This is a genomic window from Enterococcus sp. DIV1096b, assembly GCF_050498765.1.
Classification (GTDB): Bacteria; Bacillota; Bacilli; order Lactobacillales; family Enterococcaceae; genus Enterococcus_D; species Enterococcus_D entomosocium.
Genome location: NZ_JBMHEK010000001.1, coordinates 1,898,358 through 1,956,028, shown reverse-complemented (window position 1 = coordinate 1,956,028; position 57,671 = coordinate 1,898,358). Strand labels below are relative to the sequence as shown.

Sequence of the window (57,671 nt, the reverse complement as noted above, 5' to 3'; positions counted from 1 at the left end):
AAGAGGGATAGCTTGGTGGGGCAGTGACTTAGATAAAGAAGGAAATTTACTTCCAATAAGTGATCCGAGTGAAATTGCTTCTTTTCTTTCAGTATTTGGGTTAACAAGATTTGAAGATGGTCAAACTGGAACATCAATAATTATTCCATATATAAAAAGTGATTGTAGTAAGAAGACGGAAGGCTACTGGGAAAACAGTTATATTGAAAAAATAGAAATGGCGGTTCAACGTTGGTATAATCCTAGAATTAGTAATCGGGATTATCCCCAAATCAATGGATTACCTTACCTTACAATTCAAGTAAATGGACAGCGTATTTCTCCAATTGAGTTCGCACCAACATTTGCTAATTTTCGTTCTCTTTATGAAGCAGCATCTCGAAAAATAGGAGATGACGAACAAGGAATAGTGGTAAAAGAAGTCTCAAATTTCCGATCGATAACACCTAACATGAAAATTCCTGTTGGATATCTTGCATACAAAATAGTAAGCAGTAAACAATTAGAAATGTATGCACCAAACAATTTACCAAGTCCTTTAAAATTTATTGGTAGTGGGAAAACTAGTAAATCAAGAGAATACGGGCACTCTATTATTGCCTACACTAGAAAACCTGGAATGATTCTCAACTACTCTGCAGATATTAATTCTTGGCTAAAGAAAGATCTCGACTTAGGGGAAGATAATTATATGTTCGCACTTTTTGTTCCTAACTCTGATCAAAGAATGCATGATGACTATTTTACTTCTTATGAAAATATTGAATCATATTTAAGAGCAACTGAGTTAAGTGATCATTCAAGTTGGATTGACTTGGATGGATATACTATTGTAAAACGTATCAGAGAGCGAGTCTCAACAATTTTATGTACATCATTTGATAGCCATAAGAAATCTGAGAATAATAGCATTTCTATGTCTTTAGCCAGAAAATATGGAGCTATATTGTTACCTAATACTACTATAAAAAATAAATCAACCAGAAAAAATAATGGAGTACGCAAAAAAAATAACTTTGGGAAATTTTGTATTAAAGAAACTAAATTATTAGTAAAAGGATTAATTCAAGTAAGATTTGAACTTATTCAAAAAGTTGACGAGGAAGGAATATTATCTCTTGAAGTAGTCACTCAATCTGGAAAATTAGATTTTGAAAAATGGACTAATGAGTTTGGTGGAACTATCAAATATCCGTTATGTATTGAAAACGTAATTTATGATGAGAAATCAGAGGATGAAAGCACAATAAAAGATTTTTGTGAAATTAAAGAAAACCAATATTCAATAAGATTTAAAAACCTTTCTGATAAAGAGATACTGTTAAATGGAGATCTGTATATCAAAGCTATGGATGAAAAGTTTACCTTTGACTTATCATTTAGAGCTATTACTAGTTGAACTGGAGAGGAATCAGATGGCTCAAATATATTTATATAATAAAATTATGCAGAGAGATCTTGAAAGTGCTGAATTTGAAATATCTGAACCTAACTTCTATTATTACGATGGACCTCTTTTAAAAGAAATAATAGTTAAAAAAAATGGAGATAGGTTTCATGCCGATGAAAAAAGAAGTGGTTGGAATCCAAAAGACTTTGATCTAATTGTAAGATTTAACTGCAGTATTATGAGAACAGAAGTTTTTTTTGGTGATAGTAAAGTAGCTGGAAAATTAGGGAAAGTTGGAGTGGGGGTACAAATTTTTTCAAGAAGTTCTAAATTTCAAGAGTTTATCTCACTTAAAGAATTTTCTATGGATGATAAAGAGATTCAAATATGTTTTGAAAAAAGATTTAGAAAGAATACATTACGGGGAATAGTAAATTTTCAGCTATTAATGTATATAGATAAGGTTGATAGAGATTCCCCTACTCAGGCTGATAATGAAGGAATGATTATATCAAAAGATGAACTTCCTTCTATAGAGTTTGATGTTGATTCAATTGAATCAATTTTTCCGATATATGAAATTTCAGATAAAAATGGACCTCTTTGGCAATTACAAACATATTTTGTAGACAGCGCTTGGGAACCATTCAATTCTGAAACGGTACAAATTCTATTAAATAAAGAGCATGAACTTTTTGAACAAGTTATTGGTGGAGCAAAAAAAGTTTCAAGAGCATTGATGGGGAATATACTTATTGATTCTATTTCTATAATTATGTATGAAGTTTTGAAAGATAAAGAGATATCTATTGAGGACGAAGCAACTTTTTCAAAGGATAGTATTGTAAGTATGGTGAAGTATTGGGTTGAAACATTTGAAATCGAGGAAGCTTATGCAGAAAATTGTAACTTTTTAGAACTCAGAAATCAACTTCAAAAACAATTAGAGAAGAAGTTGATTGATTAGTCTGGCAAGTGGGAAGGTAATTGGATGGATTTTGAGAATATACACTTAACTAAGGAACAAGGGAAAAACTATTTGAAAAAATATTTTGAAGGTACTTTTTCTGGATATCCTTCAGATTATGGATCATTTGTCAAAAAGATAGAAGGGATTGTTGCTGAAGTAGATTTTATTTTGGAAGAAGAGGGAAAAAGCAAACAATCTTATAATTTTGATTTGAATTTTGGGTTGCTATTTTACGAAGCTTTAATTAACGATTATAATATTTCGATGCGTGCGGCTGCGAATGATGCAATGTGGAGATATATGGGAATAATACTATTTCCAAAAATTATTGAGGAGAGATTTGGGAAAAAAGAAGAAAGGTTTTTAGGAATTCCCAAAGATACCCGCCTATATTTAAAATCTCTTTTTTGGTATGTACATTTATCTTATCAGGGCAATCTTGAGCAAACGTATGAGGCTTTACAAAATAATTCAACTGATACAATCGTTCAACTTATTGAACGAACAAGTCAAGGTTATAATCTTGAGTTTACTAGAGAATTAATGTATCAATTTGGTAAAATTGAAATAAATACTGGCAGATCAGAATTATTTAGAAAAATTATGAAATTGCACACTGCATGGAATGAAACAACAATTCCTAATTTTACAAAAAATGGATCTAAGCAGTATGTACATATGCTACTTAAGGAAGTTGGAGGAGTAACGTAGTGGATGGGCCTTTCTATAAAAATTTATACGAAGATATCATGTTAAAATTTGGTCGTAAGGCTAAAAAGATTCATATATTATCAGGTTATGCATCTCCCTTTTTTCTTGAGATGGTTCTTTCAGATTTAACAAATATTGAAGAAATTATCTTATATTTAGGTATGACACCAAACGGCTTAAATGTAAGATACCATGAAGAATTTAAAAGGTTAGCTAAAAGCTTTGAAGGTATTTTGACAATTTATTATCAGTATACATTTCCTGTCAATCATATGAAATGTTATCAATTTTTTGATGCTGATAATAACGTATCAACTTTTATAGGATCTTCAAATTTTTCTGAAAACGGTTTTCTTTTAAATAAAGAGATATTAACTCAATGTAATCAGATACCTGATTTTATTTTTGAAGAACAATTAGAAAATTCAATTAATTGTTTAGATAGCAATGTGAATTTACTCATATATATGGCTGAAGGAGCGAGCCATGTGTCTGAGATAGTAGATTATTCTCCTAGTGATTCTGTTGCTATGAAAACAAATCGATTAACTAGTAGTTTTGATCCTAGCTTACTTGATGATTTCTGTATAGATATCATGTATTCCTATGATAAGAAAACTCATTTGCGAGGAATAAATGCCAATTTTAGAGGACATGAAAATTGTATAGAGGATAGTCCTGGAAAGAGATTTGATACTTTTTTTCCATTGAATGATGAATTTTACATATTTCTAAATGGAATTCAAATATTGGCAGAAGTTAAATCAGGCGTGCAAAATAGGTTAGTTTGGAAAAATTTTGATATGAGATCATATTTTCTAAGGCTAACTCATTTATCAACTGAAGATATAATTACTTTTGAGCATTTAAAGAAATTCAATCTTGACAAACTTTATTTGAAAAAAATTAATGAAAAAGAATTTTTTGCTAGATTTGGTTCAGCTTTTTTAGACCTAAAGTAAGTGATTACAATTGGAGAAACAACCTATTATATAAAACATACTAAGATTGTTGAGTGCTATATTATTCAATAATTTTAGTATGTTTTTTTATGGTTCTGTGTCCTTTTCAAAGTATCAGCTGTTCTTAATAGTCAGAAACAGTTGTTCTTTGAAAATTGAATACAAGTTATCGGTCACACATTTCTTTTTTGGAGCGATCTTTAAATAAGCGCCATGACGCATTTTGCTGAGCGAATTCTTTATTAAGAGAAGTTAGGTCTAGTCAGCTTAACGCAATGAAGGACGAGAAGGATAATGATACTTCTGTGAAGCTCGCCATAAAAAGGGGAGAGGTGAAAATCCTATGCTGCTTGCGACTCAAGCAACCGATAATCAATGTGATGTTGCTATGAGTGTTCTATAAGAATGGTGGTGGAAGATGAAACGTTGATTCGAGCACCAACAAAGAAAAGGGAGTGAAAAATTTGAAGAATGGAGAGAAGAGATGGATAAGAAAAATAACCAAGCAGTCGCGTTGCTCAGTTTTTTGACAATGTTGGCTGCTTTTTTTGTTGCTCCAATGACAAGTGAAGCTGCTACAGTTAATTATACGAAGGTAGCTGACTATGTTTCTACATGGTATATCAAGGCAGAGAATGGGCTACATTGGACGGACGAAGGAATTTATATGATTAAAGCAGATGAGGAACCCGTTTTTTGTATTGAGCACAGTGTGATAATCAATGGTGGATCAGGATTTACTCCTTCTGAGATGACCTCTGCGGAAAAAGAGCGCTTGTCTCTAATTGCTTATTAGGGGTATCAACTGAATCCAACTGCTGAAAATTATGGAGTTACCCAACACATTATTTGGCAAGAATATGGTGATACGCTGATTTCTACCCAAATTCCTAATTATGAGCATCAGAAAGCGGAGATTTTAAGTAAAGTCGATCGTCATAGCACGAAGCCAAGTTTCCAAGATCAGACAATTGAGTTGGATGTAGGAGAATCTGTCACATTGACCGATTCCGCCAATGTATTGGATAACTATAAACACTTACTAGAAAACTCAGCCAATCTCAAAGTAGAAAAAAGTGGTAATCAATTGAAACTAACCGCTACGGCAGATTCAAAAGAAACAGGAAAACTCAAATATGGAATTGCTTCGGCTGAAAAAATTGGACAGATTTTCGTTTACTATAAACCAGGTGAACAAAAAGTGGTTAAATTTCGTTTGAGCAATGCTGGAGAGATGAATGTAAACGTTAAAGTTAATTTGAATGGAAATGTTCAGATCAAAAAAGTTGCTGAAGATACTGGAGAAGCAGTGCCTAACACTAAAATGAAGGTAGAATATAATGGACAAACGAAAGAACTAACAAAAGATAAGAATGGATTAGCTAATCTAAACGATTTAAAAGCCGGTACGAAAGTAAAAATTTCAGAAGTACAGGCAAGTAATGGCTATGTTAATCGTGGTGAAGTTAAAGAAGTGACAGTAGAACCAAATAAAACGCTTGAAGTAACCATTAAAAACAAAGCCCAACAAGGCTTGTTGAAGCTGAAAAAGACTGGTCAGAAAGCTGTTTCTATTAAGGAACAGGAATCAGAATATGGTCCGTTGTATCAAATGGTTTTCGATTATGGTCCCCTAGCGAATGTGACTTTTGATATTCGTGTAGTAGAAGACATAAAAGTCGGTGACTATGTTCATGTCAAAGCTAGCTCTGTTATCGCAACAGTTAAGACAAATGATAAAGGTGGAGTGATTGATATGCCACGACTGTATCTTGGTGAATATGAAGCAGTGGAAAAGACTGCGCCAAATGGTTTCATTTTGAATAAGACACCCATTCCTATTGCGTTCACGTATGGTGGGCAAGAAGTTGAACTTGTCTCCCAATCAGTTGAAGCAAAAAATGAGTTTCAAAAGGTGAATCTTGAAATCTTTAAAAATGAAGAAATTATTCAGGAATAGGTAGAAAATGAACCAGTGATAGAGGCAACTCCTGCAAATGAAAAAATATTCTGGTTATTTACGAATCAGGAATTTTCATTAGCTAATGGTACAAAATTAGCGAGTGATGCACTTTTAGGTTTTGTTACCATTCAAGAGGGTTCATTCAGCTTTGAACAGCTACAATTGCCAGAAGGTCAGTATTATGTAAAAGAGCTGGATGCAGGAGAAACACATGATTTAGATAAAACCTATTATGAATTTGAATTTAAAGCAAGCGATCATGAACAGGAAAAAACTATTCAAATTTATGGTGAGCCAAATGAAAATGAAGAATCTTCCCCGATTTTAAATAAACTCCATCTAAATCGTTTTGTTCTGAAAAAAGTAAATGAGGAAGCTACTTTGAAAGAGCTGAATGGGTATGAATTTACGTTTACTGGAAATGCTGAAGGGGCTGTCTTTACGTTGGAGGATGAAGAAAAACCAGTTCTTCAGACTGTAACGGTTAGTGAACAGTCTCTAGCCATTTTTGAAAATATTCCCGTAGGAACATTTTTCTTAAAAGAACAAAAAACGTCTTCTGATAAGTATAAGTATGTACTTTCTTCGGATGTGAATACAGTTGCTTCTACAAAAGAAGGTGTTGAGATTTTCTCGATTGAAGATGAGCTATTAGGTTCTACGATTCAAACGCTAGAAGATACTCAGGAAGAGGAGACCATTCTTTTGGAAGTAAAAAATCACTTGGTGAAAGGTGATGCTGAGTTAACTAAAAAAGATGTTTCAACAGGTCAAACGTTGCCAGATACAGGCATCCGTATTTTGGATAAAGATAAAAAAGTAGTGGTAGAAGGGCGCACAGATGGACAAGGGACATTTACATTTGAACAATTACCAACTGGCAAGTATTATTTTCAAGAATTTGATGCACCAGCTGGCTATCAATTAGATGAAAACCCTGTGGCTTTTGAAATAAAAGAGCATGGTGAAATTGTCAAATGTGAAATGACCAATGAGCTGATTCCAAAAGAACCAGTAAAGGAGAAAGAACCAATCAAAACAAAGGAAACATTGCCGCAGACAGGGGAAAGCATGAATACTACAATGACTGTATTAAGATGTATGATCCTACTTGCTGGTGCAGCAGCGTTTATTTACTTGAGAAAAAGCAAGAAAAATAAATAGTAGCTACTACTAAGAAGAAGGAGCCTCCAACATTGGGAGCTCCTTTTATTGAATGAAAGGGGGACAACAAATGAATTCAGTCTTAACCATTGGTATTGGTGTAATCGTGCTTATTGCAGGATCATGTATTTATATGGGTGTGAAGATTTACCAACAACAGAAGTAAGGAGGTCTGTTCATGAAAAAGAGTTCAAAAAAGAACGAGATGCAGCGAAACCAAAAGCCCTTCTCATTATGCGTATTTTAAGCAAAGACTATGAAGAACATCTTTATGAGGTACATAAAACTATCATTTCTGAAAGTGAAGAAATGATGAACCATGTATTGGAAAAAGAGGCTAATCGAGTGGAAGGAAACCCAACTAAATTTTCTGGAGGTAATGCATAAAATGAAAAAAAATTAAAGAGAAGCTAACAGATATGACAATGTAAATCTGCCTTTATTACCAACCAATCAAAAATAAACAATCATTTCGTTTTTTGAGTGTCATCGCTTGTATCGGGCTTGTCTTACTTGCTTCTTTTTCAGGCGGTATTGAAGCTTTTGCGGATATCCAATCTTCCGCAAAACTTGCTGAAACAGGGACGGAACAGTTAGTAAAAATCATTGGAAATTCTGCTTTGTTCATCTGTATTTGTCTATTTGGGATTACTCAATTTTTTGGCGTTGAGTTAGGTCGTTGGGGAAAGAAATTGATTTTTAGTGCTATTTTAGGCTCAGCGGTGATCCTAAATGCAAGTTTTTTATGAGACTTGATTTGGGGAAATGTAGGGACCAATTAACAGTAAGGGAGGCAAAGCGAATGATAAAAGTGGAAATAATTGAATCAAAACTTGCCTTCTTTGATGCTTACGAATTATCCGATCAACTTTCTTATTCAGAGTTTCATGAAATCAGTCAAAACATGGAGGATGGGGAATATGTAAAATTTGAGTTGTATGAAGAGGGTACGTCATTTTATCGAGGGAACTTCAAAAAAAACTGAAAATGATCAGACGATTTCAGACGATATTTTTTCAGAGTTGAAAAGCTATCAAAAACAGAAAAAACTAAAACGAAAACAACCCAAGCAAATTGAAACTAAAATCAAACAAGCGCTACAGGTTGAAAAGAAATCGTGAAGCCAACGTCAAAGAGTGAAGGGAATTTTAGAAGTCAGAAATATCGAAAGTCCACTAACACTGATTTTCAATCGAAGCTAATGTTTTGTTTTGTCACTGTGATGATTGTTATTGGTGTTGGCTTTAGTGGCTATTCGCTGTTAGAAAAAGAAGGTGGCATTCCTTTTAACCAAACTGCTTATTTACAATTTCTTGAACAAAAGCAATATCTTTCAGCGGTTGAATCTTTTCCGGAAAAAAGAGAACAAATTGAAATGATGATTTTGGAAGAAATCATTCGATCGAAAGGAGAAACAGAACAGCTTGAACAATATTTGACTATTGTGAGGGAACAAAATAAAGGAGCTGAGTAAGGGATGTCAAAACTTGCTTTGTATTTTGTGATCAAAAAATTATCTCAGAAACAACCTGCATGGTACACGGTATTTAGTTTCCGCCCTGTACCGGTAATTCTGAAAAAACTCAAGAAAGTGTACAGCGATCCAAATGCTACAGTTAGTGAGATTACTTTGGCTACAAAGCAGGGAGAATTGGTGCTTGAGCAATTGATTCGAATAGACAAAGGGGAATCTTCATAATGGCTTTTCAAAAAAGGAATGCCGACCCGAAAAAGAGAAAGAACTACCAACAGGCATATCAGTCACCCTTTCGGCTATTAGTGAATCCAAAATTATTGATCCTTCTTCACTCATGTTGCTTTCTTTTGTTCTTTTGTATGTGTAATTACTTTGTATCGCTGTTTTCTTTTTTAAAAGAGTATGGACTACTATTAAATGCTGAAAAGATAACTGTCGGGATTCATTCACTTTTCAATTTTTGACTTCTTATAAAAGTACTAGGAACGTATCTGATACTTTTTTCTGTCTATGGGGTATTTGCTTTGTATATGACCTATAAAGTACGAGCTAGTTTTACGCCATTAGAAGATCATTTGGTCCAAGGAACATTAGAGTGGGAATCAGTCACAAATTTACTAGCGCAATATTATGCGGTGCCTGTAAATCCCTTCTGTGATGGACAAGATTATTATTCAGGAAAGCCGGGATTTCCAATTAGTCGGGTTCCTTATGGCGTAGAAGCAATAAGAGAACAAGAAACAATAGAATCGTATCAACATAAGGAACAGGCTATTTTTGAAGAGGAGCAATTCCAAAACGAAAAAATAAAACTTTCTACAAAAGAGCTAACAACTGGTTCATTGGAAGAATTAATGAACCAAGCACGAAAGCGAAAGCAGCGGTTCACCTTTCAGGGGAAACCAGTGATTTCCTTGTATGAAGAGCTTCATATACCAGAGGCTAAGACAAAAAATTCTTCTATTTAGTGGGCCAAGAGCCATCCAATTCCATTGTTTTAGACTTAACTCGTGGTGGGAAAGATGTCTATTTTATCAATCCATTTATTGATATTCTTTCTCGTGCAGAACGGATAGAGGACCGCCCTTCTTTTGTGATGACGGCAACCAAGGGTGATGAGCCTCAAATGTGGTATGACACATTAAGAAAACGTGGCTATCTCATTCGTATCTGTAATACTGTTCGCCAATACTACTCTGATCCGTATAATCCTTTGGCTGTTGTGTTTAACTATTACATGAAATATGTGTCATTGAAGGTTGAGAACAAGCCTGAGAGTACCCGATTTCTCACGGAAGCAGAAAATGAGCTCAAACGAAGCGCTTATACTTTTTTTCAAGGAACAGAAGGGCAAGGTGGCAGTAATGGAGAATTTTGGGTAAAAGATTGCCGGAATTTGTTTATGTCTACAGGATTGGCAATTGCCAATCAATATGTTCGGAACAATGAGCCTATTAAGTTCAATCCCTATGTTATTTACAATATTGTCAATGAAATGCAGAGTATTCGAATTAATGAAAATAATCCTGAGTACATTCATTCGCTTACAGAGAATCCATTAGAACGAGCCAAATTACTTAAGAAGTATGACGGTAAATCGACTTTGGATGTGTTCTTTTGGAATTACCACGAAATCATCCAGCGAAAAAATATTATTATGCGATTCTGGCAAGTGCTCCAGCAGAGTTAATAATGGGAAATGTGATTACTCATTTTGATGGAGATATGGAAATGTTTCTTAATGAAGCCATTGCTAAAATGTCTGCTACAGATGATGGCTTTGACTTTGAAGAATTGGGTTTTGGTGAACGTCCTGTCGCTTGTTTTATTGTGATGAGTCAGACGGAAAAGAGTAACAATGCTTTAGGAATGCTTTATTTAGAACAAGCTTATCAGGTGAATGAAAAACGCTGTACCTTAGAAACACCTTCCAGAACGTATCGTGACGTTCATTTCATTATTCAAGAAGCTGGAAACCTAGGGGTAGCCATTCAAAATTTAACGAATAAATGGACTTCTGGATTGGGACAAGGGTTCTTCTTTCATCTCGTTTTACAAGATTTAGAACAATTGACATCCCTTTATTCAGAATCCATCAAGATAACGATTGTTGGAAATACTGGGAATTTAGTCTATATTCGTTCGGGCTCTTTGGATACGAATAAATATGTTTCAGAGCGATTGGGTAAGCGAACCAATTATTCTAAAGACCGAAGTCGTCAGGACCCATTCAGTTTAAAAGTATCTGAGCGAGAAACGTCAGAACGTATCGATTTACTTAGTCCTTCAGAGTTAGAGAGATTACGAAAATCTGAAACGATTGTCTTGCGGTTGTCTCATGTAGATGACTTAGATGGAGAACTGATCTATCAATACCCGATTTATAACAGTATTGAAACAGATAAGAATATGGTGCCGTTTTATGAGTACCGGAATAATCATGTGCTTTCTTGGGACGATATTCTTGTCTGTTTTCTTATGCGTGTTGATCTCAAAAATATTCCTGCATAAATAAATGTAATTTGTAGGTTTGAGATTTTTAACTAATAATACTTAAATAAAAAAATTTGTGTCATTTATCAATCATATTTTGTTTCTACCTTATGAAGGGAGAAGCACAATGGGTATATTTTATGAGAAAGAAGCTATTTATGAACAAATGAAGATACTAATTGAGGAAAGGAGAGAGAGTACCAATAAGTATTATGATTTAAAACAAAAATTAGAAGCATTTAAAGACAAACCATCTAGTAGTCATTTTAAAAATAACTGTCGGAAAAAGAATGATTGGTCAATGGATATAGAGCATCAAAAGTACGTATTATCTAAAAAAGAAAAAAATTTAAGCACTGTGAGTTATCAAGATATAGCTCTGAAAATAGCATCTTTTTTGAAAGAAGCTGGACAACCTGTTCAAACAAGACAAATATTTCAGTTTATATTAGAGCGATATAACTATAACTTGACATATAGTAATTTTGTAAGCAATATCTTGCCTAGAGTCCATCGTGATTCCAATATAAATGTAGAAAAAGCTTGCAGAGGGTATTGGCAATATCGATTGAAGTAGTCATCAAATAATCGATTGTAAGTTTCTCCTTTTGAATGATTTCATTAGGAGGAAGCATACAATGAATTTTGAACATGAAAAGATTGAAGCTCAATTTGCGAAGTATATAAAAAAAGTTATTCATGATACTGCAACCAATTATTATAAGAAGAAGTATCATCATCGAGAATATGAACTTCTTCTTGATAATTTTCAAGAATATTCATTAGGTATAGAGTCAAAGGAAGTAATTTTTTCAACTGCCCTAATCTTTGGACATCCGATTGTTTTAGATGATGAAAAGTTCATTATTGCCATTACCAAGTTAAAAGAAAGAGAGCAAGTTTTTCTTTTGGAAAAATTTTTAATGGGTAAAACAGATAAAGAGATAAGGAAACCCTGGGGTATTACTCGACAAGGTGTGACTAATTTGAAGCATCGAGCTTATAAAAAAATTAGATGTGAGTACGATCGAAAGAAGTGATAGATATTTAAAAATCATAATGAAAGGAGACTTTATGGTATCTCTCAAAAAGTTACTACTGTCAGCTAAAGCTGGTGATGACAAAGCTTTTGAAGAAATCGTAAAAAAGTTTCAGCCATTACTAATTAATGCATCATTTAGATCAGGTTCTTTCGATGAAGATTGCTATCAAGAATGTCTGATTTCTTTGTATAAGGCAATTATTAGATTTGAAATAAGGTAAAACCAAAAAAGAGAAATTAATTCAACCGAATAATTTCTCTTTTTTGTGTCTTTTAATGAACTGTTCTTGTTATTAACAATGATTAAATATAGAAAGAAGGTGAGCGATATAGGAAGTCAAAGTTTAACGTTTTTAGATTTATTTTCTGGAATTGGTGGCTTTCGCTTTGGAATGGAGATGGCAGGTCATCCCTGTGCTGGTTTTTGTGAGCTAGATAAATTTGCCAGAGCGAGCTATAAAGCGATTTATCAGACGAATGGGGAGATAGAATATCATGATGTTACAAAAGTCTCAAATGAAGAAATTCAAAAAATCGGAGAAGTCGATGTTATTACTGGAGGTTTTCCATGCCAAGCTTTCTCTGTTGCTGGAAAACGAAGGGGGTTTGAAGATACAAGAGGTATACTCTTTTTTGAAATCATACGATGTGCAACCATTCTCCGACTTAAATATCTTTTTCTTGAAAACGTCAGAGGATTGCTTAGTCATGATGAAGGGAACACCTTTGAAATCATGCTACAAACAATGGATGACTTGGGGGATGATGTGGAATGGCAGTTGCATAACAGCAAAGATTATATTGCCCAAGACAGAGAGCGGATTTACATTGTGCGGCATCTTAGAGGAGCAAGTACCAAGTCAATTTTTCATTTCAGACGAGAAGATGAACAATTTGGTTATAAGCAAAAAGAAAATAAAACAGGGATGATTTTTGTAGAGGATGAAGTTCAATATGTTAATGAGTTCCATATGAGATCAGGGAAAAATAGATATGGAATTTTAGTGGCTGGACATTTTCCTAGTAAACACCAACAATCTGGTAGAATATATAATCCAGACGGAATCTCACCTACTTTACTAACAAAACAAGGTGGTGGACAAGGACCTAAAATCTTACTTAAGAAAGATCCAAAAATCTTATTAAATAATAGTTTACAGTCAAATTCAAATATTAGAAATTTGACTCCACTCGAATGTTGGCGATTACAGACTTTTCCAGACTGGGCATTTTTAGCAGCTAAATATCTTAGCTTAGATATAGCAAAAGAGATTATTTCCGAAGGTTTAAGTCATTATGATTGCAAATTTAAGCAAAAGACATCCAATTACAACTCTATAAGCAAGTTGGAAATAGTTTGATAATTCAAGTGATTTATGAAATTGCTAAAAGATTTTGAGAATAGATAGGATAGTGAAGAATCTGACGTAATTAGTCAGATTCTTCATCTACTGTTAGTAGACGGAGGCGTTCAGTGTTGGTTAATAAAAAGTCAGATTGGGAGATATATAAATGGAAGAAAAACTACCTAAAATAAAAGGGTCTTATTTGGATGACGAAGTAATATGGGTAAATAAAGATGGGTTGATGAAAAGGTTTGAGGGTTTTAAATCGCAATACGTTAAATAAATGGTTAGTTGAAATGAGAAAACATTCTGATTTTCAACAGTATGTGACCAATACTACTCACAAATTGGTTTGGGTTAATATAGAAGGTTTTTTACTATTTTTGAAGTGGAAAGCGCATGAAAAAGGTTATTAATGTGGTACAATCGAATGTGAATAAAGTTAGAGATAAATGTAGCTCTTTCATTTATTTTCAATACTATCTATGAAATGTTGTCCACGGTTTCCTTAACTATTTGCCCGATTGTTCTATGTACTTTAGAATAAGGGAGATGAAACAAGTTGATGGAAAAGCAAAAAGAGTATCTTAAGGGTTATTTCACAACAGTTGATAGTGATGGGTACAAACGGACGTGTCAACGCTATAAGGATCCTGTAACAGAGAAATTTAAACGGAAAACGGTTGGATGGAAAAAGAAAGGACTTAAAAGCGAACGTCAAGCCTTACGTTATCTGAGAGATGAAATTGAGAAAGAATTGTTTGAAAAACCATTAGTAATTATGAAGGTGGTTGAAACCTTTAAAGATTTAGTGGATGTCTGGATAAAAATTTGGGCACCTACAGTAAGAGAAACAACGGTCAATAGTCAAAGTAATTTGCTGGAAAAATATATTTATCCTTTTTTTCCTAGAGATTTGTCATTGAAAGTACTAAAGCCAATGTTGGTTGAAGAGATTTAGGCAGATATTCTAAGTTATAAGGGGAAACGAAGTAAACGTTACTTAGAAAAAGCGACACTGGAAAAAGTTCGTTCTCTTTTTAAACAAATTACTTACTATGGTTATCGGAATGATCTTCTTAATTTTGATCCACAAAAAGCTGAAATGAAAATTCTGGGTTGAGAATTAGTGAAGTCAGTGCTTTAACAATCAAAAAGGTGAATCTTTCAAAGAAAAAATTAGCGATTACAGAAGGGCTAATAACTGGTGGCTATTCGGTTGAGAACTATAAACTGAATGGTACCAAGACCGCTGCTTCAACGAGAAAAATTGATTTAGATGAACGTTCAATTGAAATTATCCAAAACCGAGTGAGAATGAATCAAAGACGGAAAGAAGAAATGGCGAATCGAAAAGAAGGAGAAGCTGTTCGGAACTATATTAGAAGTGATAATGGCAAACCTTATAAACAAAAGATTCCTATATCTAAGAAATTTCAAGAAACGGATTATCTCTTTCAAACACAAAATGGCACACCTGTTGTGTACCATTCATTCAATGAGTTTATGAATGGTCATGGCAACAATTCAAAACCAATTACTTCCGTTCGGGACATTTTAGAGCAGAGATATCCAGATTTTGACAAGCACGTGACGACCCATACCTATCGTTATGCGCATATTTCTCTTTTAGCAGAATCAGGATTACCGATTAAAGCGGTCATGGAACGAGTCGGTCATTCAGAAGCGAAAACAACTTTGCAAATTTATAATCAAGTCACAAAAGCAGCACAAGAGAAAGTATTAAACACAATTACATCATGGGACTTTTCGGGTAAGACAGAAAAATAATTGTCTAAACTAATCCATGGTTATCTGAAAAAGTGGCACGGATTTGGCACGGATTCTATGATTTGAAAGGATAATGAAATGTGAGAGAAATAGATAAACTCAGTAATAGCAAGGTCTCAGCTTACATTCACATTCCTTTCTGTGAACATATCTGCTATTACTGTGACTTCAACAAAGTGTTTTTAGAAGGGCAGCCAGTGGATGAGTACATCGAAGCGTTACTAAAAGAAATTGAGCTGACCCTCTTGCGTCAGCCTATCAATGAGGCGGAAACGATTTATATCGGCGGCGGGACGCCAACGTCGCTTTCGGCGAACCAGCTGGATCGATTGCTTTCAGGTGTGCATGAATTGCTGCCGACCCACACAACCAAAGAGTTTACCGTGGAAGCAAATCCTGGTGATTTGAGTGAAGAAAAAATGCTGGTTTTGAAAAATCATCAAGTCAATCGCCTGTCGATGGGGGTCCAAACCTTTGATAATCGCTTGCTTAAAAAAATTGGCCGCAAGCATACCGCTGAAGATGTTTATTCAACCATTCAGCTGCTGGACAAACATGATTTTCAGAATGTGACGATCGATTTGATTTATGCACTTCCGGGACAAAGCATAGAAAGCTTTCGTGATACACTGACGCGAGCGATTGATCTCGGGTTGCCTCACTATGCGATGTATTCTTTGATTTTAGAAAACAAAACCATGTTTATGAACTGGGTTCGCCAAGGAAGAATGGCGCTGCCTTCTCAAGAAGCTGAAACGCAGATGTTTGATGAGGCGATCGCCGCGATGACAAAAGCTGGATTGAACCAATATGAAATCAGTAATTTTGCACGACCAGGGTATGAGTCCTTGCATAATCTAGTGTATTGGAACAATGAACATTATTTTGGCTTTGGGGCAGGCGCCAGCGGGTATCTTGGACAGACTCGCTACAAGAACAAAGGTCCAATCCAGCATTATTTGAAACCATTACAGGAAAATCAGTTGCCAATCCACGAAATCGAAGAATTGACAACCAGCAATCAAATGGAAGAGGAACTGTTTTTAGGCCTTCGTAAAAAGGTCGGCATTTCAAAAATACAGTTTGCAGAAAAATTCGGGAAGTCTTTTCAGGAAATCTATGGTTCAACGAGCGAACAGTTGATTCAAAAAGGCTGGTTGGCTAGTCAAGGTGACCGTGTCTTTTTAACGAAAGCTGGGATGTTTATTGGCAACGAAGTGTTTGAAGCATTTCTCTTGGATGGAGAAAAATAAGAAAGAACGAGTAAGAGAAGTAGCCATTTCGTGCTGCTTCTTTTTTTGATTTCTTTTTTAGCACTCTCTTAGAAAGAGTGCTAAAAAAGTGATGCAAATACTTGACATTCCTAGCAAATATGGTATATTTATAATCGTGTTAGCACTTAATAGGAATGAGTGCTAACGGAGGAGTGGATAAAATGTTGACACCTAGACAACAAATGATTTTACACCTCATCATCCAAAATTATACGAATACTGGTCAGCCCACGGGCTCGAAGCGATTGATGGAAGATGGGGTTGAAGCTAGCTCTGCCACCATTCGTAATGAGATGAAGGCGCTGGAAGAAGCTGGACTTCTGTTAAAGACACATTCATCTTCAGGGCGTGTGCCGTCAATAAAAGGGTATCGCTATTACGTTGATCACTTATTGAAGCCATCGGAAGTTGACCAAAACGAAATTCAAACCATTCGTCATTCTTTTGGAAAAGATTTTCATGAAATCAATGAAATCATCCAGCAGTCTGCCACGATCTTGTCCAACTTGACTAGCTATACAGCGTTGTCTCTCGGGCCAGATATGAAGGAAAGGAAATTGACCGGTTTTCGAATCGTCCCATTGAATGCACGACAGATCATCGCGATCATCGTGACGGATAAAGGGAATGTCGAAAATCAAGTCTTTACTCTTCCTGAATCGATGAGCAGCGAAGATTTGGAAAAAATGGTAAGGATCATCAACGACAAATTGATCGGTGAGCCTCTAATGACGGTCTACCATCGTTTAAGAACAGAGATTCCTATGATTCTGCATAAGTATTTTCAAACGACTGACGGAATCGTTGATCTCTTTGATACAATGCTGAGCCACATTTTTGAAGAAAAAATCTTCGTCGGCGGGCGAATGAATCTTCTGGATTTTGAACCGACGCAAGATGTTAGTCAGTTCAAATCGATGTATTCATTTATGAAAAATGCAGATCAGCTGACACAGCTGCTGGCGCCAAGAGATTCTGCGATTCAAATCAGAATCGGCTCTGAGCTTGGCAATGACTTGTTACAAAATATGAGTCTGATCCAAGCTAGCTATGAAATCGAAGGTCATGGACAAGGAACGATCGCTTTATTAGGTCCATCAAGTATGCCGTATTCACGGATGTTTGGTTTGATGGAAGTTTTTCGAGGCGAGTTAGCAAAAAAATTGGCCGATTATTATCGCGCATTAGACGCTGCCAATGAATAAGCGGCAATGAAACAAATCGTAGAAGGGATGGTTGAAACGTGACGGAAAAAGAAGAGCGTTTAGATGAAGAATTAGATAAAACTGCTGAAGAAACCGCAGAAACAACTGAATCTTCAAATGAATCAACTGAAACTGAAGCACAGACTCCTCAACCAGAGGAAGAAACAGTGGAAAAAAGCGAATTGGAACTTTTGCAAGAAAAGAATAATGAATTGGAAGATCAATTCCTGCGTGCTCGTGCAGAGATCGCAAATATCACTTCACGTAACCGCAACGAGCGGGAACTTTTACAAAAATACCGCTCGCAAGATCTTGGCAAAAAACTGTTGCCAGCAATCGACAATTTGGAACGAGCGATGGCAGCAGATGTCGATCAAGACCAAGCGGCGAATTTGAAAAAAGGCGTTGAAATGGTTCTTGAAAGTCTGCGTCAAGCCTTAAAAGAAGAGGGAATCGAAGAGATTCCTGCTGAAGGTGCAATGTTCGATCCGAACTTGCATCAAGCGGTGCAGACTGTATCTGCCTCTGATGAAACACCGGCAGACACAATCGTTACTGTCCTGCAAAAAGGGTATAAATTGCATGATCGTGTCTTGCGTGCAAGCATGGTCATCGTTGCACAATAGTTCTTTCTATCTATAAGTAGATGTTTAAATTAAAAAAGGGAGTGTATTACTTATGAGTAAAATTATCGGTATCGACTTAGGAACAACAAACTCAGCTGTTGCTGTCCTTGAAGGCGGCGAAGCAAAAATCATTACGAATCCAGAAGGAAACCGTACCACACCTTCTGTTGTCTCATTCAAAAATGGTGAGATCCAAGTAGGGGAAGTTGCAAAACGCCAAGCAGTGACAAATCCTAATACGATTTCTTCTATTAAACGCCATATGGGTGAAGCTGGATACAAAGTAGAAGTTGAAGGCAAATCGTATACACCACAAGAAGTTTCCGCAATGGTTCTTCAATACATCAAAGGATTTGCTGAAGACTATTTAGGGGAAAAAGTTGAAAAAGCAGTCATCACTGTTCCTGCATACTTCAACGATGCACAACGTCAAGCAACCAAAGATGCTGGTAAAATTGCCGGTCTTGAAGTAGAACGGATCGTCAATGAACCAACTGCCGCAGCTTTAGCTTATGGGTTAGATAAAACAGATAAAGATGAAAAAATCTTGGTCTTTGACTTAGGTGGCGGTACTTTCGACGTATCGATCCTTGAATTAGGTGATGGCGTCTTTGACGTATTATCAACTGCTGGGGACAACAACCTAGGTGGGGATGACTTTGATAACAAAATCATCGATCACATGGTAGCAGAATTCAAAAAAGAAAACGGCATTGATCTTGGAAAAGACAAAATGGCTTTGCAACGTTTGAAAGATGCTGCTGAAAAAGCGAAAAAAGACTTGTCAGGTGTAACAAGTACACAAATCAGCTTACCGTTTATCACAGCTGGCGATGCTGGTCCATTGCACTTGGAAATGACCTTGACTCGTGCGAAATTTGATGAATTAACAGCAGACTTAGTAGAACGTACAAAAATTCCAGTACGTCAAGCTTTGAAAGATGCTGGTCTATCACAATCAGAAATCGACGAAGTGATCTTAGTTGGTGGTTCAACTCGTATTCCGGCAGTAGTTGATGCTGTACGTAAAGAAACCAATAAAGAACCAAACAAATCAGTAAACCCAGATGAAGTGGTAGCGATGGGGGCTGCGATCCAAGGTGGCGTGATCACTGGGGATGTGAAAGATGTTGTCTTACTAGATGTTACACCATTATCATTAGGTATCGAAACGATGGGTGCTGTCTTCACAAAACTGATCGATCGTAACACAACTATCCCTACAAGTAAATCACAAGTCTTCTCAACTGCAGCAGACAATCAACCAGCCGTTGATATCCATGTCTTGCAAGGGGAACGTCCAATGGCTGCTGATAACAAAACATTAGGAAGATTCCAATTGACGGATATTCCACCAGCACCTCGTGGCATCCCTCAAATCGAAGTAACATTTGATATCGATAAAAATGGGATCGTTAATGTTTCTGCAAAAGATTTAGGTACACAAAAAGAACAAAAAATCACGATCAAATCATCTTCAGGTTTATCAGATGAAGAAATCGAACGCATGGTAAAAGATGCTGAAGCAAACGCTGAAGCTGACAAACAACGTAAAGAAGAAGTTGATCTACGCAATGACGTCGATGCATTGTTGTTCACTGTTGATAAAACATTGAAAGAGCTTGAAGGCAAAGTGGATGCAGACGAAGTCAAAAAAGCGGAAGAAGCTCGTGATGAGTTGAAAGCTGCGGTTGAAGCAAACAACTTAGAAGAAATGAAAACGAAACGTGATGCTTTGAATGAAATCGTACAAAACTTAACCGTTAAATTATACGAACAAGCAGCACAACAACAAGCACAAGAAAATCCAGAAGCTGCACAAGGCGGCGCAGACGATGTGGTTGACGCCGACTTTGAAGAAGTAGACGGTGACGATAAATAATCGCTGTTTGTGAAAAAGCCAAAGTCACCGCTTTGGCTTTTTCTTATGAATTTGCGAAACGTATTTTTCTAGAGCGAATTATATGCTAAAATACGAGAGACGCAAGAATAGAGTGGAGGGAAGCCAATGGCAGACAAAAGAGATTATTATGAGGTCTTAGGTCTACAAAAAGGGGCTTCGGATGACGAAATCAAAAAAGCTTATCGTAAGCTTTCAAAACAATATCATCCAGACATCAATAAAGAACCTGATGCAGAAGCAAAGTTTAAAGAGATTTCTGAGGCCTATGAAATATTAAGTGATTCCCAAAAAAGAGCTGCTTATGACCAGTATGGTCATGCTGGTACCGATCCGAACTACGGAGGCGGTTATGGCGGCGGATTCGGCGGCTTTAACAGTGGCGGATTCTCCGGTGGCGGTTTTGGTGGATTTGAAGACATTTTCGAATCGTTTTTTGGTGGCGGAGGCGGCAGAGCAGCCAATCCTAATGCACCTCGACAAGGAGCAGACTTGCAATATGCGGTTGATCTTTCCTTTGAAGAAGCGATTTTCGGAGTGGAAAAAACTGTTCAATACAATCGTGAAGAAACCTGTCATACCTGCGGCGGGAACGGGGCAAAACCAGGTACTTCACCAGAAACCTGTCATAAATGTCATGGTGCAGGTACTATCAATGTTGAACGTCAAACACCGCTTGGTCGTGTAATGAGCCGTCAAACCTGTGATGTTTGTCATGGAACTGGGAAAGAAATCAAAGAACCATGTACAACCTGTCATGGTACTGGCCATGAAAAGAAAAAACATAATGTAAAAGTCAACGTGCCTGCAGGTGTCGAAGATGGACAACAAATGCGTTTATCTGGCCAAGGGGAAGCTGGAACCAATGGTGGTCCTTATGGGGACCTATACGTTGTTTTCCGTGTGGAAGAAAGTGATATTTTTGATCGTGACGGTTCAGAGATTTATTACGAGTTGCCGTTGAATTTTGTCCAAGCAGCTTTAGGAGATGAGGTCAATGTGCCAACCGTTCACGGGAATGTGAAGTTAAAAATCCCAGCTGGGACCCAAACAGGTACGAACTTCCGCTTACGCGGTAAAGGAGCACCTCGCTTACGGGGAGGCGGCAATGGCGATCAACAAGTCAAAGTGAAGCTGATCACACCTAAGAACTTAAATGAGGAACAAAAAGAAGCATTGCGGGCTTATGCAAAAGCTAGTGGTCATGAAACCACCGAACAACAACCAGAAGGGTTTTTTGATAAAATGAAAGATGCTTTTGGTGGGAAAAAGAAATAACAAGTAAATAATCCAATTCATGCCCTTATAAAACCATCAGTTTTATAAGGGCATGAGTGTTTGTATGGCTATAAATGTGCAGTATGTGCGAGAATCGAATCTTCTTGGCCATCTTTTTTTCTTTTCCTTTGAAATCGCTTGCTTAGTGTGTCACAATAAAAGTAGACCAATTGAAGGAGGAGATACAATGGAAAGAATATTTGCGAGTCCGTCACGATACGTTCAAGGAAAAGGAGTATTGAAGGATGGTTTATCTCACATTAAAGATCTAGGAAAGAAAGTGCTACTTTTGACCGATGAAACAGTTTGGAAAATTGCCGGGGAAGATTTATTTGAAAATCTCAAAGCGGCTGATTTAGGTCCGGTAAAAGAAATTTTTGGTGGAGAAGCTTCTGCAAATGAAATCGATCGTATCGTCTCTAAAGCCAAAAGCGAATCCATTGAAGTAATTGCTGCATTAGGTGGCGGGAAAGCCATCGATACTGGGAAAGCTGTTGCGGATGAATTAAACATACCGATTGCTGTTTTGCCAACGATCGCTTCTACTGATGCACCAACTTCGGCACTTTCTGTTATTTATACAGATGAAGGTCGCTTTGAAAAATATCGTTTTTACAACAAAAACCCTGAACTTGTCTTAGTGGATACAGCCGTTATTGCGAAAGCGCCTGCCAAATTACTTGCAGCGGGTATTGCGGATGCACTAGCAACCTATGTCGAAGCACGCGCCGTTGCCCGAAGCCATAGTAAGAATATGGTGGGTGGTATTCAACCAATTGCCGGCATGGCAATCGCTGAAAAATGCGAAGAGATTCTTTTTGAGAATGCACTGAAAGCCTATCAAGCAAATAAAAAACAAGTCGTTACCGAAGCTTTTGAACAAATCGTGGAAGCCAACACTCTGTTAAGTGGTTTAGGCTTTGAAAGTGCTGGTTTGGCAGCAGCTCATGCGATCCATAATGGCTTGACAGCCCTTGAAGGAGACGTCCATGATTTGACTCATGGGGAGAAAGTTGCTTACGGGACACTTACACAATTGATGCTGGAAAACGCGGATCCTGATGAAATTGACCAATATATTGAGTTGTATCAGGCGTTGGAATTACCAACGACATTAGCTGAAATGCATCTTTCTGATGTTAGCGATGCAGAGCTTATGAAAGTCGGTAAACAAGCAACCATCGAAGGGGAGACGATTCACAATATGCCGTTCACGGTATCCGCAGAAGATGTTGTAGCCGCGATCAAAGCCGTGGATGCCTATGTGACTGCTTATTATCCTCTTTAATGTTATTTTATAATCGTTCATTGATCGATACTTGTTGATTAAAAAAAATATTTGACAAAAAAAAAGAGTCGTGCTATTTTGATAACAAGCAAATTAAAGGAGGGAACAAGACATGACGAACTTCAACACACAAACTACCTGTTGTTGTTGTATGGTGCAAAAAGCAGCATACCCATTTGTCATGCCTATTATTAGTTCCTTTGTCGCAGCAGATCGCTGATTTTTTTAGTGATTCGCTTCTATCCGGATAAAACGACATTTTTTTGGGGTACTGATGTAATAGTCAGTACCCCTTTTTGTTTGCTTTTTTTTACCGCTTTCAATGGCGACGGCTGATGATTGCAAGCCAAAATAGGTATATGAAGCTTACAAGTTTTGCCTAAAAATCTGAATAAGGAGTCAAACGATGATCGTTAAAAATGTAAAAGAATTGATAGGGCATACCCCGCTCTTTGAATTTGATGCCGCAGCTTTAGGCGGAAAAAAGGGAAGTAAAATCTATGCGAAACTTGAATATTTAAATCCTGGTGGCAGCATTAAGGACCGCTTAGGAAAGTACTTGATCGATGAGGCATTTCGAGAGCGTACAATCAATCATGAGACAACAGTAATTGAACCGACAGCCGGAAATACCGGGATTGGCTTAGCTATTGCCGGGATCGAGCATGGACTAAAAATGATTTTTGTTATTCCGGAGAAATTCAGCATTGAAAAGCAGCAATTGATTGAGGCATTAGGCGCAACTATCGTTCATACACCAACGGAAGCTGGCATTCAAGGGGCAATCGAAAAAGCAAAGGAATTAGCAAAAGGACAGCCGAATAGTTTTATGCCATTGCAGTTTCATAATCAGAACAATCCTGCAGCCTATCAAGCAACATTGGGGCCTGAGATCTATCAGGAATTACATGGAAAAATTGACAGCTTTGTTGCAGGCGCTGGCAGTGGTGGTACTTTTGCGGGTGTCGCGACGTACTTAAAGAAGCAAAAATCAAGCACTCGTCTTGCTGTTGTTGAACCGGAAGGATCAATCTTGAACGGCGGTCCTGCCTATGGCCACGAGATTGAAGGGATCGGTGTTGAGTTCATTCCACAATTTTTTGACGATTTGCTTATTGATAACATTTATACGATAAGTGATGCCGAAGGCTTTGCCTTTACTCGTTACTTGGCAAGAAACTATGGTCTGCTTGTTGGAAGTTCAAGTGGAGCCGTGATGGCAGCAGCAGTAAAAGAAAGCCTCGAATTACCAACCGGAAGCTCGATCGCCACAGTCTTTCCCGATGGTGGCGACCGCTATCTATCAAAAAAGATTTATGCTGGCCAATCAGCAATCACACCATTCATAGGAGGAACAAACAATGCATTTTAATACAAAAGTAATTCACGGCGGTATCAGCGAAGACGAACTCACCGGTGCAGTCAGTGTGCCAATCTACCAAACATCTACCTATCGGCAAAATGCTCTTGGTCAGCCAAAGCAATATGAATACAGTCGTTCAGGCAACCCAACTCGTTTTGCCTTAGAAGAATTGATTGCGGATCTTGAAGAAGGCGCTCAAGGGTTTGCTTTTGCCTCTGGATTAGCAGCCACCCATGCGATCTTCACGCTTTTTCAGACAGGAGATCATGTCATTTTAGGAGATGACGTTTATGGTGGGACATTTCGTTTGCTTCATCAAGTATTAGAAAAAAGCGGGTTGACTTATTCACTTGTCAAAACCGATGATTTAGTTGCTATTGAAACAGCAATTCTTCCGGAGACCAAAGCGATTTTTCTGGAAACACCGACGAATCCGCTGTTAAAAATCACGGATATCAAATCGGTTGCGAGACTAGCTGCCCAGCACGATCTCTTGACGATCGTGGATAATACCTTTGCGACGCCATATTTTCAAAAGCCGCTACAATTAGGCGCAGATATTGTGATTCACAGTGCTACCAAGTATCTCGGTGGACACAGTGATGTAGTAGCTGGATTAGCGGTTGCCAAAGAGCCGCTAATCGCCGAAAGAATTGCCTTTTTACAAAACGCTATTGGCGGTGTATTGGGGCCTCATGATAGCTGGTTGATCCAGCGAAGCATCAAAACACTTGCTTTGCGGATGAAAGCACATCAAAACAATGCGATGAAAATTGCCCACTACTTACAAGCACATCAAGCTGTCGCAAAGGTTTATTATCCAGGATTGATTGACCATGAAGGTTATGAGATCGCCAAATCACAGATGTCTGGGTATAGCGGTATGATATCTTTTGAACTAAACGATGAAACGAAAACAGCCGGCTTTGTTGAATCATTAAAGATTTTTACTTTAGCAGAAAGTTTAGGTGGGGTGGAAAGTTTGGTTGAAGTGCCAACCGTGATGACTCATGCCTCAATCCCTAAAGAAATCCGCCAGCAATCAGGGATCAAAGATGGCCTGATTCGGTTGTCGGTTGGCATCGAAGACAGTGAGGATCTTCTGGCGGATTTAGAACAAGCGTTTGAAAAGGCAGGTAGCTAGTGATGGGCAGAGAGTTTATTCCAATTTTTTCTGACTGGGCAGCTGAGTACGATGAAACAGTTGCAGGTAAGGATGAAGAATATCGAGCGGTTTTTTTCAAATATGAACAGTTACTAGCTGAAATTGCTGAAAAGGCAGGGCGGTCTGTGGTAGAATTTGGTAGTGGCACTGGAAATCTAACACAAGCTCTGCTTGATCAAGGAAAAAACGTGCTGGCAATCGAGCCATCGCCAGAGATGCGGCGGATCGCCAAGTCAAAACCCAGTCTTTCTAAAGTGACTTTTGTAGATGGTGATATGGAGATTTTTCCTGAAATCACGGATGTAATCGATACGATCGTTTCTACCTATGTTTTTCATCATCTTACGGAGGACGAAAAACAACGGGCAATCGGCAAATATGCGGCGATGCTGCCAAAAGGCGGGAAAGTGCTTTTCGGGGATACGATGTTTCTTTCCCTAGCCCGAAAAATGGAGCTAATCGATGAAGCGCGGCAAGCTGGACACCAGCGACTAGCCGCTGATTTGCAACGGGAGTACTATCCAGTTACTGCGGATATCGAACGATATTTTCGCCAACATGGGTTTACCAGTCGTTTTAAGCAAATCAATGAGTATGTTTGGCTTGTGGAAGCACAAAAAGAGTAGGAGAGAAGTACAATGAAAATGAATGTTGAAAGCTTTAATTTGGATCATACGAAAGTCAAAGCACCTTATGTACGGGTTGCCGATAAAAAACAAGGAACAAATGATACCATCATCAAATATGATGTTCGTTTGAAGCAGCCGAACCAAGCACATATGGATATGGCAAGTCTGCATTCTTTAGAACATTTGACGGCAGAGTTGATTCGTAATCATGCAGATTGTATCGTGGATTGGTCACCCATGGGATGCCAAACCGGTTTCTATCTGACTGTCTTGAATCATGACGATTATGAAGAGATTTTGACAGTCCTAGAAAAAACCATGAAGGATGTTTTGCAAGCAACTGATGTACCTGCCAGCAATGAAGTGCAATGCGGTTGGGCGGCGAACCATACCTTAGAAGGTGCGCAAAAATTAGCGCAAGAATTTCTTGATGAACGTGACAATTGGTCGACCGTTTTTGCCTAAACAAAATAGAAGTAGAAAAAAGGTGCCTGCGTTTGTATTCGCGGACGCTTTTTTTGTTAATCCCGCAAAGAGAGGGGGATTAACTATTTTTCGTTTATGGTTCTACCGCTTGGACGGTGATGCCGACTCCATTCGGATTGTAGGTATGACTAATGTAAAACTCAAATCCTTCATGAACAAAGAAAAGTCTCCGAATGGCGCTAACGTCCCTGATGTGAGCATCTAAACCATACTGTACGATCAATGTCTCTTTGATCTCCTCAACATCAGCCTCTTTCTCGAATTGTGAGAAATCAATACCGAAAAATTCTGGGACATCAACCAATGTGATTTTCGCTAATCTTTCATTACCAGAATCATCAAAGTCAAAATCAAAGCTGATTTTGGACAGTTTGTCCCGTGAACCTAAAGGCACTCTTTTTGTCTCGAGAGCGCTGCTATCAACCATCATTGATAACAAATCAATGGCTGAATCAGGTAAGCGAGTGGTTACTTTTCTTACTTCATCAACCATTGCTCCTTGATCGGGAGAAAAAAACTTTTCTAGTCTCTTCTGTGACGATCACATTTTCGCGGCGCCGCTTTCGGTTGATGGCACTGCGCTCTTGGTTTACCCGATCACTACGTTTGATGAGATCGAGGCCAAGATCGCTGATGGACTCAGGGGAAGGTCTTTCTTCCAGTAAAGCAGTTAAGTAATCGATCTCTAAAAACTGCTCGTAGGCAGCTGCCGGCTGGTTTTCGCTGTAGAAGAGGGCAGCGCCAAGCAAAAAACAACTGATACCCAAAGAAAGCAAGAGGCTTCTTCTGCTATGCTCCCGGATTTTTTTCTAAGTCGACTCAGTTTCATTTGATCCTTCAACTCCCAAGTTTTTTAGATGACTTCTGATAAAAGTGGTGATTGAATTTCATCCTGCGTTTTACCAATATCAGTCATGTGAGATCGCTTAATGGATTACTCAATTTCTGATTCAGAAAACTGATCATGCCAGGCCACATCAGAAACGGTTCGGTTAATAAGAGTGACAATGATTGCTTCACCATCGGAATTGATCCAGGCATTGGATTCCACACCTACGACTGCTAGTCGCCAAGAAGGAAGGCCACCCATGATTTCAAGAACTTGATCGCAAGACATTCCTATTTGCAGTTGATGGAGCAAGTCTTTGTTGACTTTTCGATTCCACCGTCGCGGCAGCCCGATCTGCAATTGTTCACAATACGAAAATTGAGGGGCAACTGTTTCGGTACTGCTCTGAGTTTGTGCAACGTCATCAGAAGAATGAGTTGTTTCTGATGCGGGTTCTGATGCATGGTTCTCAGTTCTGGAAGAAGAAGCTCTGGTTTCTGAATCAGCTGACAAAGATTGAGAAGACGACGTTGCTTCTGGTGAAAAACTGCTTTTGGTGTTGTCATCCATGATTTCGTCAATCAAGGTACAGCCAGTGAGAAAGAGGGAGAGTATCATTAGTGGGAAAAATAAAATGATGGTTTTCATAAGATAGGTTCCTCCAAAATGATTTTCTTGGCCTTCCTTTGTTATTTTAATGTTGGCTTTTTATTAGGAAAACCCCGTCATTTGCTATAAAATAAAAAAGAAAAATGTTTGTATACCTATTTTGGTTTGGAGGGAGTGTTGTTTAATAAGTGTAACATGTTGCTTCTGATCTGGCTACTTGATTTCAAATGTCCTTTCATGGTTTTAGTAAAATTAGTATCTGCAGCTTACGATGGTGAAAAGGAAATGTTATAATAGATTTAACTACTCAATAAAAATTTGCTATTTTAAAGGTGAACCCTGTATACTCTTACCAGATCAACAGGAACCAGCATACCGGTTGCTAAGAATTTATGTAAGGATTCATAACAAGGAGAGGAGGGAATGAAGATGAGCATCTTAAAGCAGTGGCAAGCAAAACATCAAGCGAAAAAAGAAGCGAAAAAACAAGCGTTACGTTTAAAAAATGCGCAGCTTCGTGCAGCAGGGAAAGAGCCATTGAAGGGTTGGGGAAAGATGGTTGATACTGGCGTCGGAGGGGCGAACAAAGCCAACCCTATCGATACAAAAGTATTTTTAGGTGAAAATCAAAAGCGGATTTCAGAAGAAACCAAACGAAAAAATCAATAAAAAAAAAAGACCTCTGCAACAGTCCGAGAAAAGAGCTGTTGCAGAGGATTTTTTTAGATATTCAATACTTTGTCTAAGAAATCTTTCGTACGATCGTGCTTAGGGTTGGAAAAGATTTGCTCAGGTGTACCGTCTTCCAAGAAATTACCGCCATCAATAAACATCACACGGTTTGCTACTTCTTTGGCAAAGCCCATCTCATGAGTAACGATTACCATGGTCATTCCTTGTTTTGCCAAATCCTTCATAACATTGAGTACATCTCCAACCATTTCTGGATCGAGGGCGGAGGTTGGTTCATCGAACAACATCACATCGGGATTCATTGCTAAGGCTCTAGCGATTGCCACCCGTTGTTTTTGTCCTCCAGACAGATTGTCCGGGTACATGTCTTTTTTATCTGCCAAACCCACCGTCTCTAATAAACGAATCGCGTTTTGTTCCGCTTCTTGCCGAGAAGCATTTTTTAGATCCATTGGAGCTAAAATAATATTTTCTAAAACCGACAAGTGAGGGAAGAGATTGAAATGCTGAAACACCATGCCGATATGTTGACGAACAGCATTGATATTGGTGTTTTTATCCATCAGATGTGCGCCGTCAACGATAATATCGCCGCTGGTTGGTTCTTCTAAGCGGTTCAAACAGCGTAAGAACGTCGATTTCCCAGATCCTGAAGGGCCGATCACACAAACGACTTCTCCTTCAGCGATTGAAACATTGATATTGTTCAATACGGTATTGTCGCCGTATTTTTTTACAAGATTTTCAACTAAGATTTTTTCTTTCATGCTATTTCACCTTCTTTTCTAAAACTTTTGCAAGTTTCGTTAAAGCTGTGATCACGACTAAGTAAATAATCGCGATGATCAAGTAGACATAGGTACTTTGTGTGGTTCGTGCAACGATGATTTTCCCAGTTTGCAATAATTCTACGACTCCAATAACCGAGATGATCGTTGTATCTTTCAACGAGATAACGAATTGGTTAACGAAAGATGGAATCATGATTTTGATCGCTTGCGGTAAAATGATTTTCTGCATTGTCCGAGTGTAGGTCATCCCCAAACTACGAGAGGCTTCCATCTGACCTTTTGGCACCGCGTTGATCCCACCACGGACGATCTCAGCGATATAGGCACTGGCATTTAAGGTCAATGTAATGACCCCAGCAGCAAAGTCCGGAATCGTGATACCAATCGCATCGGAGAGGCCGAAGAAGATGAAGAAAGCCAATACCATCATAGGAATACCACGAATGATGTCAACATAGATCCCTGCAAAAACCCGCAATGCTTTGATTGGAGCAACACTAAATAGTCCAAAAATGATTCCGATCACTAATGCTAAGGCAAAAGAAATCAATGCTAGTAAAAGGGTATTCCATAATCCTTTTAACAAGACGTTATAGTTGTTGCTGATCAAACCAGTGATCGTTGATTCATCCACTCGTTTTTCTGTGGCAGAGCCATCTTCAATGTATTTATTGATGATTTGATCGTACTCCCCAGTCCGTTTCATTTCTTTCAATGCTTCATTGAACATTTGGATCAGTTCAGGATTTTGGCCTTTTTTCACCGCAAAACCGTACTGACCACCAGATTCTTTTTCAATCGGTGTCACTAGTTTTTGTCCTTGGCTGATGGCATAACCAATCACTGGATAATCATCCATCATGGCATCAATTTGTCCGCCGTTAACAGCCGCATATAATTGATCGGCAGCATCATAATATTTGATCGAATAGCCATATTTCTCTTCGTTGGCGATCAAGAAGTCTGCACTTTCTGTCCCAACTTTTGCACCGACGGTTTTTCCATCTAAATCTTCATAGGATTTGATGGAATCATTGCCTTCTTTTACAGCAATCTGAATACCACTTTCAAAGTAAGAATCAGAAAAGTCATAGGATTGACGACGCTCATCAGTGATTGTCATCCCAGCGATCATCCCATCTGCTTGGTTACCATCCAACGCTTGCAAAGCTCCGGAAAAACCGATGAAATTGAATTCGATGTTGAACCCTTGCAATTCTGCCGCCCGGTTCATTAAATCAACATCGATCCCTACGTACTCATTGTCTTCATTTTGGAATTCAAATGGAGCGAAGGCTGAGTCACTGGCAATTCGGTAAACATCTTTCTTTGGTTCGACTTTCACCATTTCACTAGTGCCTGCATCTGTATCAGACGTTGTGATGTAAGTATTGACGATTTCGTCGTATTTGCCGGAAGCTTTCATATTGGCTAAACCAGCGTTGAATTTTTCAAGGAGTTCTTGATTTTGGCCTTTTCTGACGGCAAATCCGTAAGAAGCGCCTTTTTCAGGTTCGCCGACAAGCTTCATTGGTTCGCCATTGTTGATAGCATAGCCAAGCACTGGATAATCATCAAAAGCGGCTGCCACAGTACCATTGCGTACAGCGCCATATAGTCCAGTAGCGTCATCATATAATTTGATGTCGTAGCCATATTGGTCTTTATTGCTTTCTAGAAAGCGGGCACTTTCGGTACCAACCTTTGCACCGACCGTTTCGCCTTCAAGATCCTCGTAGCTAGTAATACTGTCATTGTCAGCAGCTACTGCCATTTGAATCCCACTATCGAAATAAGGATCAGAGAAATCAAAGGTTTCTTTACGTTCCTCTGTGATACTCATCCCAGCGATCATGCCATCTAACTGATTTGATTGCACGCCTTGAATGGAGGCGTCAAAACCTAAAGGACGTAAATCAACTGCAAAACCTTGATCTTCTGCGATCGCATTTAATAAATCTATATCGATCCCAACGTATTCATTATTTTCATTTTGGAATTCGAAAGGAGCAAATGTTAAATCTGTTCCTATCTTATACGTAGTTTCCTCCGCACTTGCTGACTTTACTGAGAGCGTAAAAATGCTGATAATCAGCGCGATTAAAGCGAAGGACATGTGTTTTCTTTTCAAGAAAATTCCCCCTTTAGATATAACGTATTTATAGATTATATGGATTTTTTCTTCAACACACAAGTCTTTCTCTTTAAAAATATGACAAAATCGTTTAAACCTCACATTAGATGTTAGAAAATCAAACATGTTAAGTTATGCTTAATCGCATGAAACTTTCATAGCAAATGATGGCGAAAGTATGTTCGCTATGATATACTTATTTATGGAAAAGCGGCAGCGAGTTTTTCTTTTTTTGTTGTCGTTTAGAATAATCGAGGGGGAATGAAGATGATCGAAAGAACAACTTCCCATGAATTTGACTTAGTATCAAAATATCAACCAGCTGGGGATCAACCAGAAGCGATCCATCAATTGGTTGACGGGGTGGTCGGTGGAAAAAAAGCACAGATTTTGTTGGGAGCCACTGGGACCGGTAAGACTTATACGATTTCTAATCTAATCAAGGAAGTCAATAAACCGACATTGATCATTGCCCATAATAAAACATTGGCTGGACAATTATATGGCGAGTTTAAGGATTTCTTTCCAAATAATGCAGTCGAGTATTTTGTCAGTTACTATGATTACTATCAACCAGAAGCGTATGTTCCTTCCAGTGATACATACATCGAAAAAGACTCCAGTGTCAACGATGAAATCGATAAGCTCCGTCACTCGGCGACAAGTTCTTTATTAGAGAGAAACGATGTGATTGTTGTCGCTTCTGTCTCTTGTATTTTCGGTTTAGGTTCGCCGATCGAGTATGCAAGACAAGTTGTTTCTTTACGAGTAGGGATGGAAAAGTCTCGGGATCAACTATTAAAAGAATTGATCGAGATCCAATTTGAACGAAACGACATCGATTTTCAACGGGGGCGTTTTCGCGTGCGCGGCGATGTTGTGGAGATTTTCCCAGCTTCTCGTGATGAGCGAGCGTTGCGCATTGAGTTTTTTGGCGATGAAATCGATCGGATTCGTGAAGTTGATGCCTTGACGGGCGAGATCATGAGTGACACCGAACATGTGTCGATCTTTCCGGCAACCCACTTTGTGACCAATGAAGACCATATGGAACATGCGATCGCTTCAATCCAAAGTGAACTCGATGAACGACTGAAAGTTTTGCGAGCAGAAAATAAGCTGCTGGAAGCACAGCGTTTAGAGCAGCGAACCAACTATGATATTGAGATGATGCGAGAAATGGGGTATACCTCAGGAATCGAAAACTACTCTCGCCACATGGATGGACGAAAAGAAGGCGAACCGCCTTATACGTTATTGGATTTCTTCCCAGATGATTTTCTATTAGTAATCGACGAATCACACGTAACGATGCCCCAAGTTCGTGGGATGTATAATGGTGACCGTGCTAGAAAACAAATGTTAGTGGATTATGGCTTCCGTTTGCCTTCTGCACTGGACAACCGTCCGTTACGCTTGGAAGAATTTGAGAAACATGTCAATCAAATCGTCTATGTGTCAGCAACACCTGGCCCCTATGAATACGATCAAACCGATACCGTCGTTCAACAAATCATTCGACCAACTGGTCTGTTAGATCCGGTGATCGAAGTACGACCGATCATGGGTCAAATTGACGACCTCGTGGGAGAAATCAATGAGCGCGTCGAGCGAAATGAACGGGTCTTTGTGACGACCTTGACGAAAAAAATGTCTGAAGATTTGACGGATTACTTCAAAGAATTAGGGATCAAAGTCAAATACTTGCACAGTGACATCAAAACATTGGAACGAACAGAGATCATTCGAGACCTGCGCCTCGGTGAATTTGATGTACTGGTCGGAATCAACTTACTGCGAGAAGGGTTAGACGTGCCGGAAGTTTCTCTGGTTGCGATTCTTGATGCCGATAAGGAAGGCTTCCTGCGCAGCGAACGCTCCTTAGTCCAAACCATTGGACGGGCAGCCCGAAACTCTGAAGGAAAAGTAATCATGTACGCTGATAAAATGACTGATTCGATGCAGCGAGCGATCGATGAAACGGCGCGACGCCGAAGTATCCAAGAAGCCTACAACGAAGAACATGGGATCGTACCGAAAACCATTATTAAAGAAATTCGCGATCTGATCGCGATCACAAAAGTGGCAGAAGAGACCGGTGAATACACCACGACTTCTTATGAAGAACTGAGTCGTGAGGAAAAAGCAACCTTGTTGCTGAAGCTAGAAAAAGAGATGAAAGATGCTGCGAAAGCATTGGATTTTGAAACGGCTGCTACCTTAAGAGATACTATTCTTGAGCTAAAAGCTGCTGATTAGAAGGAGAAACACTATGGCAAATGATAAAATCGTGATCCATGGGGCACGGGCCCATAATTTAAAAAATATCGATGTGACGATTCCCAGAGACCAACTCGTTGTTGTTACTGGTCTTTCGGGTTCAGGGAAAAGCTCCTTAGCTTTTGATACGTTGTATGCCGAAGGACAACGCCGATATGTAGAAAGTCTATCGGCGTATGCCCGTCAGTTTTTAGGTCAAATGGATAAACCAGACGTAGATAGCATTGATGGACTTAGTCCAGCGATTTCTATCGATCAAAAAACCACCAGCAAGAACCCGCGATCAACAGTAGGGACGGTTACTGAAATCAATGATTATCTGCGGCTTCTTTACGCTAGAATCGGTCACCCGATTTGTCCAAATGATCACATCGAGATCACTAGTCAGTCGGTTGAGCAGATGGTGGATGAAGTTTTGGCATTACCAGAACGCACCAAGATCCAATTGTTGGCACCGATCGTTTATCAAAAGAAAGGGCAGCACAAAAAAGTCTTCGAACGTATCCAAAGAGAAGGCTATGTAAGGATGCGCGTAGACGGTGAAGTCTATGATGTTTCTGAAGCGCCTGAATTAGAAAAAAATAAAAAGCACGATATTGCCATCATCATCGACCGGATTGTTGTGAAGGAAGGCATACGTTCACGCCTGTTTGATTCTTTTGAAGCGGCATTACGGTTAGCGGACGGCTATGCGGTAGTCGATGTGATCGGCCAAAAAGAAATGCTCTTCAGTGAACATTATTCTTGTCCTTATTGCGGTTTTACGGTTGGAGAATTAGAACCACGCCTCTTTTCATTCAACGCGCCTTTTGGTGCTTGTCCAGACTGTGATGGTCTTGGCGTGAAGCTAGAAGTCGATGTCGACTTAGTGATTCCCGATCAAAGCAAAACGTTGCGTGAAGGCGCACTATTGCCATGGAATCCAATCAGTTCACAATATTATCCGCAAATGCTGGAACAAGCCTGTCAAGAATTCAATATCGATATGGACACACCATTTGAAGAATTGCCAGAAGAACACAGAGATATTATCTTGAATGGTTCGAATGGGGAGATGTTCCATTTCCATTATGAGAATGATTTTGGTGGGGTGCGTGATGTTGAGGTCGCTTTTGAAGGGATCTTACCAAATATCAAACGCCGTTATCATGAAACCAACTCTGATTTTACCCGTGATCAAATGCGTTTGTACATGACAGAGTTGACTTGTAAAACCTGTCATGGCTATCGCTTGAACCCTCAAGCGCTGTGCGTGCAAGTCAATGGGAAGCATATTGGTGAAATGAGTGAGATGGCGATCAACAATGCCTTGAACTTTGTCGAAGAATTGAAACTAACGGAACAAGAGCAAATGATTGCACGTCCGATCGTGAAAGAAGTCGATGATCGTTTAAGCTTCTTAAAAAATGTCGGATTGGACTATTTGACCTTGAGTCGTGCGTCAGGCACACTCTCTGGTGGGGAAGCGCAACGAATTCGCTTGGCAACACAAATCGGCTCCAATCTGTCTGGGGTGCTTTACATTCTTGATGAGCCATCGATCGGTCTTCACCAACGAGACAATGATCGCTTGCTAGATTCATTGCGGAAAATGCGTGATCTCGGGAATACCCTGATTGTCGTTGAGCATGACGAAGACACGATGCGGGCAGCAGACTACTTGATCGATGTCGGTCCGGGTGCAGGACATGCAGGTGGCGAGATCGTCGCTGCAGGCACTCCCGATGAAGTCGCTGCCAATGAGTCTTCTTTAACAGGTCAATACTTATCTGGAAAACGAGAAATCCCAACACCGACGGAACGCCGCAAAGGCAATGGTGAAAAGATTCGTGTGACCGGTGCCTCCGAGAATAACTTGAAAAACATTTCGGTCGATTTTCCATTAGGAAAGTTCGTCGCAGTTACAGGGGTCTCTGGCTCTGGTAAATCAACATTAGTCAATGAAATTTTGAAAAAAGCCTTGGCGCAAAAAATCAATCGGAATTCGAACAAACCTGGCCGCTTTAAAACCATTACTGGTTATGAAGCTATTGAGAAATTGATCGATATCGATCAGAGCCCGATTGGTCGGACACCTCGAAGCAATCCGGCAACGTATACCAGTGTCTTTGATGACATTCGTGATTTATTTGCTAAAACCAATGAGGCGAAAGTCCGTGGTTATAAAAAAGGCCGCTTTAGTTTTAATGTAAAAGGTGGACGCTGTGAAGCATGTAAAGGGGACGGAATCATCAAGATCGAGATGCACTTCTTACCTGATGTCTACGTACCTTGTGAGGTTTGTCATGGCAAACGTTATAACTCAGAAACGTTAGAAGTTCATTACAAAGGAAAAAATATTTCGGAAATCTTAGATATGACCGTGGAAGATGCAGTGGAATTTTTCCAACATATTCCCAAAATCCATCGAAAATTGCAAACGATCGTCGATGTCGGTTTAGGTTATGTCACTATGGGACAACCAGCGACTACTTTGTCTGGTGGGGAAGCGCAACGGATGAAGCTTGCCAGTGAACTGCACAAAAATTCCAATGGCAAGAGTTTTTATATCTTAGATGAACCGACGACTGGTCTGCATACGGATGATATTGCCCGTTTGTTGAAAGTTTTGGAACGATTTGTCGACGCTGGCAACACCGTTTTAGTGATCGAACACAACTTGGATGTCATCAAATCAGCGGACCATGTGATTGACCTAGGTCCAGAAGGTGGCGAAGGCGGTGGCACGATCATTGCAACTGGTACACCAGAAGAAATTGCTGCGGTTTCAGACAGCTACACCGGTCATTATTTGAAAAAAGTCCTTTAAGCAGATGAAAAAGCACTCACTTTTTCACTTGTCTGTCAATAGGTTTCGCTAAAGTTTAAGGAAGCGTGAAATATCTGCAAATTTCATGATAAGGGCTTGAAATCAAAATTTTATTTGATAGAATAGCAATAGGTATACGTATATTCGCATTGAATAAACTGCCTATAAGTTCTATCCGTTCAAAGTGGGAGAAAGCAATCAAAGATAGATACTTTGATTGCTTTTTTCTTTGTGGTATTATAATGCTATTGTAATCAAACGAAACGAGAGAGGTCGTTTTTCGTATTCAAAAGAGAGAGTGATTTTTGATGAGTCAGGAAAATTTTCTTCCCATATTATTAGGAAGCGATATGAATGTTTATGGTATGGCCAGAGCGTTCCACGAAGCATATGGTATTCAATCAGTTGCCTATGCAGGCGCCGAACTTGCACCAACCCGCTTTAGTAAAATTGTAAAAATCAATCAAGTGGAAGGTTTTGACCATGATCCCGGATTCACTGAGACGTTGATCAAGTTAGGAAAAAATACTTACAATGATCCTGCAATGAAATATTTGTTGATTCCTTGCGGCGATGGTTATGCGGAACTGTTGGCGAAGCATAAAGAAGAATTGGCGCCCTATTATACCTTTATCGCTAACGATTATTCTTTACTAAAAAGGTTGATCAACAAAGTCAGCTTTTACGAAGTCTGCGAGGAATATGGCTTGCCTTATCCTAAGACCTTCATTTTAACGCCTGAACTGTTGACGGAAGGAACGTTCAAAGGAGAGTTGCCTTTTGATTTTCCTGTGGCATTGAAACCGGCAAATAGTGTAGCATGGCTGTCAGTTGATTTTGAAGGACGCAAAAAAGCCTTTATTATTGATAATCGAATAGAATTTGAAGAAATCGTTTCTCGCATTTATCAAGCGGGTTATCAATATGAAATGATCGTCCAAGATTTTATTCCCGGTGATGACAGCAACATGCGGGTTTTAAATGCCTATGTTGATGAGAATCACGAAGTTCGTGTGATGGGCTTAGGTCATCCTTTACTAGAAGACCCAACCCCTGGCGCTGTTGGGAATTATGTCGTGATCATTCCAGATGAAAATGATCAAATCTATCAAATGATTCGTAAGTTTTTAAAAGAGATCGAGTATGTTGGATTTGCCAATTTTGACTTGAAATATGATGCGCGCGACGGGCAATATAAATTATTTGAAATCAACTTGCGTCAAGGAAGAAGCAGTTTCTTTATTACCTTAAGCGGATTGAATTTGGCAAAGTTTATCACTGAAGATTTAGTCTTCGAAAAACCTTACACAGAAACGGTTTATGGCAAAGCTGACGCGCCGGAGGCGAAATTATGGCTAGGGGTACCAAAAAACATCTTCTTGACTTACGCAAAAGAAAATCCTGCGAAAGAACGAGCAAAAAAATTATTAGCAGACAATCGCTGGGGAACGACCGTCTTTTATAAAGAAGACTTATCGCTGAAGCGTTGGATTCTATTAAAGAGAATGTTCCATCTATACAACAAACGATTCAAAACGTATTTCCATACGAAAGAAGGCTAGAAGATGGAGAATTTTTTTAGTATTTTAGGTGGCATGGGAACGTTAGCGACGGAAAGTTTCGTCCGCATTTTAAACCGACGGACACAGACCCATAAAGACCAAGATTACTTGAACTATGTTTTATTCAATCATGCGACAGTCCCGGATCGGACGGCATATATTTTAGACAATACGTTAGAAAACCCTGTTCCTTATTTAATGGACGACATCGAAAAACAAAATTTGTTAAAGCCTAATTTTATTGTGTTGACTTGTAACACCGCCCATTATTTTTTTGATGAGCTGCAAGCGGCTACTGAGATCGAGATTTTGCATATGCCTCGTGAGGCAGCGAAAGTCGTTTTTGAAAAAGGCGTCACTGGAAAAGTGGCCTTTCTTGGGACAGAAGGCAGTGTCAAAGCCGGCATCTATGAGAAAGAATTGCGCCAGTTGGGACTCGACGTTTATCTTCCGGAGCCAGCGATCCAAAAAAAGGTCAATACATTGATCTATGATCGAATCAAAGAAAATGATCATTTGGATCAAGAACTTTACTTTGAGATACTGGAAGAAGTCACCGAACGCATCGGCTGTGAAAGCGTAGTGCTTGGATGTACCGAGTTGTCCTTAATGGATGAATTTGTGACTGACAATCCTTATCCAGTCGTGGATGCCCAATCCATTTTAGTTGATCGGACGATTGAAAAAGCATTGGCAAATCGCCAAGCAATCTAAAGCTGATAGCGACGTTAGCGGCATTTTTTGAGCTAACGTCTTTTTTTATGCCGGTGTTCCAATGATACGCCCGGCATGATATAATAGAGTTGTTTCAGAAAGGAGTTTTACCTATGACTGAAGTGGATCATTTAGAATTGGTCATTATTACTGGGATGAGCGGAGCCGGCAAAACGGTCGCTATCCAGAGTTTTGAAGATATGGGGTACTTTTGTATCGACAATATGCCCCCAAGCTTGATCCCTAAATTTTGGGAACTGATCAAAGAATCAGGAAAAGTGACAAAAATTGCCTTAGTTGTCGATCTGCGTTCAAGATCGTTTTTTGAAGAAATCCAAAGTATGCTGATCGATATTGAAAACACGAATTTTATCGACACACGGATGCTCTTTTTAGATGCATCGGACAATGAATTGGTGTCAAGATATAAGGAAACGAGAAGAGCACATCCATTAGCGATGGATGGCTTAGTTACGGAAGGCATTCGCAAAGAGCGAGCGATCTTAAACGATTTGAAGACGCGTGCCAGTATTGTTATCGACACAACGACGTTGACCCCACGGCAACTGAGAGAAAAAATCAATCAAGAATTTCGTGCTTCTCATGAGACAGGGTTTCGTATTGAAATACTTTCGTTTGGCTTCAAGTATGGCTTGCCGATCGATGCTGATATCGTGATGGATGTTCGTTTCTTACCGAATCCCCATTACATTCCAGAGTTGCGTCCTTTAACGGGTAAAGATGAACCCGTGTATGATTACGTCATGTCTTTTCCAGAAACGGAAGAATTCTATCAGCAATTTAGTACACTGTTGCAAACGATCATGCCAGGCTATGTGAAGGAAGGCAAAAGCAGCTTGACGGTGGCTATCGGCTGTACTGGGGGTCAACACCGTTCGGTTGCATTATCGGAGCGCATCGGTGCGGTTTTGGCAGAAGACTATCGCGTCAATATTACTCATCGCGACAAAGATAAGCGCAAAGAGACGGTGAATCGTTCATGAAAATGAAAACGTACCGGATCAGAAAGCCGAAGATCGTTGTGGTAGGTGGCGGAACTGGGTTACCAGTCATCCTGAAGAGCTTGCGGAATCAAGGTGTCGACATCACAGCGATCGTTACGGTCGCTGATGATGGCGGTAGCAGCGGCGAGATCCGCAATTTGGTTTCCTCTATTTCACCACCGGGGGATCTGCGCAATGTTCTGGCGGCTCTATCTGATATGCCGCAATTGTATAATGATATTTTTCAATACCGTTTTAAAGCGGAAGACAAATTTTTAGCCAATCATGCCCTTGGGAACTTGATTATTGCGGCGATTGCTGAAATGCGTAGCAGTACCTATGAAGCCATTCAAATTTTGTCGAAAATCATGCATATCGATGGACGAGTATATCCTTCCTCAGATCTGCCATTGGTGTTGCACGCTGTTTTTAAAGACGGCACCGAAGCGGTAGGCGAGTCCAAAATCGCGGTTGATCGCAAAACGATCGAACGGGTCTTTGTTCGTAATCAAGAAAACAATGATGAGCCGAAAGCAGCTCGTAAAGTTGTTTCTTCAATTATGGAGGCAGATATGATCGTCTTGGGTCCTGGTAGTCTCTTTACTAGTATTTTGCCCAATCTCATGATCAGCGAGATCGGCCAAGCAATGTTGGAAACACAAGCTGAAACGGTTTATATTTGTAATATCATGACCCAAAAAGGTGAAACCGAACACTTTAGTGATGCCGACCATGTGCGAGTCTTGCATAAGCATTTAGGCAAACCCTTTATTGATACGGTGTTAGTCAACACCGAGAAAGTTCCAGAAGGATATATGGACCCAGAGATTTATGATGAATATCTTGTACAAGTGAAACACGATTTCCAAGGACTGCGAGAAGAAGCCAGCCGTGTCATTTCAGCTGACTTTCTGGAGCTTAGAGATGGCGGAGTTTTTCATGACGGAGATAAAGTGATTGAAGAACTTCTACGTATCGTTTACGGGGCCAAAATCTAAGAAAGGAGGGATTTTTTAATGTCCTTTGCAGCAGAAGTAAAAAAAGAATTGACTGCATTAGAAGTTCATCGCGAACATGCCAAGGCAGAACTGGCAGCTTTGATTCGGATGAATGGGTCATTAAGTATCAACAACCAGCAATTTGTTTTAAACGTTCAAACAGAAAACGCGGCGATTGCCAGACGCATCTACTCTTTACTAAAAGATCATTACGACGTGCGCAGCGAGTTGCTGGTCCGTCGCAAAATGAAATTAAAAAAGAACAACGTCTACATCGTTCGTTTGAAGCAAGAGACAAAGCGCGTGCTTTTGGACTTAGATATCATGGACGGGCTGATGTTTCAAAGCCATGTTTCTGATGAGATCATGGGCAATACTCAAAAAATGCGTTCCTATTTACGAGGGGCTTTCATGGCATCAGGATCGATCAACAATCCAGAAACTAGCCGCTATCACTTAGAGATTTATTCCATCTACGAGGAGCATAACCAAGATATTTGCGATATGCTAAACGCATATGGTTTGAATGCCCGTGCATTAGAACGTAGAAATGGGTATATTTCTTACTTGAAAGGCGCTGAGAAAATCGCTGATTTTTTGACACTGATCGGCGCCACCAATTCCATGTTGAAATTCGAGGACGTGCGGATCGTGCGAGACATGCGTAACTCAGTCAACCGTTTGGTGAATTGTGAAACCGCCAATATGAACAAAACGATCGATGCTGCTTCGAAGCAGATCGACAATATCGAGTTTATTCAAGATCGAGTTGGCTTGCAAGCTCTACCTGAAAAGCTGCAAGAAATCGCCGAATTACGTTTGGAACATCCCGAGGTCAGCTTGAAAGAGCTAGGAGAAATGATTCCATCAGGAGCGATCTCGAAATCAGGGATCAATCATCGCATTCGAAAAATCAACGAATTTGCCGATCATCTTCGTGAACAAGTCAGCTAGTCGAATGGAATAAAAATGAATCAAAAGAGCAGGAGCAGATTTGACGTGGATGTTCGCGTCAAATCTGCTCCTGCTCTTTTATTTGTGGTTACTCATTGATCAATGCAGTTAATTCCTCAGCAGTGATCGATTCATCAAAAATGTGCCCATCTAAGATAATCGTTGGCACAAATTGAATGTTGGCGTTTTTCGCTTCTTCCACAATTTCTCCGGCGATCGCAGGATGATTTTGTTCAGATAGCCCTAAGGTATTTTTCGCATATTCTGCCACTTCATTTAAAGATAAATGACCCCATTCGTCTTGTGTTTGATAAATTTTTGTAATCTCAGCGATCGTTGCCTGAGGATCTGTACTGGAAACAAACCGATGCATCACATTGCCTCGTTGCAATGATTCTTTTTCTTTGTCGAATAATTTGATGACACGGCGTAGTTTCCCAGCTGTGACAGCTTCACTTAAGATCGGTAACGATTCCTCAAACCATTGCCGACAATAAGGACAACGCAAATTCATAAATTCGACGATCGGTTTAGCGGAAGGGTCTCCGATATGTATCCCTGTTACCGCATTTGTTTCTTGTGCTTTGATGATTGAAATATCCATTAAGATTCCTCCTTTTTCTTTTAGTTTACCGAAGTTTCTACTGAAAGAAAAGCCTCAGGTCTTTTGATCCGAGTCTGTGAAATGAGGAGGGAAATTAGCTAAATACTATGTATTTCGTTTCACGAAATAAAGAAAATTACCCAGCCGGTGCTTTTATATTCCTTGATTTTCAGCTATAATGAATTGTGTTTTATTGTGCAAAATGATGATTAAAGGAAGTTATATAGATGAGAAAAAGAAAAACAATGGATGGCAATACGGCAGCTGCCTATATTTCCTATGCCTTTACGGAACTTGCGGCGATCTATCCGATAACCCCTAGTTCAACCATGGCTGAATTAGTGGATCAGTGGTCTGCTCAGGGAAAGCATAATCTTTTTGGGCAGCCGGTGAAAGTGGTTGAAATGCAATCTGAAGCAGGGGCGGCGGGTGTGGTTCACGGCTCATTAAAAACCGGTGCCTTAACGACGACCTATACGGCATCTCAGGGACTTTTGTTAATGGTACCAAATATGTACAAGATTGCTGGGGAAATGCTGCCAGGCGTCTTTCATGTCGCCAGCCGAGCAGTAACAACCAATGCCTTGAATATTTTCGGAGATCATACCGACGTAATGGCCACTCGACAAACAGGCTTTGCTATGCTAGCGGAAAGCAGTGTTCAAGAAGTAATGGATTTAGCGCCAGTCGCTCATTTAGCAGCAATTGAAGCCAACATTCCATTTTTAAACTTTTTTGATGGTTTCCGAACCAGTCACGAGATTCAAAAAATCGAGGTGCTGGACTATGAAGAACTCGCACAACTGGTTAATCATGAAAAGTTGGCTGCTTTTCGTCAAAAAGCGATGAATCCGAATCACCCAACAACGAGTGGGACGAATCAAAATCCTGATATCCATTTTCAACAGCGGGAAACGATCAATCAGCACTATCAAACATTGCCTGAGATCGTTCGTTTTTACATGAAGAAAATCAATGCTTTAAGAGGAACCAACTATGATTTAGTGGATTATTATGGTGCTGCGGACGCCGAAGAAGTTATCGTTTCGATGGGGTCCTCGACGCAAACGATCCAGCAAACGGTGGATCATTTGTACGCTTCTGGACGCAAGGTGGGAGTCTTGTCGATCCATCTGTATCGACCATTCCCATTAGAAGTCTTCTTAGAAAAAATGCCTGCTACCGTCAAAAGTATCGCTGTATTGGATCGCAGCAAAGAACCTGGTGCCAACGGAGAGTCTTTGCTTTTGGATGTGCAAAGTGCCATGTATGATGCAGCGATTCGGCCGACGATCATTGGTGGACGCTATGGTCTTGGGTCAAAAGATGTAACGCCTGATCAAATCGTTGCCGTTTATGACGAATTGATTAAGCCAAAAGCGAGCCAAAAGAAACGCTTCACCATTGGGATCACGGATGATGTGACGCAATTGTCGTTGCCCTCAAAAGGCACGCTAGATCTAACTGATCCATCCACCTTCCAAGCGAAATTCTGGGGATTCGGCTCTGATGGGACCGTTGGGGCGAATAAGTCAGCAATCAAAATCATCGGTGATCATACCGAAAAATATGTGCAAGGCTATTTCCACTATGATTCGAAAAAATCTGGTGGTCTAACGGTTTCCCATCTGCGATTTGGGGATACCCCCATTCGTTCTACCTATCTGATCGAACACGCGGATTTCGTTGCATGTCATACGCCTGCGTATTTGCATACGTATGATTTGCTGAAAGGACTCAAAAAAGGCGGAACCTTTTTATTAAATACGACCTGGTCACAAGAGCAAATTTTAAATAATCTACCGAAGAAGATGAAACGTTATCTTGCTGAAAACGAGATCCGTTTTTATACCATCAACGCCATGCAGTTGGCAATGGAAGTTGGCTTAGGTGGGCGGATCAATACCGCGATGGAAACAGCCTTCTTTTACTTGGCAAACATCATTCCGACCGAGGAAATCTTGCCGATTTTAAAAGAAGAGGCGCTGAAAAGTTATCGGCACAAATCGATGGCGATCGTTGAAAAGAACCAAGCAGCCATTGATCGCACCATCGAATTATTACAAGAAATCCCTGTTCCAAGCGAGTGGGCAACAATCGAAGTGCCGGAAAGGACATCCACTGCTATGACACAATTTGTGCGGGAAATCGTGGAACCCATCAACCGTCAAGAAGGCAATCAACTATCCGTCGGCACCCTCGTAAGGAACCAAATGACTGAAGGGGTGATCCCTGTCGGGACAACAGCGGTTGAGAAGCGGGGCGTCGCTGTTGAAGTGCCTGAGTGGCTATCAGATCGCTGTACCATGTGCAATGAGTGTGCCTTCGTCTGTCCTCATGCGGCGATCCGCCCGTTTTTGGCAGATGAAGATGAATTAACCGAAGCACCGGAAGGCTTTATCGTCAGAGAGATGCGAGGAGCGAACGGCCAAAAATATCGAATTCAAGTTTCCGTTGAAGATTGTACAGGTTGCGGCCTTTGTGTGGAGGCATGTCCCGCCAAAGGGAAAGCCTTGACGATGCGTCCTTACGAAGAACAAAAAGAGCAAGCTTTAAATTGGGCTTTTGCGATGACTTTACGCCAAAAGGAAAATCCAGCAAAACCAGGAACTGTTTTGGGCTCCCAATTCAATAAGCCCTTATTGGAGTTCTCTGGTGCTTGTGCGGGCTGTGGGGAAACCCCTTATGTCAAACTTCTGACCCAAATGTTTGGTGATCGCATGATGATCGCCAATGCGACCGGCTGCTCTTCGATTTGGGGTGGAACCTCACCAGTATCCCCTTATACAACCAATCACTTAGGACAGGGTCCAGCTTGGTCAAACTCGCTGTTTGAAGACAATGCCGAATATGGCTATGGCATGTTCTTAGCCAACCAAACCCGACGGGAGAAATTAGCAGCCCAGTTGCAGTCATTGAAAGCCGCTGTATCAGAAGAATTGCAGGCTTTGATTGATGATTGGGACCTTCATCGAGAAGAAAGTGCTGGGACACAGCAGCGAGCAGCAAAATTGATCGCCGCCTTAGAAGCTGAGGCTTCCACGACACCTCAGCTGAACAAAATTCTGCAGGAAAAAGATTTGTTTGTTAAGCCAAGCCAATGGATGATAGGTGGCGATGGCTGGGCATATGATATTGGGTTTGGCGGTATCGATCATGTTCTCGCTTCTGGTGCAGATGTCAATATTCTTGTGTTAGATAATGAAGTTTATTCCAATACGGGGGGGCAAGTCTCCAAAGCGACACCAACTTCGGCTATTGCTAAATTCGCTGCTAGTGGCAAGTTTGTTTCCAAAAAAGATTTAGGAATGATGGCGATGACCTACGGACATGTCTACGTCGCACAAATCGCATCTGGTGCTAATCAAATGCAAACGATCAAAGCCTTTGAAGAAGCCGAGCGGTTCCCGGGACCGTCAATCATCATTGCCTATACGCCATGTATCACTCACGGTCTTGCTGGCGGAATGCGTCAATCCTTGAAAGAAGCGCAAGAAGCAGTTGCATCAGGGTATTGGAGTCTCTACCGCTATAACCCGCTGTTGGCAGAAAATGGGAAACAGCCAATGACGCTCGATTTCAAAAAGCCAGCATTTGATCAAATGCCTGCCTTTATGCAGACCCAAGTCCGATTTGCTTCCTTGCAGTCTGCCAATCCCAATGCGGCGCAAGCCTTGTTTGAAAAAACCGTTTCAGATGCGAAAACTCGTTTCTATAACTATGCCCGCTTAGCAGGTCAAGAAGAAAAAATTCGAGCAAAGCTTGAAAAAAATGTAAGTACTGATACAGAACAACCAATGGCAGTAAAAACGGAGCGTGTGCGAAGAGAAAAACAGCCGTTAAGCGAAGAACAGCTCGCTGAAAGAGCAGCACGGCGTGCAGCGCGCGCAAAACGTCGTCAGCAAGAATAATCGCTAGCTGAGGAACGACCCTGGAAAAACGCTTTATCACGTTTTTTCAGGGTCGTTTGTTGTTTTTCCTATGAAATGCGTGCAAGAAGCTCTTTTAGATGAAATCTTCTAAGACCTTTGACAAACAATGATTTCATGATAATGGTAAACTAAATAAAAGAGCTGTTTATTTTTTCAAAACTTTTTCATAAATTTGTTTTTTTTCAAATCTTTGAAGAGGTCCTATGTTATACTATTATCTGAAGTCTTAAGAATAAAGGAAGGCTGTTTATGTTGATAAATTTCAGGGATTTTTTTAATTTAGATTATTGGAGAGAATTGCTCTCATTTGATATATTTTCTTGGTCTTTTTTAGTAAATGTTTTAGATGTGATCGTTGTTTGGTACTTGGTTTATAAGCTTATCCAGCTTGTGCGAGGGACAAAAGCGATCCAGTTGTTCAAAGGAGTCGGACTGTTCATTGTTCTAAGGTTTTTGGCTGGTATCGTAGGATTAAAGACGCTATCTTGGTTGATGGATCAAGTCATTACTTATGGGGTGATCGCCGCAATTGTTATTTTCCAACCAGAAATTCGACGGGGGCTAGAGCATCTTGGACGCAGCTCTTTCTTCAAGACTTCTAAAAACGAAAAACGGCGGGATGAAGTTTTGGTCCAAGCACTGGACAAAGCTGTTCAATATATGGCAAAACGAAAGATCGGTGCATTGATCACGATCGAGCGGACGACTGGTTTAGAAGAATACATCGAAACTGGGATTCCCTTAGATGCGGATGTGACGGGCGAACTACTGATCAATATTTTTATTCCTAATACACCGCTGCATGATGGTGCAGTCATTTTAAGAGATGATAAGATCGCTGTTGCTAGTGCCTACTTGCCATTGTCAGAAAGTCCACTGATTCCGAAAGAATTCGGGACACGTCATAGAGCAGCTGTTGGGATATCAGAAGTCAGTGACGCATTGACCATTATCGTCTCAGAAGAAACCGGCGACGTTAGTATTACGCTAAATAATCGCATGTTGACTGAACTTTCTCGCCAAGAGTATCTCGACGTGTTGAATCGCGAATTAGTTCCGGAAGAAAAACCTGGCAAACGCAACTTGCTGCAATCTTTCTTTGAAGGGGTCAACAAAGGAGGAAGAAAATGATCAAGAAAGAGCGTCGTCAAAACGTATTTTATGGTATACTAGCGCTGTTCTTTAGTCTGGTTTTGTTTTTCATCGCCAGCGGATCAAGTCTGCAAGTCAATCTTGCGGGAACATCAAATCCTTATGAGGAAGAGATCGAAAATGTACCGATTCAGACCACCTACGACACGGATGAATACTTCATCCAAGGATTTGAAACAACAGTGGATGTGACTTTATCTAGTCGAAATCGTGTACAATTGAATGCAGAACGTAGTGAGGAAACACGGAGCTTTCGAGTCGTAGCTGATTTGACTGGGCTCGATGAAGGAACCCATGAGGTCCCTTTAGAAGTAAAAAATCTTAGTTCAAGCGTCACAGCTGAAATCGAACCAAAAACAGTCACTGTGACGATCGAGAAAAAAGTGACCCAAACGTTTACCGTTGAACCCATCATCTCCACTGACGGAGCAACGAGTGGTTACGGCGTCGATTCAATGAGTGTCGATCCGCAGAAAGTAGAAATCACAACTGGCGATCAAACATTAGCTGAAATCGACCGAGTGGTAGCGATCGTAAATCCAGATGATATCACTGGGGATTCGATCACTGTCAATGGAACCATCGAAGCCTGGGATAGCGACAACAATCCATTGGCGATCATCGCGGATCCTGATTCGGTAGATGTTGCATTGGTGATGGAGGCTCCAAGCAAAGAAATTGAATTGTTTGTTACACAACGAGGGACAACTCCAGACGGGATCTCCCATTACATTTATCGCATGAGCAGTATCAGTGCCGTTCTGACAGGACCACAAAGAATCTTGGATGAAACCCAACAGATCGGTGTGCCGGTGGACGTTAGTGAGATCACGACAACGACGGAACGGACAGTAACCATTCCAGTGCCTGAGGGGACAACAATCAATCCAACGGTCGTGACGATCCAAATCACACCGGTTGCAGAAGCTACTACGGAGAATCAATCAAACAATGATAGCAATGAAGCAGTGAATAGTGAGAATTCTCAAGACAACTCTTCAACAGACGACACGACGAACGAACAAACAGAGAATTCCGCAAGCAGCACGACGACAAGTAGTTCTTAGTCGTTTGACTGTAGAGAATGAATAAGAGAGGTTATTAAAATGGGAAAATATTTTGGTACTGATGGTGTTAGAGGAGAAGCTAACAAGGAATTGACACCTGAGTTAGCATTTAAATTGGGGCGTTACGGCGGCTATGTACTAAGTCAACATGAAACCGGGGACCGTCGTCCTCGCGTATTGGTTGGGCGAGACACACGAATTTCTGGACAAATGCTAGAAAGCGCATTGATTGCTGGTTTGTTATCCGTTGGGATCGAGGTATTTCAATTAGGCGTTATTTCCACACCAGGAGTGGCATACTTGACGAAAGTACAAAAAGCAAGCGCAGGTGTGATGATCTCTGCCTCTCACAATCCTGCACAAGACAATGGGATCAAGTTCTTCGGAAATGATGGCTTTAAATTAGTCGATGAACAAGAAGCTGAAATTGAAGCATTGCTTGATGCGCCGGAAGATACACTTCCTCGACCTTCTGCCGATGGCTTAGGAACGGTGGATGAGTTCCCAGAAGGGTTATTGAAATACTCTCAATTTCTACGTCAAACGATTCCTGACGATTTAGAAGGGATCACGGTTTGTGTCGATGCAGCAAATGGCGCAACAGCTACAAGCGTTAATCGTTTGTTTGCCGATCTAGAAACAGAATTCTTCACAATGGGAACTTCCCCAGATGGGTTGAACATCAATGATGGTGTTGGTTCGACTCACCCCGAAACATTAGCCGAATTCGTCGTTGAAAAAGGGGCCGATGCTGGTCTTGCATTTGATGGAGATGGCGATCGGGTCATCGCAGTTGATGAACTAGGAAATATCGTTGATGGCGATAAGATCATGTATATCTGTGCAAAATATTTAGCAGAACAAAAACGCTTGAACCAAGGAACGATCGTTACAACAGTCATGAGCAATTTAGGGTTCCACAAAGCAGTGGAAGCAATTGGTCTGAAAGATGTGATCACACAAGTCGGTGACCGTTATGTCGTAGAAGAAATGCGTAAAAACGATTATAATTTCGGTGGCGAGCAATCAGGGCATATGATTTTCTTGGATTTCAATACGACAGGTGACGGTTTACTATCAGGAATTCAACTATTGAATATCATGAAACAAACGGGCAAGAAACTGTCGGAATTAGCAGGAGAGGTAACGATCTATCCACAAAAACTTGTCAACATTCGAGTGACAGATAAAAATGGTGCGATGGATGTTCCAGCTATCCGTAAAATCGTGGAAGAGACAGAAGCAGAAATGAACGGCGAAGGCCGTATCTTGGTTCGTCCTTCAGGAACAGAACCATTGCTTCGGGTGATGGCAGAAGCACCAACCATTGAAAAAGTCGATTACTATGTTGAAAAAATCGCAGCGGTCGTTCGAGAAGAAATCGGTGCGGAATAAATGAAGAAGTAAGACGATCAAAGATATTCTTTGTTCGTCTTTTTTGTCTACTTACCAGCAAGAAGTCAACTTGCGAACTAGAGAAACTTGTCAACGAATTTGTCGACAACGCTTAAAAGGGAACACGCCGTGGGCAAGCCTTGCGAAGTATAGTTGCTTTTAAAAGTCTTTTCGGATTTGTTGTGCATAAAACAAGAAAAAAGAACCCCTAGGAACGATCGAGTCATCGAACGAGGAGTTCTTTTTATTAAACAGAAGATAACCAATTCGGTTTCAGTTTTTTTAAAAACTATTCAACGGTAACGGATTTTGCTAAGTTTCTTGGTTTATCAACATCGAATCCGCGTTGTAAAGTGGCGAAGTAAGCCAGCAGCTGTGTTGGAACGACTGCCACTAAGCTGGTTACCAATGGATGAACATTTGGCAAAATGATTTGATCAGTCGCTTTTGCTAACTCTTGACTAACGATCACAAGGGTGTGAGCCCCACGAGATTCGACTTCTTTCAAATTGCCTCGCGTATGAGAGCCAGTCACTTCTTCCGTGATCACACCGATCACTGGTGTACCTTCTTCGATCAACGCGATGGTGCCGTGTTTTAATTCACCAGCCGCAAAGCCTTCCGCTTGGATATAAGAAATTTCTTTTAATTTCAATGCCGCTTCCATTGATACATAGTAATCATTCCCACGACCAATGTAAAATGCATTACGGGTTTCGGAAAGAAAATCTTCAGCAAATTGACTGATAACAGCTTTTTCATCCACTAAAGCCTCCATTGCAGAAGCAACGATGCTTAGTTCATGGAACACGTCAAAATCCAATGCTTCAGGGACAGCTTTTTCATCACCAATGGCTTTTGCTAATAAGGTCATGACAGCGATCTGTCCGGTATATGCTTTTGTAGAGGCAACGGCGATTTCTGGACCAGCATGAAGCAATAAGGTATGGTTCGCTTCTCGAGAAAGAGTAGAACCAGCAACATTGGTAATCGTGAGACTAGGAAGACCTAACTGGTTGATCGTCACTAATACTTGACGGCTATCTGCCGTTTCACCACTTTGTGATAAGAACAAGAAGAAGGGTTTTGCTGACAACAATGGCATGTTGTAGCCAAACTCACTAGATAAGTGAACCTCAACAGGGATCTGTGTTAGCTTTTCTAAAATGGATTTTGCTGCCCAACCAGCATGATTACTGGTACCACATGCGATGATGTAGATTCGATCGCTAGCTAAAAGTTCGTTTTTTAACGCTGGATCGATTACTACTTCACCGGATTCTCCTTGATATTCTTGGATCAAGCGGCGCATCACGGTTGGTTGATCATCGATTTCTTTTAACATGTAGTAAGGGTACGTTCCTTTTTCGATGTCAGTCAGATCTAGTTGTGCTTCATAAGATTCACGGTACACAAGGTTTCCTTTTGGATCTTCGATTTCGATCGCATCGGCTGTTACGGTCACCATTTCGCCATCTTCGATCTCAACAAAATGAGTCGTTTGATCGAGCATTGCTAAGGCATCGCTGCAAATGACATTAAATCCATCTCCCAAACCGATCAATAAGGGACTTTTATTTTTAGCAACATAAATGGTTTCTGGATCTTTTTTTTCTACTAAAGCAAAGGCATAAGAGCCGCGAATCAAGGACAAAGCTTTTTTAAAGGCCGCTTTGGTCGTGCTGTTGTCTTGCTCTTTCAACACTTCAATCAAATGAACAACGATTTCGGTATCTGTTTGACCTTCAAACTGGTGGTTGCTTAAATATTCTTGATGAAGCTCTTCAAAGTTTTCGATCACACCATTATGAACCAAAACGAGTGCTTGGTTTGCCGAAGTGTGAGGATGAGCATTCATTTCTGATGGCTTGCCATGGGTCGCCCAACGGGTATGTCCGATACCGATCGTTCCTGTTACTTCAGAAGTCACTTTTTCTTCCAAGTTTTTGATTCTTCCTTGGGCTTTCACTAAATGATCCGAAGTCCGATCAGCGACATAAAGGCCTGCTGAGTCATAGCCCCGATACTCTAAGCGTTCCAATCCGTTTAAAATAATTCGTTCTGCATTTGATTTTCCTACGATTCCTACAATTCCACACATAATGATAATCCTACTTTCAAAAAATTTAGTTTGGCATTATGTATTTCTATCTGCGCAGCAAGTCTTTGTCATCATCTTACAATGAGATTTGTTCTTGCCTGTAGAGTGCAGTCCCTAGAGTCATCCGCCGAATGTTTCGATAAACTCTTTCCTCGTCATCTGTTTCCAGATCAGGCGCTATCCATATTGGTCTATCTATCCTCCTTGTGAAATATTTTATAGAAATACAAGCAATATCATAATATTTATTCCTGTTTCTGTCAACTGTAAGTTATATGAAAATAATTGGTATAGTTATTGGTAAGGTTGATTTGAACCAGTCTAAAGGGAATCAAAATAGCTGACATAGCTTTGTCGAATAAGATTCCCAAGAAATTTCCTCATAAAGCTATGCTTTTTTTTTTAAGTTCGCTACAATAAAAAAGTAAGAAAGTGAGGGAATGAAATGCCAGAATTTGTAAATTGTATGACTTTTTCAGAGCTAAAGAAAATAGTAGCTGCGATAGAAAAAGATCCTAATGTCACAGATGAAACAAAGGTCATGTTGGATACGGGCTGGGACAGCTTGCAAGAAATTTTACCCGGATCAGTCACCGTGGAAACCGCGCAAACATTCAAAGTCCAGGATGAACTAACAAAGGAATTTTTTGGCGGCTACGTCTTAGCTGAAAAAAGCGAGAAATTTGATGCGGTTGGAGACGAAGAAGCAGTGATCGTCATCAAAAATCTATACTAAATTATGGGAAAGGTGAAAAGTTAGGTGGGAAAATGAATAAAAGAAGATGGATCGCAGCGGCGATCGCAGCAGGGTTATTTATCTGCTCGGGGGTTTTTTCAGTAATCACAAATCGTCCAGAGCAAGAGGAAACTCAAACGCTGCAAGGTTTAAATGCTTTGTTCTACGGAAGTAATGCGATCGAAGAGACAACGTTAGTTGCCGGAGATCAAGACAATCGCATTGTTCGCTTATCTTTAGAAGGAACGATCGCCAGCAGCTCCAGTGGCGGCTTATTCACAACAGAATCTTATGATCATCAGCGATTTTTAGAAGAACTACGGATGATCCAAGACGATCCAACTATTGGGGGCATCTTGATGGAAGTCAATACCCCAGGAGGCGGCGTCTATGAAAGTGCCGAGATTGCTCGTGAATTAGCAAAAATCAAAGAGTTAGGGATTCCGATGTATGTCAGTATGAAAAACATGGCAGCCAGTGGCGGTTATTATATTTCGGCAGGTGCTGATAAAATTTTCGCAACGGATGAAACGATTACCGGTTCGATCGGAGTGATCATGTCGGGGCTCAACTATGCCGGCTTATTCGAAAAGCTAGGGATCGAAGACAATACGTATAAAAGTGGTGCACTAAAAGATGTAGGTTCAGCAACGAGAGAGCCAACAGAAGCCGATAAAGAAGTCTTGCAGACCTATGTCGACAATGCTTATGGTCGGTTCGTTAAAATTGTGGCTGAAGGACGCGGCATGACAGAAGAAGCCGTTAGAAAGATCGCTGATGGCCGCATCTATGATGGTCAGCAAGCAGTGTCTGTTGGCTTAGTGGATGAAATCGGTTTTCCTGAAGATACATTAGCAGCAATGCAAGCAGATCTAGGCTTGGAAGATGCAGAGATTTTCAGCTATGACGTTTCATCTACTGGATTTGCTTCTACTTGGTTAGGTTCAAGTTTAGCCGAACTGCAAGGACTAAAAGAATCAAATACAGAACGAGTGATCCAATTGATGGAAAGCCTAGGAACAAGCGATGCCCCTAAACCTCTTTATTACTATGGAGGTGAATAACTATGACAGAGAAAAACAAGTATTCCGCTGCCGCATCGTCAACGGATGACAATCACACAAGTACATCAATCGATCAAAGGGAACAGCGCGAAACCTCCACACCGTCAACCGGTCATACGGATGTACGAACTGAAGCGCAGGTTTCAGAAACAGCCGAACCAGTAAACGCCAGCAAAGCGATGAAGAACGCACAAGTAAACCATCCCGATGATTTTTATCAACAAGTCTTGACGTCTTTTCAAGAAGAAGAGTATAACCAAAGTGAAATCGAAGAAAGACAAAAAGCGTGGCAGCATTTTGAAGAACCTGAAAAACAGACCGAAGACAAACGGTTCTTTAATGACTTTCCTAGCTACTTTTTTGCCGGTTTTTGGATACGTCTGTTTGCTTTTTTAGTGGATCTTCTAGTGATCCGGGCAATCACGCAAATAGCGATCGGCAGTATCTATAATCTAGCGAATCTAACGGCAACTAACCAGCGGTTTGGACTTTACAACGTCTGTGCCTTAGCGATCTATCTGGGCTATTTTGTTCTGATGACGAAGCTGAATCATGGCCAAACAATTGGGAAAATGCTCTTTGGCATCCGCGTTATTTCTTTTGTAGAAGAAGAACTCAGTTGGCAAACGGTCTTGATCCGCGAACTTTGCGGGCGCTATGTGCTGCAATTCAATGTTTTCTTTTATCTCGGTTATTTACCAATCGTCTTTAATAAAAATAAGCAGCAGGCTGCGGATTATTTTGCAGAAACAAGTGTGGTAACCATCAATTTGATCAAGGCCTTTAATAAACAGGTGGATGCCAATCACGTAATGATTGGTGCACAAAACTAACTAGCAGATCAAGCAATTAGTAAAGGAGGGGTCGTGAATGGGTGAGACGATTGATTTCCCGGGACCAAATGAGCGGCTTCGTCTGGCGGCAGAAAAAGCCTACCAGTCAAAAGAGTTTTTGCAGGCTTATCGTTTGTACAATGAACTTTATCAAAAAAACGCCAGTTTTGAGATCAATCAATGGCTCGTGGAATGCTTGCAACAGCTGAATGATTTTGCCAAAGCGTTAGATCTTGCGGAAGACTATCTAGATGATTATTTGAAACAAACTGATGGTTTTTTACAAATTGGTCATCTGCTGATCTTGGATGGTCAATACTTAAAAACTCGGCGCTGGCTTACATTAGGTCAGAAAACAAAAATTCCAAAACGTTATCAGGAACAGTTGGCTAGTGAACTAGCTAAAGTAGAAGAAGTACAACAAATTTTAGGATTAGAAGATTTTCATGGGAAACGCAAGCATTTACGCGCATTAGATGAAGCCAATCAACCGGTGAGTGCAACAGAGTGGCACATTTTTACCCAAGCTATTACCAAATCACAATTTATCTCGCTGATGCATGACACGTTGGCTTCCATCAAAAATCCGTATTTGCTACCTAAATTAGTGGATGAGCTCGTGCGTCTTGAAGTGGACGAACCTTTTGACTTAATCGATTACCTTGGGAACATGCAGCAAATCGTTCCGAAAGAATTGAAACTTTTACAGGAGGATGACGCTGTTAAAGCGATCCATAAAGCGATCGAAGAAACGATCGCCCAAGAGGACCCGATTTTAGCGGAAAGTGTCTCAGCAGAAATCGATGATCATTTAGCGATAAGTTACCCGTTTTTACCGGCAAAAGAAGAGGCAAACGCATGGGTGGCAAGCTACATTGAAGATTATCGCGGGTTATTTGAAGAAAAAGAACAGCCAAAAGCAGACAATGAAATAGAAGAACGCAAACGACACTTGCGCAATATCCTACGTTTGAGCATTCGCTGAAAGAAAAATTCGCAACTTTCATGGTAAAATGTTTACAATTAAACAACGTTAGTGTACTATTTAAAGGTATGCATGAAGCTATTTCATATGTAAATCAATTAATATTCGGAGGGAAATAAATGACTGCAAAATGGGAAAAAACAGGCACCAATGATGGTGTTTTGACATTTACGATCGCTCAAGCGGAAATCCAAAAAGGCTTGACGACTGCATTCAATAAAGTGAAAGGCAATCTTAACGTACCTGGCTTCCGTAAAGGGAAAGTTTCACGCCAAGTATTTAACCGTATGTACGGCGAAGAAGCGTTGTATGAAGATGCATTGAACGCTGTTCTTCCAGAAGCTTATGAAGCTGCTGTAAAAGAAGCAGGGATCGATCCTGTTTCGCAACCAAAAATCGACGTTGACAGCATGGAAAAAGGTCAAGACTGGGTAATCAAAGCAGAAGTTACTGTAAAACCTGAAGTAAAACTTGGTGATTACAAAGATTTAACTGTTGAAAAACAAGACCGTGAAGTAACAGAAGAAGACGTTGATGCACGCATCAAACGCGAACAAGAAGCACAAGCTGAATTAGTTATCAAAGAAGACGAAGCAGCTGAAAATGGCGACACAGTCGTTATCGACTTTGAAGGCTTCTTAGGAGAAGAAACATTTGAAGGCGGCAAAGGTGAAAACTACTCACTTGAACTTGGCTCAAACTCATTCATCCCTGGTTTTGAAGAACAATTAGTAGGAACAAAAGCTGGCGATAGCAAAGACGTTACCGTGACTTTCCCAGAAGATTATCAAGCAGAAGATTTAGCTGGTAAAGAAGCAGTCTTCAAAGTAACGGTTCACGAAGTAAAAGCAAAAGAACTTCCTGAATTAGATGATGAATTCGCAAAAGACGTTGATGACAGCGTTGAATCATTAGCTGAATTAAAAGAAAAATATCGTGCTGAATTGACTGAAACAAAAGAAAAAGCAGCAGAAGATGCAAAAGATGAAGCTGCGATCCGTCAAGCAGTTGAAAACGCAGAAATCGTTGAATTACCACATTCAATGGTACATGATGAAGTACACCGTTCAATGGATGAGTTCTTGAACAATATGCAACGTCAAGGAATCTCACCAGAAATGTATTATCAATTAACTGGTTCAACTGAAGCAGATCTTCACACACAATTTGAAGGCGAAGCAGAAACACGCGTGAAAACAAACCTTGTCATTGAAGCAATCGCTAAAGAAGAAGGTTTGGAAGCAACAGAAGAAGATATCGAAAAAGAAATCAAAGAACTTTCTGAAGCTTACAATATGCCAGTAGATCAAATCAAACGCGTCTTAACAGAAGACATGTTGAAACATGATATTACAATGAAAAAAGCAGTTGAACTTGTAACAGGTACTGCAAAAGAAGCGTAGGCAAAACTCTAAAAACGGCGAACATCTAGTGGTGTTGGCCGTTTTTTCATGGGAGTAAATAGGGGGTATTTCGGAATTACTAACAAATGATAAGAAAACGTTAGGTAAAGTAAAAATGACTTTTTCTTTCAAAAAAGTTATGATATGATTGTTTAAGACTGCAAAGTTAGTAAACCAAATTCCACTCCTTTAAATAGGTTGGAAAATTTTCAAGGGGTGAACAGTATGTACGATAATACAAACGGTAATGAAGCTGTTCGTTGTTCTTTTTGCGGAAAAACGCAAGAAGAGGTGAAAAAGATCGTTGCAGGGCCTGGGGTCTATATCTGTAATGAGTGCATTGATTTGTGCAAAGAAATCATTGATGAAGAGTTTTACGAAGAAGCAGTTCGGGAGTTTACCGAAGTGCCGAAACCGCAAGAACTATTGAATGTCCTCAATGAATATGTGATTGGACAAGATCGTGCCAAACGAACATTGGCTGTAGCGGTTTATAATC

The 57,671-nt window shown here is 40.0% G+C and carries 56 protein-coding genes (2 of these 56 cut by a window edge); 49 read left to right on the top strand and 7 right to left on the bottom strand.

The annotated features are described in order from the left end of the window. The 31 genes from IGJ17_RS09320 to IGJ17_RS09170 all read left to right on the top strand — a co-directional run. A protein-coding gene (locus IGJ17_RS09320; protein WP_429961288.1) for a hypothetical protein crosses the window boundary here: on the top strand, positions 1 to 1,399 show its 3' portion. The gene continues 542 nt to the left of window position 1, outside the view; the window shows 1,399 of its 1,941 coding nt (coding positions 543-1,941); its start codon lies off the left edge, out of view; its stop codon occupies positions 1,397 to 1,399. A 16-nt stretch (positions 1,400 to 1,415) separates the two neighbouring features. Then, positions 1,416 to 2,357: a hypothetical protein gene (locus IGJ17_RS09315; protein WP_086373018.1), complete on the top strand. Its 942-nt coding sequence runs from the start codon at positions 1,416 to 1,418 to the stop codon at positions 2,355 to 2,357. A 24-nt stretch (positions 2,358 to 2,381) separates the two neighbouring features. After that, positions 2,382 to 3,071 (top strand): hypothetical protein, encoded by a 690-nt coding sequence (locus IGJ17_RS09310; RefSeq protein WP_086373017.1) that lies wholly within the window; start codon positions 2,382 to 2,384, stop codon positions 3,069 to 3,071. Continuing rightward, positions 3,071 to 4,033 (top strand): restriction endonuclease PLD domain-containing protein, encoded by a 963-nt coding sequence (locus IGJ17_RS09305; protein ID WP_086373016.1) that lies wholly within the window; start codon positions 3,071 to 3,073, stop codon positions 4,031 to 4,033. The genes IGJ17_RS09310 and IGJ17_RS09305 overlap by 1 nt, the downstream gene beginning before the upstream one ends. A gap of 484 nt (positions 4,034 to 4,517) precedes the next feature. Further along, entirely contained in the window at positions 4,518 to 4,829 is a 312-nt protein-coding gene (locus IGJ17_RS09300) for a hypothetical protein (RefSeq protein ID WP_429961287.1), read from the top strand. Positions 4,830 to 5,033: 204 nt separating this feature from the next. Next, a complete protein-coding gene (locus tag IGJ17_RS09295) occupies positions 5,034 to 5,993 on the top strand; it encodes an MSCRAMM family protein (RefSeq protein WP_429961286.1) in 960 nt (319 codons plus the stop codon). A gap of 15 nt (positions 5,994 to 6,008) precedes the next feature. Next, positions 6,009 to 7,160, top strand: coding sequence for a SpaA isopeptide-forming pilin-related protein (locus tag IGJ17_RS09290; RefSeq protein WP_429961285.1), 1,152 nt, complete (start codon positions 6,009 to 6,011; stop codon positions 7,158 to 7,160). Positions 7,161 to 7,208: 48 nt separating this feature from the next. Beyond that, positions 7,209 to 7,547, top strand: coding sequence for a hypothetical protein (locus IGJ17_RS09285; RefSeq protein ID WP_086373015.1), 339 nt, complete (start codon positions 7,209 to 7,211; stop codon positions 7,545 to 7,547). A gap of 92 nt (positions 7,548 to 7,639) precedes the next feature. Then, positions 7,640 to 7,909 (top strand): hypothetical protein, encoded by a 270-nt coding sequence (locus tag IGJ17_RS09280; protein ID WP_429961284.1) that lies wholly within the window; start codon positions 7,640 to 7,642, stop codon positions 7,907 to 7,909. A gap of 53 nt (positions 7,910 to 7,962) precedes the next feature. Then, positions 7,963 to 8,145: a hypothetical protein gene (locus IGJ17_RS09275; RefSeq protein WP_254908516.1), complete on the top strand. Its 183-nt coding sequence runs from the start codon at positions 7,963 to 7,965 to the stop codon at positions 8,143 to 8,145. 132 nt (positions 8,146 to 8,277) lie between these two features. Then, positions 8,278 to 8,634, top strand: coding sequence for a hypothetical protein (locus IGJ17_RS09270; protein ID WP_254908515.1), 357 nt, complete (start codon positions 8,278 to 8,280; stop codon positions 8,632 to 8,634). Positions 8,635 to 8,637: 3 nt separating this feature from the next. After that, positions 8,638 to 8,859 (top strand): hypothetical protein, encoded by a 222-nt coding sequence (locus IGJ17_RS09265; protein ID WP_086373014.1) that lies wholly within the window; start codon positions 8,638 to 8,640, stop codon positions 8,857 to 8,859. Between the two features lie 308 nt (positions 8,860 to 9,167). After that, the gene (locus IGJ17_RS09260; RefSeq protein WP_254908514.1) at positions 9,168 to 9,605 is read left to right on the top strand and encodes a hypothetical protein; all 438 of its coding nucleotides are present in this window, start codon (positions 9,168 to 9,170) and stop codon (positions 9,603 to 9,605) included. Then, complete coding sequence (locus IGJ17_RS09255; protein ID WP_254908513.1) at positions 9,605 to 10,327, top strand: hypothetical protein; 723 nt, start codon at positions 9,605 to 9,607, stop codon at positions 10,325 to 10,327. Before IGJ17_RS09260 ends, IGJ17_RS09255 begins: the two co-directional genes overlap by 1 nt. Beyond that, the gene (locus tag IGJ17_RS09250; protein WP_254908512.1) at positions 10,255 to 11,148 is read left to right on the top strand and encodes a type IV secretory system conjugative DNA transfer family protein; all 894 of its coding nucleotides are present in this window, start codon (positions 10,255 to 10,257) and stop codon (positions 11,146 to 11,148) included. The genes IGJ17_RS09255 and IGJ17_RS09250 overlap by 73 nt, the downstream gene beginning before the upstream one ends. Before the next feature lie 109 nt (positions 11,149 to 11,257). Continuing rightward, positions 11,258 to 11,707 (top strand): hypothetical protein, encoded by a 450-nt coding sequence (locus tag IGJ17_RS09245; RefSeq protein ID WP_086373013.1) that lies wholly within the window; start codon positions 11,258 to 11,260, stop codon positions 11,705 to 11,707. 61 nt (positions 11,708 to 11,768) lie between these two features. Then, a complete protein-coding gene (locus IGJ17_RS09240) occupies positions 11,769 to 12,170 on the top strand; it encodes a sigma-70 family RNA polymerase sigma factor (protein WP_086373012.1) in 402 nt (133 codons plus the stop codon). A gap of 19 nt (positions 12,171 to 12,189) precedes the next feature. Continuing rightward, positions 12,190 to 12,393 (top strand): helix-turn-helix domain-containing protein, encoded by a 204-nt coding sequence (locus IGJ17_RS09235; protein WP_086373011.1) that lies wholly within the window; start codon positions 12,190 to 12,192, stop codon positions 12,391 to 12,393. A 66-nt stretch (positions 12,394 to 12,459) separates the two neighbouring features. Further along, the gene (locus IGJ17_RS09230; RefSeq protein WP_369596972.1) at positions 12,460 to 13,533 is read left to right on the top strand and encodes a DNA cytosine methyltransferase; all 1,074 of its coding nucleotides are present in this window, start codon (positions 12,460 to 12,462) and stop codon (positions 13,531 to 13,533) included. Between the two features lie 550 nt (positions 13,534 to 14,083). Continuing rightward, positions 14,084 to 14,479, top strand: a complete 396-nt coding sequence (locus IGJ17_RS09225; protein ID WP_254908511.1) for a hypothetical protein — start codon at positions 14,084 to 14,086, stop codon at positions 14,477 to 14,479. 158 nt (positions 14,480 to 14,637) lie between these two features. After that, complete coding sequence (locus IGJ17_RS09220; protein ID WP_429961283.1) at positions 14,638 to 15,309, top strand: tyrosine-type recombinase/integrase; 672 nt, start codon at positions 14,638 to 14,640, stop codon at positions 15,307 to 15,309. An 80-nt stretch (positions 15,310 to 15,389) separates the two neighbouring features. Then, on the top strand, positions 15,390 to 16,562 hold the full coding sequence (gene hemW / locus IGJ17_RS09215) for a radical SAM family heme chaperone HemW (RefSeq protein WP_086373010.1): 1,173 nt from the start codon (positions 15,390 to 15,392) through the stop codon (positions 16,560 to 16,562). Positions 16,563 to 16,744: 182 nt separating this feature from the next. Then, positions 16,745 to 17,788 carry a heat-inducible transcriptional repressor HrcA gene (hrcA, locus tag IGJ17_RS09210; protein WP_005225934.1) on the top strand — a complete coding sequence of 348 codons (1,044 nt, stop codon included), beginning with the start codon at positions 16,745 to 16,747 and terminating at the stop codon, positions 17,786 to 17,788. A gap of 38 nt (positions 17,789 to 17,826) precedes the next feature. Further along, positions 17,827 to 18,414 carry a nucleotide exchange factor GrpE gene (grpE, locus tag IGJ17_RS09205; protein WP_429961282.1) on the top strand — a complete coding sequence of 196 codons (588 nt, stop codon included), beginning with the start codon at positions 17,827 to 17,829 and terminating at the stop codon, positions 18,412 to 18,414. A 52-nt stretch (positions 18,415 to 18,466) separates the two neighbouring features. After that, positions 18,467 to 20,296: a molecular chaperone DnaK gene (gene dnaK / locus IGJ17_RS09200; protein WP_005235649.1), complete on the top strand. Its 1,830-nt coding sequence runs from the start codon at positions 18,467 to 18,469 to the stop codon at positions 20,294 to 20,296. 126 nt (positions 20,297 to 20,422) lie between these two features. Beyond that, entirely contained in the window at positions 20,423 to 21,592 is a 1,170-nt protein-coding gene (gene dnaJ, locus IGJ17_RS09195; RefSeq protein WP_005235650.1) for a molecular chaperone DnaJ, read from the top strand. A gap of 187 nt (positions 21,593 to 21,779) precedes the next feature. Beyond that, entirely contained in the window at positions 21,780 to 22,880 is a 1,101-nt protein-coding gene (locus IGJ17_RS09190) for a glycerol dehydrogenase (protein ID WP_008382170.1), read from the top strand. A 406-nt stretch (positions 22,881 to 23,286) separates the two neighbouring features. Further along, positions 23,287 to 24,252: a PLP-dependent cysteine synthase family protein gene (locus IGJ17_RS09185; RefSeq protein ID WP_086332419.1), complete on the top strand. Its 966-nt coding sequence runs from the start codon at positions 23,287 to 23,289 to the stop codon at positions 24,250 to 24,252. Then, on the top strand, positions 24,242 to 25,387 hold the full coding sequence (locus IGJ17_RS09180; RefSeq protein WP_429961281.1) for a cystathionine gamma-synthase: 1,146 nt from the start codon (positions 24,242 to 24,244) through the stop codon (positions 25,385 to 25,387). The genes IGJ17_RS09185 and IGJ17_RS09180 overlap by 11 nt, the downstream gene beginning before the upstream one ends. 2 nt (positions 25,388 to 25,389) lie before the next feature. Continuing rightward, positions 25,390 to 26,034, top strand: a complete 645-nt coding sequence (locus tag IGJ17_RS09175; protein WP_086316187.1) for a class I SAM-dependent methyltransferase — start codon at positions 25,390 to 25,392, stop codon at positions 26,032 to 26,034. 12 nt (positions 26,035 to 26,046) lie between these two features. Next, positions 26,047 to 26,502, top strand: coding sequence for an S-ribosylhomocysteine lyase (locus IGJ17_RS09170; RefSeq protein WP_429961280.1), 456 nt, complete (start codon positions 26,047 to 26,049; stop codon positions 26,500 to 26,502). Positions 26,503 to 26,596: 94 nt separating this feature from the next. On the opposite strand, the gene IGJ17_RS09165 is transcribed toward IGJ17_RS09170, so the two are convergent. The 3 genes from IGJ17_RS09165 to IGJ17_RS09155 all read right to left on the bottom strand — a co-directional run bounded on the left by IGJ17_RS09165 (position 26,597) and on the right by IGJ17_RS09155 (position 28,000). Further along, entirely contained in the window at positions 26,597 to 27,016 is a 420-nt protein-coding gene (locus IGJ17_RS09165) for a hypothetical protein (protein WP_429961279.1), read from the bottom strand. Further along, entirely contained in the window at positions 27,009 to 27,299 is a 291-nt protein-coding gene (locus IGJ17_RS09160; RefSeq protein WP_429961278.1) for a hypothetical protein, read from the bottom strand. The genes IGJ17_RS09165 and IGJ17_RS09160 overlap by 8 nt, the downstream gene beginning before the upstream one ends. Positions 27,300 to 27,457: 158 nt before the next feature. Further along, on the bottom strand, positions 27,458 to 28,000 hold the full coding sequence (locus IGJ17_RS09155; protein WP_429961277.1) for a hypothetical protein: 543 nt from the start codon (positions 27,998 to 28,000) through the stop codon (positions 27,458 to 27,460). A 390-nt stretch (positions 28,001 to 28,390) separates the two neighbouring features. Here IGJ17_RS09155 and IGJ17_RS09150 point away from each other — a divergent pair, with 390 nt between their 5' ends. Further along, positions 28,391 to 28,630: a hypothetical protein gene (locus tag IGJ17_RS09150; protein WP_008382185.1), complete on the top strand. Its 240-nt coding sequence runs from the start codon at positions 28,391 to 28,393 to the stop codon at positions 28,628 to 28,630. A gap of 53 nt (positions 28,631 to 28,683) precedes the next feature. Here IGJ17_RS09150 and IGJ17_RS09145 read toward each other — a convergent pair whose 3' ends face one another. Continuing rightward, a complete protein-coding gene (locus IGJ17_RS09145) occupies positions 28,684 to 29,421 on the bottom strand; it encodes an amino acid ABC transporter ATP-binding protein (RefSeq protein WP_005235668.1) in 738 nt (245 codons plus the stop codon). A 1-nt stretch (position 29,422) separates the two neighbouring features. Next, entirely contained in the window at positions 29,423 to 31,576 is a 2,154-nt protein-coding gene (locus IGJ17_RS09140) for an amino acid ABC transporter substrate-binding protein/permease (protein WP_196044288.1), read from the bottom strand. Between the two features lie 270 nt (positions 31,577 to 31,846). On the opposite strand from IGJ17_RS09140, the gene uvrB reads away from it, so the two are divergent. The 7 genes from uvrB to whiA all read left to right on the top strand — a co-directional run bounded on the left by uvrB (position 31,847) and on the right by whiA (position 41,900). Beyond that, positions 31,847 to 33,838, top strand: coding sequence for an excinuclease ABC subunit UvrB (gene uvrB / locus IGJ17_RS09135; RefSeq protein WP_008382187.1), 1,992 nt, complete (start codon positions 31,847 to 31,849; stop codon positions 33,836 to 33,838). A gap of 13 nt (positions 33,839 to 33,851) precedes the next feature. Further along, positions 33,852 to 36,668 (top strand): excinuclease ABC subunit UvrA, encoded by a 2,817-nt coding sequence (gene uvrA, locus IGJ17_RS09130; RefSeq protein ID WP_086299388.1) that lies wholly within the window; start codon positions 33,852 to 33,854, stop codon positions 36,666 to 36,668. A 308-nt stretch (positions 36,669 to 36,976) separates the two neighbouring features. Beyond that, entirely contained in the window at positions 36,977 to 38,230 is a 1,254-nt protein-coding gene (locus IGJ17_RS09125) for a carboxylate--amine ligase (RefSeq protein ID WP_086299389.1), read from the top strand. 3 nt (positions 38,231 to 38,233) lie between these two features. Then, a complete protein-coding gene (locus IGJ17_RS09120) occupies positions 38,234 to 38,944 on the top strand; it encodes an amino acid racemase (protein ID WP_005235674.1) in 711 nt (236 codons plus the stop codon). Positions 38,945 to 39,057: 113 nt separating this feature from the next. Then, positions 39,058 to 39,948 (top strand): RNase adapter RapZ, encoded by an 891-nt coding sequence (gene rapZ, locus IGJ17_RS09115; RefSeq protein WP_005235675.1) that lies wholly within the window; start codon positions 39,058 to 39,060, stop codon positions 39,946 to 39,948. Then, entirely contained in the window at positions 39,945 to 40,946 is a 1,002-nt protein-coding gene (locus IGJ17_RS09110) for a gluconeogenesis factor YvcK family protein (protein ID WP_008382192.1), read from the top strand. The genes rapZ and IGJ17_RS09110 overlap by 4 nt, the downstream gene beginning before the upstream one ends. Positions 40,947 to 40,964: 18 nt before the next feature. Further along, a complete protein-coding gene (gene whiA, locus IGJ17_RS09105) occupies positions 40,965 to 41,900 on the top strand; it encodes a DNA-binding protein WhiA (protein ID WP_005235679.1) in 936 nt (311 codons plus the stop codon). 88 nt (positions 41,901 to 41,988) lie between these two features. Here whiA and IGJ17_RS09100 read toward each other — a convergent pair whose 3' ends face one another. Then, positions 41,989 to 42,504, bottom strand: coding sequence for a DsbA family protein (locus tag IGJ17_RS09100; protein ID WP_016611872.1), 516 nt, complete (start codon positions 42,502 to 42,504; stop codon positions 41,989 to 41,991). A gap of 227 nt (positions 42,505 to 42,731) precedes the next feature. On the opposite strand from IGJ17_RS09100, the gene nifJ reads away from it, so the two are divergent. The 4 genes from nifJ (at position 42,732) to glmM (ending at position 50,050) form a co-directional block, all read left to right on the top strand. Continuing rightward, a complete protein-coding gene (gene nifJ / locus IGJ17_RS09095) occupies positions 42,732 to 46,415 on the top strand; it encodes a pyruvate:ferredoxin (flavodoxin) oxidoreductase (RefSeq protein WP_429961276.1) in 3,684 nt (1,227 codons plus the stop codon). A 270-nt stretch (positions 46,416 to 46,685) separates the two neighbouring features. Beyond that, positions 46,686 to 47,567 (top strand): diadenylate cyclase CdaA, encoded by an 882-nt coding sequence (gene cdaA, locus IGJ17_RS09090; RefSeq protein WP_005235688.1) that lies wholly within the window; start codon positions 46,686 to 46,688, stop codon positions 47,565 to 47,567. Next, on the top strand, positions 47,564 to 48,655 hold the full coding sequence (locus tag IGJ17_RS09085) for a CdaR family protein (RefSeq protein ID WP_429961275.1): 1,092 nt from the start codon (positions 47,564 to 47,566) through the stop codon (positions 48,653 to 48,655). The genes cdaA and IGJ17_RS09085 overlap by 4 nt, the downstream gene beginning before the upstream one ends. A gap of 39 nt (positions 48,656 to 48,694) precedes the next feature. Continuing rightward, complete coding sequence (glmM, locus tag IGJ17_RS09080) at positions 48,695 to 50,050, top strand: phosphoglucosamine mutase (protein WP_008382200.1); 1,356 nt, start codon at positions 48,695 to 48,697, stop codon at positions 50,048 to 50,050. A gap of 289 nt (positions 50,051 to 50,339) precedes the next feature. On the opposite strand, the gene glmS is transcribed toward glmM, so the two are convergent. Next, on the bottom strand, positions 50,340 to 52,151 hold the full coding sequence (gene glmS / locus IGJ17_RS09075; protein ID WP_008382201.1) for a glutamine--fructose-6-phosphate transaminase (isomerizing): 1,812 nt from the start codon (positions 52,149 to 52,151) through the stop codon (positions 50,340 to 50,342). Between the two features lie 445 nt (positions 52,152 to 52,596). Here glmS and IGJ17_RS09070 point away from each other — a divergent pair, with 445 nt between their 5' ends. From IGJ17_RS09070 to clpX, 6 genes are all read left to right on the top strand, one after another. Beyond that, positions 52,597 to 52,887 carry a hypothetical protein gene (locus IGJ17_RS09070; protein ID WP_005235701.1) on the top strand — a complete coding sequence of 97 codons (291 nt, stop codon included), beginning with the start codon at positions 52,597 to 52,599 and terminating at the stop codon, positions 52,885 to 52,887. 32 nt (positions 52,888 to 52,919) lie between these two features. Further along, entirely contained in the window at positions 52,920 to 53,951 is a 1,032-nt protein-coding gene (gene sppA, locus IGJ17_RS09065; RefSeq protein ID WP_061054226.1) for a signal peptide peptidase SppA, read from the top strand. A gap of 2 nt (positions 53,952 to 53,953) precedes the next feature. Next, complete coding sequence (locus tag IGJ17_RS09060) at positions 53,954 to 54,784, top strand: RDD family protein (RefSeq protein WP_194188489.1); 831 nt, start codon at positions 53,954 to 53,956, stop codon at positions 54,782 to 54,784. A 37-nt stretch (positions 54,785 to 54,821) separates the two neighbouring features. Beyond that, positions 54,822 to 55,769 carry a hypothetical protein gene (locus IGJ17_RS09055; RefSeq protein WP_429961274.1) on the top strand — a complete coding sequence of 316 codons (948 nt, stop codon included), beginning with the start codon at positions 54,822 to 54,824 and terminating at the stop codon, positions 55,767 to 55,769. A gap of 119 nt (positions 55,770 to 55,888) precedes the next feature. Continuing rightward, positions 55,889 to 57,172, top strand: a complete 1,284-nt coding sequence (gene tig / locus IGJ17_RS09050) for a trigger factor (RefSeq protein WP_005235710.1) — start codon at positions 55,889 to 55,891, stop codon at positions 57,170 to 57,172. 225 nt (positions 57,173 to 57,397) lie between these two features. Beyond that, positions 57,398 to 57,671, top strand: the 5' portion of a protein-coding gene (gene clpX, locus IGJ17_RS09045) for an ATP-dependent Clp protease ATP-binding subunit ClpX (protein WP_005235713.1). Its footprint extends 971 nt past the window's final position; only the first 274 of its 1,245 coding nucleotides appear in the window; its start codon is at positions 57,398 to 57,400; its stop codon lies beyond the right edge, outside the window.

Excerpts from the sequence above, each read along its gene's own strand:
- IGJ17_RS09315 (WP_086373018.1), top strand. The coding sequence starts at position 1,416 with ATGGCTCAAATATATTTATATAATAAAATTATGCAGAGAGATCTTGAA.
- IGJ17_RS09310 (WP_086373017.1), top strand. The coding sequence starts at position 2,382 with ATGGATTTTGAGAATATACACTTAACTAAGGAACAAGGGAAAAACTAT.
- IGJ17_RS09300 (WP_429961287.1), top strand. The coding sequence starts at position 4,518 with ATGGATAAGAAAAATAACCAAGCAGTCGCGTTGCTCAGTTTTTTGACA.
- IGJ17_RS09275 (WP_254908516.1), top strand. The coding sequence starts at position 7,963 with ATGATAAAAGTGGAAATAATTGAATCAAAACTTGCCTTCTTTGATGCT.
- IGJ17_RS09265 (WP_086373014.1), top strand. The coding sequence starts at position 8,638 with ATGTCAAAACTTGCTTTGTATTTTGTGATCAAAAAATTATCTCAGAAA.
- IGJ17_RS09260 (WP_254908514.1), top strand. The coding sequence starts at position 9,168 with ATGACCTATAAAGTACGAGCTAGTTTTACGCCATTAGAAGATCATTTG.
- IGJ17_RS09245 (WP_086373013.1), top strand. The coding sequence starts at position 11,258 with ATGGGTATATTTTATGAGAAAGAAGCTATTTATGAACAAATGAAGATA.
- IGJ17_RS09240 (WP_086373012.1), top strand. The coding sequence starts at position 11,769 with ATGAATTTTGAACATGAAAAGATTGAAGCTCAATTTGCGAAGTATATA.
- IGJ17_RS09235 (WP_086373011.1), top strand. The coding sequence starts at position 12,190 with ATGAAAGGAGACTTTATGGTATCTCTCAAAAAGTTACTACTGTCAGCT.
- IGJ17_RS09225 (WP_254908511.1), top strand. The coding sequence starts at position 14,084 with ATGGAAAAGCAAAAAGAGTATCTTAAGGGTTATTTCACAACAGTTGAT.
- hrcA (WP_005225934.1), top strand. The coding sequence starts at position 16,745 with ATGTTGACACCTAGACAACAAATGATTTTACACCTCATCATCCAAAAT.
- dnaK (WP_005235649.1), top strand. The coding sequence starts at position 18,467 with ATGAGTAAAATTATCGGTATCGACTTAGGAACAACAAACTCAGCTGTT.
- dnaJ (WP_005235650.1), top strand. The coding sequence starts at position 20,423 with ATGGCAGACAAAAGAGATTATTATGAGGTCTTAGGTCTACAAAAAGGG.
- IGJ17_RS09190 (WP_008382170.1), top strand. The coding sequence starts at position 21,780 with ATGGAAAGAATATTTGCGAGTCCGTCACGATACGTTCAAGGAAAAGGA.
- IGJ17_RS09185 (WP_086332419.1), top strand. The coding sequence starts at position 23,287 with ATGATCGTTAAAAATGTAAAAGAATTGATAGGGCATACCCCGCTCTTT.
- IGJ17_RS09180 (WP_429961281.1), top strand. The coding sequence starts at position 24,242 with ATGCATTTTAATACAAAAGTAATTCACGGCGGTATCAGCGAAGACGAA.
- IGJ17_RS09175 (WP_086316187.1), top strand. The coding sequence starts at position 25,390 with ATGGGCAGAGAGTTTATTCCAATTTTTTCTGACTGGGCAGCTGAGTAC.
- IGJ17_RS09170 (WP_429961280.1), top strand. The coding sequence starts at position 26,047 with ATGAAAATGAATGTTGAAAGCTTTAATTTGGATCATACGAAAGTCAAA.
- IGJ17_RS09165 (WP_429961279.1), bottom strand. The coding sequence starts at position 27,016 with ATGGTTGATGAAGTAAGAAAAGTAACCACTCGCTTACCTGATTCAGCC.
- IGJ17_RS09155 (WP_429961277.1), bottom strand. The coding sequence starts at position 28,000 with ATGAAAACCATCATTTTATTTTTCCCACTAATGATACTCTCCCTCTTT.
- IGJ17_RS09150 (WP_008382185.1), top strand. The coding sequence starts at position 28,391 with ATGAGCATCTTAAAGCAGTGGCAAGCAAAACATCAAGCGAAAAAAGAA.
- IGJ17_RS09145 (WP_005235668.1), bottom strand. The coding sequence starts at position 29,421 with ATGAAAGAAAAAATCTTAGTTGAAAATCTTGTAAAAAAATACGGCGAC.
- uvrB (WP_008382187.1), top strand. The coding sequence starts at position 31,847 with ATGATCGAAAGAACAACTTCCCATGAATTTGACTTAGTATCAAAATAT.
- uvrA (WP_086299388.1), top strand. The coding sequence starts at position 33,852 with ATGGCAAATGATAAAATCGTGATCCATGGGGCACGGGCCCATAATTTA.
- IGJ17_RS09125 (WP_086299389.1), top strand. The coding sequence starts at position 36,977 with ATGAGTCAGGAAAATTTTCTTCCCATATTATTAGGAAGCGATATGAAT.
- IGJ17_RS09120 (WP_005235674.1), top strand. The coding sequence starts at position 38,234 with ATGGAGAATTTTTTTAGTATTTTAGGTGGCATGGGAACGTTAGCGACG.
- rapZ (WP_005235675.1), top strand. The coding sequence starts at position 39,058 with ATGACTGAAGTGGATCATTTAGAATTGGTCATTATTACTGGGATGAGC.
- IGJ17_RS09110 (WP_008382192.1), top strand. The coding sequence starts at position 39,945 with ATGAAAATGAAAACGTACCGGATCAGAAAGCCGAAGATCGTTGTGGTA.
- whiA (WP_005235679.1), top strand. The coding sequence starts at position 40,965 with ATGTCCTTTGCAGCAGAAGTAAAAAAAGAATTGACTGCATTAGAAGTT.
- IGJ17_RS09100 (WP_016611872.1), bottom strand. The coding sequence starts at position 42,504 with ATGGATATTTCAATCATCAAAGCACAAGAAACAAATGCGGTAACAGGG.
- nifJ (WP_429961276.1), top strand. The coding sequence starts at position 42,732 with ATGAGAAAAAGAAAAACAATGGATGGCAATACGGCAGCTGCCTATATT.
- cdaA (WP_005235688.1), top strand. The coding sequence starts at position 46,686 with ATGTTGATAAATTTCAGGGATTTTTTTAATTTAGATTATTGGAGAGAA.
- IGJ17_RS09085 (WP_429961275.1), top strand. The coding sequence starts at position 47,564 with ATGATCAAGAAAGAGCGTCGTCAAAACGTATTTTATGGTATACTAGCG.
- glmM (WP_008382200.1), top strand. The coding sequence starts at position 48,695 with ATGGGAAAATATTTTGGTACTGATGGTGTTAGAGGAGAAGCTAACAAG.
- glmS (WP_008382201.1), bottom strand. The coding sequence starts at position 52,151 with ATGTGTGGAATTGTAGGAATCGTAGGAAAATCAAATGCAGAACGAATT.
- IGJ17_RS09070 (WP_005235701.1), top strand. The coding sequence starts at position 52,597 with ATGCCAGAATTTGTAAATTGTATGACTTTTTCAGAGCTAAAGAAAATA.
- sppA (WP_061054226.1), top strand. The coding sequence starts at position 52,920 with ATGAATAAAAGAAGATGGATCGCAGCGGCGATCGCAGCAGGGTTATTT.
- IGJ17_RS09060 (WP_194188489.1), top strand. The coding sequence starts at position 53,954 with ATGACAGAGAAAAACAAGTATTCCGCTGCCGCATCGTCAACGGATGAC.
- IGJ17_RS09055 (WP_429961274.1), top strand. The coding sequence starts at position 54,822 with ATGGGTGAGACGATTGATTTCCCGGGACCAAATGAGCGGCTTCGTCTG.
- tig (WP_005235710.1), top strand. The coding sequence starts at position 55,889 with ATGACTGCAAAATGGGAAAAAACAGGCACCAATGATGGTGTTTTGACA.